The sequence below is a fragment of the Actinoplanes sp. HUAS TT8 genome (assembly GCF_051380535.1).
Classification (GTDB): domain Bacteria; phylum Actinomycetota; class Actinomycetes; order Mycobacteriales; family Micromonosporaceae; genus Actinoplanes.
On sequence record NZ_CP195646.1, the window covers coordinates 3,440,558 to 3,497,138 of the forward strand.

At 71.1% G+C, this 56,581-nt stretch carries 52 protein-coding genes (2 of these 52 cut by a window edge); 26 read left to right on the top strand and 26 right to left on the bottom strand.

Annotation, left to right across the window (positions count from 1 at the left end; translation table 11 throughout):
• On the bottom strand, positions 1–125 hold the 5' end (the start) of the coding sequence (locus ACSHV8_RS15385; protein ID WP_436533557.1) for a TraR/DksA family transcriptional regulator. It extends 202 nt beyond the left edge of the window; 125 of the gene's 327 nt are visible here — the first part of the coding sequence; its start codon is at positions 123–125; its stop codon lies beyond the left edge, outside the window.
• A gap of 15 nt (positions 126–140) precedes the next feature.
• Entirely contained in the window at positions 141–683 is a 543-nt protein-coding gene (locus ACSHV8_RS15390) for a hypothetical protein (RefSeq protein WP_436533559.1), read from the bottom strand.
• Between the two features lie 138 nt (positions 684–821).
• Here ACSHV8_RS15390 and ACSHV8_RS15395 point away from each other — a divergent pair, with 138 nt between their 5' ends.
• The gene (locus ACSHV8_RS15395; RefSeq protein ID WP_436533561.1) at positions 822–2,756 is read left to right on the top strand and encodes an FAD-dependent oxidoreductase; all 1,935 of its coding nucleotides are present in this window, start codon (positions 822–824) and stop codon (positions 2,754–2,756) included.
• A gap of 143 nt (positions 2,757–2,899) precedes the next feature.
• Here ACSHV8_RS15395 and ACSHV8_RS15400 read toward each other — a convergent pair whose 3' ends face one another.
• The 3 genes from ACSHV8_RS15400 to ACSHV8_RS15410 all read right to left on the bottom strand — a co-directional run bounded on the left by ACSHV8_RS15400 (position 2,900) and on the right by ACSHV8_RS15410 (position 5,399).
• Positions 2,900–3,805, bottom strand: a complete 906-nt coding sequence (locus ACSHV8_RS15400; RefSeq protein WP_436533563.1) for a hypothetical protein — start codon at positions 3,803–3,805, stop codon at positions 2,900–2,902.
• A gap of 268 nt (positions 3,806–4,073) precedes the next feature.
• Positions 4,074–4,901 carry a phosphotransferase family protein gene (locus ACSHV8_RS15405; RefSeq protein WP_436533564.1) on the bottom strand — a complete coding sequence of 276 codons (828 nt, stop codon included), beginning with the start codon at positions 4,899–4,901 and terminating at the stop codon, positions 4,074–4,076.
• A gap of 6 nt (positions 4,902–4,907) precedes the next feature.
• Complete coding sequence (locus ACSHV8_RS15410) at positions 4,908–5,399, bottom strand: TetR/AcrR family transcriptional regulator (protein WP_436533566.1); 492 nt, start codon at positions 5,397–5,399, stop codon at positions 4,908–4,910.
• 84 nt (positions 5,400–5,483) lie between these two features.
• Here ACSHV8_RS15410 and ACSHV8_RS15415 point away from each other — a divergent pair, with 84 nt between their 5' ends.
• The 3 genes from ACSHV8_RS15415 to ACSHV8_RS15425 are packed head-to-tail and all read left to right on the top strand — an operon-like array spanning position 5,484 to position 8,382.
• On the top strand, positions 5,484–6,551 hold the full coding sequence (locus tag ACSHV8_RS15415; protein WP_436533567.1) for an FAD-dependent monooxygenase: 1,068 nt from the start codon (positions 5,484–5,486) through the stop codon (positions 6,549–6,551).
• 35 nt (positions 6,552–6,586) lie between these two features.
• Positions 6,587–7,234, top strand: a complete 648-nt coding sequence (locus ACSHV8_RS15420; protein ID WP_436533569.1) for a hypothetical protein — start codon at positions 6,587–6,589, stop codon at positions 7,232–7,234.
• Positions 7,231–8,382: a PrsW family intramembrane metalloprotease gene (locus tag ACSHV8_RS15425; RefSeq protein ID WP_436533571.1), complete on the top strand. Its 1,152-nt coding sequence runs from the start codon at positions 7,231–7,233 to the stop codon at positions 8,380–8,382. The genes ACSHV8_RS15420 and ACSHV8_RS15425 overlap by 4 nt, the downstream gene beginning before the upstream one ends.
• A gap of 271 nt (positions 8,383–8,653) precedes the next feature.
• On the opposite strand, the gene ACSHV8_RS15430 is transcribed toward ACSHV8_RS15425, so the two are convergent.
• The 5 genes from ACSHV8_RS15430 to ACSHV8_RS15450 all read right to left on the bottom strand — a co-directional run bounded on the left by ACSHV8_RS15430 (position 8,654) and on the right by ACSHV8_RS15450 (position 11,518).
• Positions 8,654–8,992 (bottom strand): GNAT family N-acetyltransferase, encoded by a 339-nt coding sequence (locus ACSHV8_RS15430; protein WP_436533573.1) that lies wholly within the window; start codon positions 8,990–8,992, stop codon positions 8,654–8,656.
• Positions 8,992–9,231 (bottom strand): hypothetical protein, encoded by a 240-nt coding sequence (locus tag ACSHV8_RS15435; RefSeq protein ID WP_436533575.1) that lies wholly within the window; start codon positions 9,229–9,231, stop codon positions 8,992–8,994. The genes ACSHV8_RS15430 and ACSHV8_RS15435 overlap by 1 nt, the downstream gene beginning before the upstream one ends.
• Positions 9,232–9,809: 578 nt before the next feature.
• Positions 9,810–10,013: a hypothetical protein gene (locus tag ACSHV8_RS15440; protein WP_436533577.1), complete on the bottom strand. Its 204-nt coding sequence runs from the start codon at positions 10,011–10,013 to the stop codon at positions 9,810–9,812.
• Positions 10,014–10,597: 584 nt separating this feature from the next.
• On the bottom strand, positions 10,598–11,050 hold the full coding sequence (locus ACSHV8_RS15445; RefSeq protein WP_436533579.1) for a hypothetical protein: 453 nt from the start codon (positions 11,048–11,050) through the stop codon (positions 10,598–10,600).
• A gap of 150 nt (positions 11,051–11,200) precedes the next feature.
• A complete protein-coding gene (locus ACSHV8_RS15450) occupies positions 11,201–11,518 on the bottom strand; it encodes a hypothetical protein (protein ID WP_436533581.1) in 318 nt (105 codons plus the stop codon).
• Positions 11,519–11,637: 119 nt separating this feature from the next.
• Between ACSHV8_RS15450 and ACSHV8_RS15455 the strand changes: the two genes are divergently transcribed.
• Complete coding sequence (locus tag ACSHV8_RS15455; protein WP_436533583.1) at positions 11,638–11,814, top strand: hypothetical protein; 177 nt, start codon at positions 11,638–11,640, stop codon at positions 11,812–11,814.
• Positions 11,811–12,209, top strand: coding sequence for a hypothetical protein (locus tag ACSHV8_RS15460; RefSeq protein WP_436533585.1), 399 nt, complete (start codon positions 11,811–11,813; stop codon positions 12,207–12,209). The genes ACSHV8_RS15455 and ACSHV8_RS15460 overlap by 4 nt, the downstream gene beginning before the upstream one ends.
• 82 nt (positions 12,210–12,291) lie before the next feature.
• Here the strand turns inward: ACSHV8_RS15460 and ACSHV8_RS15465 are convergent, their stop codons facing one another.
• From ACSHV8_RS15465 to gabT, 3 genes are all read right to left on the bottom strand, one after another.
• Positions 12,292–13,014, bottom strand: coding sequence for a class I SAM-dependent methyltransferase (locus ACSHV8_RS15465; RefSeq protein WP_436533587.1), 723 nt, complete (start codon positions 13,012–13,014; stop codon positions 12,292–12,294).
• 94 nt (positions 13,015–13,108) lie between these two features.
• Positions 13,109–14,491: an NAD-dependent succinate-semialdehyde dehydrogenase gene (locus tag ACSHV8_RS15470; protein ID WP_436533589.1), complete on the bottom strand. Its 1,383-nt coding sequence runs from the start codon at positions 14,489–14,491 to the stop codon at positions 13,109–13,111.
• Positions 14,488–15,819, bottom strand: a complete 1,332-nt coding sequence (gene gabT, locus ACSHV8_RS15475; RefSeq protein WP_436536774.1) for a 4-aminobutyrate--2-oxoglutarate transaminase — start codon at positions 15,817–15,819, stop codon at positions 14,488–14,490. Before gabT ends, ACSHV8_RS15470 begins: the two co-directional genes overlap by 4 nt.
• A gap of 67 nt (positions 15,820–15,886) precedes the next feature.
• Here gabT and ACSHV8_RS15480 point away from each other — a divergent pair, with 67 nt between their 5' ends.
• Positions 15,887–16,771 carry a LysR family transcriptional regulator gene (locus ACSHV8_RS15480; protein ID WP_436533591.1) on the top strand — a complete coding sequence of 295 codons (885 nt, stop codon included), beginning with the start codon at positions 15,887–15,889 and terminating at the stop codon, positions 16,769–16,771.
• On the opposite strand, the gene ACSHV8_RS15485 is transcribed toward ACSHV8_RS15480, so the two are convergent.
• From ACSHV8_RS15485 to ACSHV8_RS15500, 4 genes are all read right to left on the bottom strand, one after another.
• A complete protein-coding gene (locus tag ACSHV8_RS15485) occupies positions 16,768–17,637 on the bottom strand; it encodes an ATP-grasp domain-containing protein (protein ID WP_436533593.1) in 870 nt (289 codons plus the stop codon). The genes ACSHV8_RS15480 and ACSHV8_RS15485 overlap by 4 nt on opposite strands.
• 64 nt (positions 17,638–17,701) lie before the next feature.
• Positions 17,702–19,594 (bottom strand): putative bifunctional diguanylate cyclase/phosphodiesterase, encoded by a 1,893-nt coding sequence (locus ACSHV8_RS15490; protein ID WP_436533595.1) that lies wholly within the window; start codon positions 19,592–19,594, stop codon positions 17,702–17,704.
• A 5-nt stretch (positions 19,595–19,599) separates the two neighbouring features.
• Entirely contained in the window at positions 19,600–24,399 is a 4,800-nt protein-coding gene (locus ACSHV8_RS15495) for a diguanylate cyclase (protein ID WP_436533597.1), read from the bottom strand.
• Between the two features lie 65 nt (positions 24,400–24,464).
• The gene (locus tag ACSHV8_RS15500; protein ID WP_436533599.1) at positions 24,465–25,052 is read right to left on the bottom strand and encodes a hypothetical protein; all 588 of its coding nucleotides are present in this window, start codon (positions 25,050–25,052) and stop codon (positions 24,465–24,467) included.
• Positions 25,053–25,281: 229 nt separating this feature from the next.
• Here ACSHV8_RS15500 and ACSHV8_RS15505 point away from each other — a divergent pair, with 229 nt between their 5' ends.
• Genes ACSHV8_RS15505 through ACSHV8_RS15525 form a run of 5 tightly spaced genes read left to right on the top strand, consistent with a single transcriptional unit; the run spans position 25,282 to position 29,662 of the window.
• Complete coding sequence (locus ACSHV8_RS15505; protein WP_436533600.1) at positions 25,282–26,265, top strand: efflux RND transporter periplasmic adaptor subunit; 984 nt, start codon at positions 25,282–25,284, stop codon at positions 26,263–26,265.
• Complete coding sequence (locus ACSHV8_RS15510) at positions 26,262–27,002, top strand: ABC transporter ATP-binding protein (protein ID WP_436533602.1); 741 nt, start codon at positions 26,262–26,264, stop codon at positions 27,000–27,002. Before ACSHV8_RS15505 ends, ACSHV8_RS15510 begins: the two co-directional genes overlap by 4 nt.
• Positions 26,999–28,288, top strand: coding sequence for an ABC transporter permease (locus ACSHV8_RS15515; RefSeq protein ID WP_436533604.1), 1,290 nt, complete (start codon positions 26,999–27,001; stop codon positions 28,286–28,288). Before ACSHV8_RS15510 ends, ACSHV8_RS15515 begins: the two co-directional genes overlap by 4 nt.
• A gap of 59 nt (positions 28,289–28,347) precedes the next feature.
• The gene (locus ACSHV8_RS15520; RefSeq protein WP_436533606.1) at positions 28,348–28,980 is read left to right on the top strand and encodes a hypothetical protein; all 633 of its coding nucleotides are present in this window, start codon (positions 28,348–28,350) and stop codon (positions 28,978–28,980) included.
• A gap of 49 nt (positions 28,981–29,029) precedes the next feature.
• Positions 29,030–29,662, top strand: a complete 633-nt coding sequence (locus ACSHV8_RS15525) for a hypothetical protein (protein ID WP_436533607.1) — start codon at positions 29,030–29,032, stop codon at positions 29,660–29,662.
• 43 nt (positions 29,663–29,705) lie between these two features.
• On the opposite strand, the gene ACSHV8_RS15530 is transcribed toward ACSHV8_RS15525, so the two are convergent.
• The 3 genes from ACSHV8_RS15530 to ACSHV8_RS15540 form a co-directional block, all read right to left on the bottom strand.
• A complete protein-coding gene (locus ACSHV8_RS15530) occupies positions 29,706–30,647 on the bottom strand; it encodes a hypothetical protein (RefSeq protein WP_436533609.1) in 942 nt (313 codons plus the stop codon).
• Between the two features lie 107 nt (positions 30,648–30,754).
• On the bottom strand, positions 30,755–31,312 hold the full coding sequence (locus ACSHV8_RS15535; RefSeq protein ID WP_436533611.1) for a hypothetical protein: 558 nt from the start codon (positions 31,310–31,312) through the stop codon (positions 30,755–30,757).
• A 4-nt stretch (positions 31,313–31,316) separates the two neighbouring features.
• Positions 31,317–32,177 carry a hypothetical protein gene (locus tag ACSHV8_RS15540; protein ID WP_436533613.1) on the bottom strand — a complete coding sequence of 287 codons (861 nt, stop codon included), beginning with the start codon at positions 32,175–32,177 and terminating at the stop codon, positions 31,317–31,319.
• A gap of 48 nt (positions 32,178–32,225) precedes the next feature.
• Between ACSHV8_RS15540 and ACSHV8_RS15545 the strand changes: the two genes are divergently transcribed.
• The gene (locus ACSHV8_RS15545) at positions 32,226–32,939 is read left to right on the top strand and encodes a DUF6597 domain-containing transcriptional factor (protein ID WP_436533615.1); all 714 of its coding nucleotides are present in this window, start codon (positions 32,226–32,228) and stop codon (positions 32,937–32,939) included.
• Here ACSHV8_RS15545 and ACSHV8_RS15550 read toward each other — a convergent pair.
• Positions 32,930–33,448 carry a hypothetical protein gene (locus ACSHV8_RS15550; protein WP_436533617.1) on the bottom strand — a complete coding sequence of 173 codons (519 nt, stop codon included), beginning with the start codon at positions 33,446–33,448 and terminating at the stop codon, positions 32,930–32,932. The genes ACSHV8_RS15545 and ACSHV8_RS15550 overlap by 10 nt on opposite strands.
• Before the next feature lie 142 nt (positions 33,449–33,590).
• On the opposite strand from ACSHV8_RS15550, the gene ACSHV8_RS15555 reads away from it, so the two are divergent.
• The 3 genes from ACSHV8_RS15555 to ACSHV8_RS15565 all read left to right on the top strand — a co-directional run bounded on the left by ACSHV8_RS15555 (position 33,591) and on the right by ACSHV8_RS15565 (position 36,894).
• On the top strand, positions 33,591–34,034 hold the full coding sequence (locus tag ACSHV8_RS15555) for a GNAT family N-acetyltransferase (protein ID WP_436533619.1): 444 nt from the start codon (positions 33,591–33,593) through the stop codon (positions 34,032–34,034).
• Positions 34,035–34,138: 104 nt separating this feature from the next.
• Positions 34,139–35,740, top strand: a complete 1,602-nt coding sequence (locus ACSHV8_RS15560; RefSeq protein ID WP_436533621.1) for a cellulase family glycosylhydrolase — start codon at positions 34,139–34,141, stop codon at positions 35,738–35,740.
• On the top strand, positions 35,737–36,894 hold the full coding sequence (locus ACSHV8_RS15565) for a cellulose-binding domain-containing protein (protein ID WP_436533623.1): 1,158 nt from the start codon (positions 35,737–35,739) through the stop codon (positions 36,892–36,894). Before ACSHV8_RS15560 ends, ACSHV8_RS15565 begins: the two co-directional genes overlap by 4 nt.
• 3 nt (positions 36,895–36,897) lie before the next feature.
• Here ACSHV8_RS15565 and ACSHV8_RS15570 read toward each other — a convergent pair whose 3' ends face one another.
• Positions 36,898–37,287: a hypothetical protein gene (locus ACSHV8_RS15570; RefSeq protein ID WP_436533624.1), complete on the bottom strand. Its 390-nt coding sequence runs from the start codon at positions 37,285–37,287 to the stop codon at positions 36,898–36,900.
• 420 nt (positions 37,288–37,707) lie between these two features.
• Positions 37,708–38,814 (bottom strand): phosphotransferase enzyme family protein, encoded by a 1,107-nt coding sequence (locus tag ACSHV8_RS15575; RefSeq protein WP_436533626.1) that lies wholly within the window; start codon positions 38,812–38,814, stop codon positions 37,708–37,710.
• Between the two features lie 153 nt (positions 38,815–38,967).
• Here ACSHV8_RS15575 and ACSHV8_RS15580 point away from each other — a divergent pair, with 153 nt between their 5' ends.
• Together ACSHV8_RS15580 and ACSHV8_RS15585 are read left to right on the top strand one after the other, a co-directional pair.
• Complete coding sequence (locus ACSHV8_RS15580) at positions 38,968–39,717, top strand: MBL fold metallo-hydrolase (RefSeq protein ID WP_436533628.1); 750 nt, start codon at positions 38,968–38,970, stop codon at positions 39,715–39,717.
• A gap of 69 nt (positions 39,718–39,786) precedes the next feature.
• Entirely contained in the window at positions 39,787–40,899 is a 1,113-nt protein-coding gene (locus ACSHV8_RS15585; protein WP_436533629.1) for an FAD-dependent oxidoreductase, read from the top strand.
• Between the two features lie 76 nt (positions 40,900–40,975).
• Here ACSHV8_RS15585 and ACSHV8_RS15590 read toward each other — a convergent pair whose 3' ends face one another.
• A complete protein-coding gene (locus tag ACSHV8_RS15590; RefSeq protein WP_436533631.1) occupies positions 40,976–42,340 on the bottom strand; it encodes a cellulase family glycosylhydrolase in 1,365 nt (454 codons plus the stop codon).
• 145 nt (positions 42,341–42,485) lie between these two features.
• On the opposite strand from ACSHV8_RS15590, the gene ACSHV8_RS15595 reads away from it, so the two are divergent.
• Positions 42,486–42,911, top strand: coding sequence for an SRPBCC family protein (locus ACSHV8_RS15595; protein WP_436533633.1), 426 nt, complete (start codon positions 42,486–42,488; stop codon positions 42,909–42,911).
• 296 nt (positions 42,912–43,207) lie between these two features.
• Complete coding sequence (locus ACSHV8_RS15600) at positions 43,208–43,975, top strand: hypothetical protein (protein WP_436533635.1); 768 nt, start codon at positions 43,208–43,210, stop codon at positions 43,973–43,975.
• 12 nt (positions 43,976–43,987) lie between these two features.
• Here ACSHV8_RS15600 and ACSHV8_RS15605 read toward each other — a convergent pair whose 3' ends face one another.
• Complete coding sequence (locus ACSHV8_RS15605; RefSeq protein ID WP_436533637.1) at positions 43,988–45,724, bottom strand: DUF6461 domain-containing protein; 1,737 nt, start codon at positions 45,722–45,724, stop codon at positions 43,988–43,990.
• A gap of 69 nt (positions 45,725–45,793) precedes the next feature.
• Here ACSHV8_RS15605 and ACSHV8_RS15610 point away from each other — a divergent pair, with 69 nt between their 5' ends.
• Positions 45,794–46,390 (top strand): HD domain-containing protein, encoded by a 597-nt coding sequence (locus tag ACSHV8_RS15610; protein ID WP_436533639.1) that lies wholly within the window; start codon positions 45,794–45,796, stop codon positions 46,388–46,390.
• Here ACSHV8_RS15610 and ACSHV8_RS15615 read toward each other — a convergent pair.
• On the bottom strand, positions 46,387–49,701 hold the full coding sequence (locus tag ACSHV8_RS15615; protein ID WP_436533641.1) for a WD40 repeat domain-containing serine/threonine protein kinase: 3,315 nt from the start codon (positions 49,699–49,701) through the stop codon (positions 46,387–46,389). The two genes, ACSHV8_RS15610 and ACSHV8_RS15615, sit on opposite strands and share 4 nt — an antisense overlap.
• A gap of 493 nt (positions 49,702–50,194) precedes the next feature.
• Between ACSHV8_RS15615 and ACSHV8_RS15620 the strand changes: the two genes are divergently transcribed.
• The 5 genes in view from ACSHV8_RS15620 to ACSHV8_RS15640 are tightly spaced (each overlapping or abutting the next) and all read left to right on the top strand, a layout consistent with a single transcriptional unit that may run on beyond the window.
• Positions 50,195–51,433 (top strand): glycosyltransferase, encoded by a 1,239-nt coding sequence (locus ACSHV8_RS15620; protein ID WP_436533643.1) that lies wholly within the window; start codon positions 50,195–50,197, stop codon positions 51,431–51,433.
• A complete protein-coding gene (locus ACSHV8_RS15625; protein ID WP_436533645.1) occupies positions 51,430–53,004 on the top strand; it encodes an ArnT family glycosyltransferase in 1,575 nt (524 codons plus the stop codon). The genes ACSHV8_RS15620 and ACSHV8_RS15625 overlap by 4 nt, the downstream gene beginning before the upstream one ends.
• Positions 53,001–54,248 (top strand): glycosyltransferase, encoded by a 1,248-nt coding sequence (locus ACSHV8_RS15630; protein WP_436533646.1) that lies wholly within the window; start codon positions 53,001–53,003, stop codon positions 54,246–54,248. Before ACSHV8_RS15625 ends, ACSHV8_RS15630 begins: the two co-directional genes overlap by 4 nt.
• Positions 54,245–56,329 (top strand): galactose oxidase-like domain-containing protein, encoded by a 2,085-nt coding sequence (locus tag ACSHV8_RS15635; RefSeq protein ID WP_436533648.1) that lies wholly within the window; start codon positions 54,245–54,247, stop codon positions 56,327–56,329. Before ACSHV8_RS15630 ends, ACSHV8_RS15635 begins: the two co-directional genes overlap by 4 nt.
• A protein-coding gene (locus ACSHV8_RS15640; RefSeq protein WP_436533650.1) for a hypothetical protein crosses the window boundary here: on the top strand, positions 56,326–56,581 show its 5' portion. Its footprint extends 287 nt past the window's final position; only the first 256 of its 543 coding nucleotides appear in the window; it begins with the start codon at positions 56,326–56,328; the stop codon falls past the right edge of the window. The genes ACSHV8_RS15635 and ACSHV8_RS15640 overlap by 4 nt, the downstream gene beginning before the upstream one ends.

Sequence of the window (56,581 nt, forward strand, 5' to 3'; positions counted from 1 at the left end):
GGATCGTGCTCGTCGTCCGCGTTGGAGTCGCGCGACGCCGTGAACAGCGCGTGCAGGTCCCGGTCGAGCGTGGCCGCCTCGGCCTCCGCCCGCGCTCGCAGCCGCAGCAACTCGTCGCGCACCATCGACCCAGCCTACGGTCAGCTGACCGGGATGCCGTGGTGCTGGAGCAGGCCCATCAGGTTGTCGAGGAACGTGTCACGGCCGTTGACGATGGCCACCGGGACGGCGATCGGCTTGTCGTGCCGGGGCACGAGCGCATAGTGGAGCAGCGTGCCCTTGTTCTCGCCGCGGGTCTGGAGGACCGGCTTGAATTCGGTGAGCTCCGGCCACACGTACGCGCGCAATGTGCCGTTTTTTCGGTGCACGAAACCGTTCGTGAAGACGTGGAACGACTGGGCGCCGATGATCAGCACCCTTATCGCGTTGATGACGAAATAGAGGACCATGAAGCACAGGAACAGTGCGATGACGTGCAGAATCTCCCAGAAGAAGCCGTCGGCGTCGCGGCCGAGGTAGCTGAGCAGCAGAAGCAGGCCGAAGACCACGGCCGACCCGACCAGCAGACCGAGGCCGCGGGTCACCGGGTTGGGCAGTTTCCGGGTGTCGACGAGATGTCCGAGGCCCCGGCTCAGGGCGAGGGCGGTGACGTCTTCGGGCGGTTGTCCGGCGATCGGTTGCATGAACGGGTCCCCCTTGTCGGCGAATTGCTGCACCCGGGTGTACCGCCGGGCCGCGGACCGGGTTCACAGCGACCCCCATCGTCGTACATTGATGCTTCAACGACGTCCTTCTCCAATGGATGCAGGAGGCCCGTTTCCGTGACCCCGGACCAGACCCAGGTGCTGCGACTGCTCTGCGACACCGTGGTGCCCCCGATCGACCATCCCGACGACGCCGACGGATTCTGGGCGCGCCGCGCCACCGATGTCGGCGCCGACCTGGGCGTGCTGACGACCATCGCGGCCATGCCCACCGACCAGCAGCAAGCCCTCGGCGCCCTGCTCGACGCCCTGGCCGCGCAGGGCTTCCCGGCCGCCTCCCAGCAGCAGCGGGAGCAGATCCTGGCCGCTCTGGGGCCCGTCGTGGCCCCACTGACCAGCCTCATTCTTCTTCTGACGTACGGCCTGCCGGACGTCACCGGACGCAATCCGAACTGGAGCCGGCTCGGCTACCCGGGCCCGCCCGCCCGTCCGCAGCCGCCCGACAAGCGGCCGATCACCCCGCTGCGCCCGGCCGGCGACCTCGAACTCGACGCCGACGTCGTCGTGATCGGCTCCGGCGCCGGTGGTGGTCTGATCGCCGGGCGGCTCGCCGCGACCGGCGCCCGCGTCGTCGTCCTGGAAGCGGGCCGCTACCGCGGGGAGAGCGACTTCCACCAGCTCGAACTGGCTGCCTACCAGCAGTCCTACCGCCGGGGCGGCCCCACGCCGACCGCGGATCAGAACATCACGCTGATGACCGGCGCCGGACTCGGCGGCGGCACGGTGATCAACTGGACGAACTGCATCCGGACGACCGACCGGGTCCGCCGGCAGTGGGCCGCGCACGGCCTCGACGACGTGGCCACCACCGCGTTCGACAAGCACCTCGACGCCGTATGGCGGGAACTGTCCGTCAACGATCAGTGCTCGGAGTTCAATCAGGCGCACGAAGCCATGCGGCGCGGTGCGGAAACGCTCGGGTGGTCGTTCGCGACGGCCTACCGCAACTGGGACGAGAAACGGCACGACACCCTGGTCGCGGGCGGTCTCGGATTCGGGGACCCGTCCGGCGCGAAACAGTCGACGCTCAAGGTCTACCTGGAACCGGCCGTCGCCGACCACGGTGTGCGGGTCATCGACGGATGCGCCGCCGACCGCATCCTGGTCACCGGCGGCCGGGCCACCGGCGTGCTGGCCGGATGGACCAGCGAGGACGGCTCCCGGCAGGCCCAGGTCACGGTCCGTGCACCGATCGTCGTCCTCGCCGCGGGCGCCCTGGACTCCCCGGGCGTGCTGCTGCGCTCGGGAATCGGCGGGCCGGCGGTGGGCCACCACCTGCGGTTGCACCCGTGCACGGTCACCCTCGGTGACTACGGGACGGACATGAAAGGCTGGTGGGGTCCGCCGCAGGCCGCCCTGGTCAACGAGTTCGCGGCGGTCGAGGACGACTACGGCTTCCTGATGGAGAGCGTCCAGTACACGACCGGTCTCGGCGCGTCGGCGATGCCGTTCACGACCGGTGCCGAGCACAAACGGGCCATGGCCGACTACCGCAACTACGCCTCGTTCATCGGACTGATCCGTGACCGCGGCCACGGGCGGGTGACGGTCGACGAATCAGGTCAGACAACTGCCTGGTATTCGATAAAAGACGATTTGGACGTACGGAACAGCCGGCGCGCCATCGAGGCCCAGATCCGCCTGCACCACGCGGCCGGGGCGCGCGGAATCAGACTGCTCGGGCACGGCCTGCCGGCGTGGGAATCGGGGCAGGACCTGGACGCCTACGTCGAACAGGCCACGAAGATCCCGCTGAGCGCGGGTGGGGCGGTGCTCTTCTCGGCGCACCAGATGGGCAGCTGCCGGATGGGAACGGACCCGGCGACAAGCGTGGCCGACCCGCGCGGAGAACTGCACGACACGGCCGGCGTGTGGATCGGGGACGGGTCGGCGTTCCCGACGTCGTCCGGCACCAACCCGATGATCACGATCATGGCGCTGGCGTCACGGACCGCCGAGAACATCGCCCAGGCAGCGAGCCGAGCTGGTTAGACCCCACCCCCCTGGGGGCTGACCGCCTCGGATCCATTGTTGCAGGAAGTCGCCGCCGCCCGCTCAGGCCCTGTGGACAAGCGGCCAGTGTGGACAACGTCCGAGCGGGCGGCGAAGCGACTACGGTGGAGGCGCGAACGGACCTACATGATGTTGCCGCCGCGCCAGCGGTGATTGAACGCCGGCATGCCGGCCGGCCGATCGATCCGCCGGATGTCCTCGAGGTCGGCGGCGATCCGGTCGCGCAGAGCCGGATTCCCGTCCAGCACCACCGGCGACGTCACCGTGTAGGCCTCTTCGACGTAGGTGAGCAGGAACTCCGGGGACAGCCGCCGGATCTTCCCGGCGCTGAGACAGAAGAACTCCCGCTCGGAATACCCGGTGATGGCGACACAGTGACTGGACAGGCTGCCCGGCGTCGCGTCGTACACCGGGCCGTACCCGGGCACGTACCAGGAATCCCGCAGCACCCCCGACCCGTCCTTGATCGACTGAGGGAGCGACAACCCGACGAGCACACCCCCGAACCGGGTCACCGCATCGCGCAGCTGCTCCAGGTTGCGCGGCTCGATCTCCAGGAAGGAGCGCGCCTCCGGAAGCAGCCCGGCCAGCGGCTGCTCCTTGTGCACCCACACCTTCAACGCCAGCAGCAGGCTGGTCCCGAAGTCGTTGTGGGCCTCACGATGGCCGGAGTTCGGCTGCACGGTGGCCCGGGCCAGCGCGGCCGGACCCGGATCACGCCGGAACGGGGACACCTTCTCGTAGATCTTGAGAGTGTCCTCCAGGGTGGGGTTGTACTGCTCCTTCGCCGCGGCGTACCAGGACTGGGCGACCAGCGCCATCGCGGCGGGCACGCAGTTCTGGAAGCCGACGTCGCCGACCGGCTCACCGGCCGGCAGGTCGACGAGCACATCGCCCAGATGGAAACGGCCGTCGGGCTGCAGTCCGTGCCGCGCCACCACGGGATCGTCGAGGTATCCGGAGTACTGACCCATCTGCAGAGTCCGGATGTCGGTTTCGGCCGCCAGACGGCCGGCTAGAGCGTCCATGGTCACCCTTCGCGTAGAGCCCACTGAGCGTGAAGAGGCTATCGCCGACCGTGCTGATACGGACTGGCAGATTGACGACAGCTGTGCCTCATAGGGGCTCCGGTGATCTCGGCGATGGCCGCACATCGACGGCCGCGCCGCCTCCATCCGCGGTCGCGCGGGCTCCGGCTCCCCGGCCAGCGTCAGAGCCACCGGGAGCGGGAGCGGCAGCGGCGGTGGTAGCGGGCGCGGCAGTGTCAGTGGCTGGGGAATTGGCGGTGGCTGGGGATCAGGCGGTGGGGAACAGCCACTCCACGGCGGACAGGGACTTGTCGACGTAGCGGCGGCGGCCGGTCTCCAATCCGTACTCCAAGTCCTCCAGCAGGGCGCAGCGCGCGTAGAAGACGGCGCGGTCGCGGAGCTCGGCCGGGGGCGGGGCGGCTGGGCCCAGGTCGCGGAAGAGCAGGCCGTAGTCATACGCGGGATCGGTCAGGGCGGCGTCGCTCCAGTCGATGACGCCGGTGACCGCCGATGTCCGCGGGTCGACGAGGACGTGCTCGATGCCCAGGTCGTTGTGGGAGAACACCAGGGTGGACGGGCCGGGCGGCGGCGTGGCGGTCAGGAACCGCTCGACCCGGGGGCGGAATCGGGCCGGAACGCGGTCGGCGACCATCGGGAAGATGTCCGCGGCCTCGGCCAGCCACTCCGGCAGGGGCTGGTCGTCGACGTCCACCAGGCCGCGCAACTGGTCGAGCGGCACGGCGTGCAACGTGCGGAGGAAGTCGGACAGGGTTTCCGCGATCCGGGGCAGGTTCGCCGGCTCGGTGACCTCGATCAAGGGGATGCCGGGGAGCTTGCGGTAGGCCAGGCAGTCCTGCTGGGCCTCGGCGGGACCGAACACCGGCTCCGGAACCGGCAGGGGCGAGACGGACTGCAGGGCGGCCAGCAGCTGAGCCTCGCGGCTTGTCCGATCCGGATCAGGGGACTTCCCGAACCGTACGAGCAAATCGGTGTTGATCTGGAAAACGACGTTGTCGAGCCCGTCGCCGAGCAGCGCCACGGACTCGGCCACGAAGCCGGGAAGGGCTGTGGCCAGGGCGCTGCGGACGTCGGGCATCGCGGGTCACCCCTCCTCGGCCTGGGCGTGGAGCTCGACGACCACCTGCGCGCCGTCGGGCGCCTCGTCCGGGTCGATCAGCCATTGGATCATCAGGCCGGAGAGCACGGCCAGCGGCACCGAGCCGCCGAGGCCCTGGCGACTCTGCCGCAGGGCGTCGGCCAGCCGCTCGCGCAGCTCGGGGGAGTGCTCGGCCTGAACGGCGGCTTCGAGTTGCGCCATCCACAACGGGCGATGGGTGTCGAAGGTGTCGATCAGTGACTGCCATCGCTCCTGGTGGGAGTGGCCCTGCGAGCGCTCGGCGACGGTCGCGGAGAGCTCCTCGACCGCCTCGACCAGGGCATGGATGAGCAGTGACTCGCGGGAGCCGAAGTGATAGCCGATCGCGGCGTGGTTGACCCCGGCGGCCGTGGCGATGTCACGCACCGTCGTGCGAGCCCAGCCGCGCTCGGTCAGGCACTGCTTCGCGCCCTCGATCAGGGCCTCCCGGTTTCCCACGCCGCGATCGTACCTCATTCCTTAACCGCATGGTTTATCCGCTTGGATTGACCGGATGGATAAATCGGGGCTAGGGTCGTCGGCATGAGGAGCGCACTGATCTCCGGCGCCAGCGTCGCCGGACCTGCCCTGGCCTGGTTCCTACGGCGTGACGGATGGGAGGTGACGGTCGTCGAGCGAGCACCCGGCCCGCGGACCAGCGGTTATGCGGTGGATTTCCGCGGTGACGCGATCCCGGTGCTGGCGACCATCGGCATCCTGGACGAGGTCCGCGAGCATGAGATACACATGCGCGGCACGCTCCTGGTGGACGCGTCCGGCACGACGGTCGGGAATCTCCCGGCGTCCACCTTCGCGGGCGAGCTTGAGGTGCCGAAAAGCGTGCTGACCGGCATCCTGCAGCGGGTGGCCGACGTGACCTACCTGTTCGACGACACGATCACCGCGCTCGTCCAGCACGACGACCGGGTGACCGTGTCCTTCGAGCGCGCGCCGACCCGGGACTTCGACCTGGTTTTCGGAGCCGACGGGGTGCATTCGGCGGTCCGCCGTCTCGTGTTTCCCGGCGGCGATCCGATCCAGCATCTCGGCATGTCCGGTGTGGGCTTCACCACCGCGAATCATTTCGGGCTGCATCATCGTGGCCGGTTGCAGGCCGAGCCCGGCCGCGCGGTGTATGCCTTCTCGGCCGAGGATCGGTCGCGGATGACGGTGAGCCTGTCCTTCGCCACCTCGGCCGCGCTGCCCGATCGGGCCGCACACGAGGCCGCCGCCCGGGAGCTCTTCGCAGATCAGCCGCGGCTGCTGGCCGACATGGCGACCGCCGACGACTTCTACTTCGCGGCCACCTGCCAGGTGCATCTGGACCGGTGGTCGACCGGGCGGGTGGCGTTGCTCGGCGACGCGGGGTTCTGCGCCGCGCCGACCAGCGGCATGGGCACCTCGCAGGCGCTCGTCGCCGCGTCCACCCTGGCGCGCTGCCTGGCCGTGCACGGCGAGGATCACACGACCGCTTTTGAACAGTACGAGAAGGAGTTGCGTCCCTACATCACGGAGAACCAGAGGCGCGGCCGTGAGGCGGTCGCCGGGTTCGGTGGTCTGGTGACCGACCGGAATCCGGCGGTCATCGATTCGTCGCCGGCCGGCTGTTAGCGTCGGGATTCGATCCGCGGCTTGGGGGAGGGCACGTGGCGGCATCGGCCATGCTGAGTCCAGAAGATCATCGCTGGCGGGATCGGTGGGTGCCGGTCGAGCACCGATTCCTCGGCCTGGACCGGAGAACCCTGCTGCCGGCGGCGCTCGTCGCGTTGCTGGTGGCGCTCGCACTGTGGATCGTGCCGGGCATCGACGACGCCGTCCCGGTGGACAATCCGACCCGGGCCGGTGACGTGGTCCAGGTCGGGCCGGGGGTCGAGTTCGTGCCGGTGACCGGGGCGAACCTGGTCGACGGGCTCCGCCGTGGCGAACTCACGACCGGTGGCAGCTATCCCGATCACGTCGTGCTGACGTACGAGGGGGTCACCTTCCGCGTCGTCGCCGACACCTACGACGGCACGCCGGCCCAGTTGCTTGCCCAGATCAGGAAGAACAACGAGGGCTTCCGGGACAACGGTGGCTTCCGGGTGACCGGCGATCCGGTCACGCTCACCAACAGCGCGGGGGATCGCGGCGTGATCGCGCACTTCGACGGCACCGACGCCAAGGGCCTGGTCGCCGCCTTCGTCTTCGGCCAGACCGGTGTGGAGATCATCGCCATCGGGCCGGAGAGCGTCGACGAGAGCTCTACGCCCGCGGTGACCGACATGATCCGTTCGGTCCGGGCGGTGGCGGCATGACCTCGCCGGTGGCCGAGCGGGAGGCCGCGATCGAACGTACCGGGTGGGGCAACCGGTTCCAGCCGTGGCAGCCGCGCAACGCCTGCTTCTGGGTCTACGTCGCGGTGGTCGGATACGGGTTCTGGTACGCGTTCGGCCTGGTCGACTCCCAGGTCCGGGTCTACGGGCCGGCGCTCGCCGCGGCCAGCGTGATCTTCGCGGTCTACGGGCTGCTGTTCTGGTGGTTCACCGCGCGCATCGACCGGTATTCACGGCAGCCGGTCGGGCTCGGAGCGGCGGCGTTCGTGTGGGGCGCGTTCGGGGCGACGTGGACCATCGCGATCAACGGCAACACCAGCCTGATGAACCTGTACCAGAAGCTCCTCGGCCAGGACTTCGTCCTCGACTGGGGGCCGGGGCTGACCGCGCCGTTCTTCGAGGAGCTCGGCAAGGGCGCCGGTGTGCTGCTCCTGCTCTACCTGGCCCCGCGCGTGGTGCGGACCGCATATGACGGGTTCATCCTGGGCGCGTTCTGCGGGCTCGGCTTCGAGATCCTCGAGGACATTCTGTACGCGTTGCAGTCCGCGCCCGACGAGTTCGGTTCGCACCAGCTCCGGACCAGCCTGAGCACGGTCTTCCTGCGCCTGTTGACCGGGTTCTCGTCGCACATCCTGTACTCGGCGGTCTTCGGCGCCGGGCTGATCTACCTGCTCGGCACGCCCGGTCAGCGGCGGCGGCCGGCTCGGGGGCTGCTCCTGATGCTGCTCGCCATGCTGCTGCACTTCCTGTGGGACTCGACGAGCGCGTTCGCGCAAGGCAGCGGGACGGTGCTGCTCGGACTGCTGATCGGGATCACCCTGCTGGCGTTCGCCATCGTGATCACGGTCTTCCAGATCACCGTGCGGCCGGAGCGCCGGGCGATGCGGGCGGTGATGGCGCCCGAGGTCGACGCCGGCGTGCTCAGCCCGGACGAGCTGGCCGCGCTGTCGGGTGGGTGGCGGCAGCGGCGACGGTACCGGTCCGGTGGCGGCAGCGGCGATCGGCGACGGCGTAAGCATCGGCTGGAGGCCGCCCATGACCTGGCCGACCAGCTGGCGGCCTCCGGCGGTGCGGAGACCGACCGGGTTCGCTTCACCCGATCCGAGCTGGCCCGCTATGCCGTGGCCTGACCAGCTCGCCGCATCGTCGGGTGACTGCGCTGCGCCTGGATTGGCGGGTGACCGCGCTGCGTCCGGATTGTCGGGTGGCGGCGCTGTGCCTGGATTGTCGGGTGTCGGCGCGGCGGTCGGTTCGGGCGATGGTGCCGTGCCGGCGAGCGGCCGGGGTTTTAGGCGCCGAAGCGGCGGTGGCGGGCCGCGTAGGAGCGGAATCTCCACGATTGCGGCGCAGGAATTTCACCGGCGGCGGCCTATCGGCGTACGGCGGAAATCGTCTTTTGAATTACAGCGTTCCGCGGCGGGCGGTCCACATCTCGCGGGTCAGTTCGTATTCGACCTCGCCGTTCTCCGAACCGGGCAGCGGGTCGTCCCAGAGGGGGTGGAACGTGCGGACATATCGCATGCCGATGGTCTCCATGACGCCGCGGGAACCGATGTTGACGGCCATCGTCTGCGCGATCACCCGGCTCTGGCCGACAGTGTCGAACGCGTGGCGCAGCAGCATGCGGGATGCCTCGCCGGCGAGGCCCTGCCGCCAGTATCGCCTGGCCAGGCGGTATCCGAGCTCGGCGATCGTCGGGTCGTCGGGCTGATCCTCGCCGTGCGCGGGCGGCAACATCATCAGGCCGACGAACTCGCCCTCGGTCTCGGTCTCCGGCGCGGTGGACTCCGGCGGCCGCCCTCCGAACCGAAGGCCATCCAGTAACCGAGGCCGTCGACCCTGGTGGCCAGGGCCATGCGTTCGGCGTGCGAGGTGACGACCTCGTCCCGGGTGCGTGCCCGCCCCCAGATGTATCGGAGGACCTCGGCATCGGCGTCCAGTTCGACTTCGAGCTCGAAATGGCGGTCCGCGAGGGGCACCAGGAGGAGGCGATCGGTCCGCAATGTCGGTTGGCCCATGACGTCACCCAAACACATGGTCAACGCCGGGGCGAACACATTTGCCATGGGGTCCGCCGACGTGGGCGGGTGAGAGCCGGGGCTTGACTGCCGCAGTGTGTGCATGCCGGGCGGGGCCGTGCCGGGGCTTGGCCGGGGTTGCGCCGGTGGGGTTCAGGTGTGCCATCTTGCGCCCGTGTCAGGCGGGGCTGGATGGGGTGGTGCAGCGCGGGGCTTGGGCCGCGCCCTGCCGAGGGGCGCTGAGGCTGCGTTGTCTTGTGTCGGCGCCGGGCGGGGTTGGGCTTGGGCCTGGGCCGAGCCGAATGGGGCGGTGTCCGTGTGTGACGGGCAGCGATAGCTGTCACCCGGACAGCGATAGTTGTCACCGTGATCGTTTCGTTTGATACGACGACAACCCCCGCGGCACGACCGCCCAGGAGACCAGCACCGAGGTCCGTCGGGGCCTTCGCGAAAGGTTGTCCGCTGCTGATCGGCCTGCCCGCAGTCCCAGAAACGATCGCCACGCCGACCGGGCATTTAACCGGCGCCGCGGAGGTCAGTTATCTGGCGCTCAACACGTGTAGGAGTTGGTGGCGGTGTGCAGGGTGGCGGCCGAGGGGTGCGCTGGCTTTGGCGAGGGTCATCGGCGCGACCAGGACGCCGGCGAGGGTGGCGTAGCGGCGGGTGTCGTAGCGCTCGGCGAGGATGACCGGTTTGGCGATGGTGGCCACGCCGAAGCCGATGCCGAACCCGACCACCGCCACGATGGGCCGCCAGTGCTGGCGCCGACGGCGGGAAGCAGCAGGGCTGCAGCGGCCTGGATCGCGAAGATGCCGGCGGTGATGGTGGTAGTTCGGTGGCGGCGCTGGAGGCCGGTGGAGATCAGCCGTCCGGCGACGGACAGGACGCCGAGCGGGCCGGCGATGGTGGCGGCGAAGGCGGGTGGGTGGTCCCAGGCGGTGAGGGCGGCGACGGCCCGGCAAAAAGCAGACCTTACTTCCAGCTCGACTCACGCAGCCGAGTCAATAATCGTCGGGCAGTAGCGCGGCGGCCGGCTCGTGATCGGGTTGCAGGCCTCGCCAGGACGCCGACCCGTTGCCGACGCGTATCCGGCAGCGCTACCCGTTGATCGTGGCGCTACCACCAGGCTAATGAGCAAGAGAGCCGAGAACCCTGGGGCCTGCAACGTCTAGGCGTCGTCAACGGGATCGTCGGGCAAGGCTCCGGTTGGGGCATCGAGTCGCAGTCGATAGCTGCCCCGTCCTGAGCCCCGCCCTTACCGATCAAAACCACTGTCTAACTTGCGCTGACCTGCAAGATGGGACTGGAAGGGCTGAGTTTATGCTTGTCAGCAGGGGGTCGACTTGAAGCACTTCTTGTACGCAATCACACCGTTCTGGTCGACGAGGGTGACCTTCACGTATGCAGCGCCGCCAGTGACATCAGCCTGCACCGTGAAATCGAACGGGCGGGAGATAGTGCTAGTGCCCGTATTATGGTAAGCGGGGTCGCCCGCACCATCCAGGAACACGTCGGACCCATTACTGTTGTAGTAATAAGTACCCGCCTGTGTCCCGCGCCAGTTGCCGGCAGTAATCGTCGTGGACCCAACGAGGCGGACACTCTGATTGAACCAAGTGATATTGCCCGTGCTGAAGGTATTGCCGTACGTAACAGTGAAGGTGGTCGTCGGGTAGGCGGCCTCGGCGGGGCTGCCGATTCCAACGAGGGCTGTTGCCGCAATGGCAGCCGACACGACCCCGGCGCGTACGGCCGTTGCTTTTCGGGCAAGGTTGATCACTTCAGCATCCTCACGCTCACGCGACCCAGGATCGATTGATCTTGGCGCTTTAACTCTAGTGCCCATCGTCGATCTTTCGCCAGATCTCCGTCTCGGCGTGCAGTGCCGCCTGGCCAGAGCCACGGCGGCCTTGCCGGTACGGCATCAACGTCATGTTGGGCTATCGCCTGGAGCGGCTGGCTGTGGTGGTTGGTCGATGCGCCATGCAAGGTCGGCCGCGTACCGCTCGCAGACGGCGTCAAGCTGGGGGTAGTACCGGTGGGGTTCGTTGTTGCGGGCGCGCCACCAGGCACGGTCGATGTCCAGGCTGCGGTCTTCGGGAGCGCCGGGCCGGAAGCCGGGTGCGGACCGGCGGTGCGGGGCGAATCGGTGTTCGCCCTGGGTGACTTTGGTCCAGATCAGCGCGGAGACGGTGTTGCGTTTCCGGTCGGCCCGGTCGGTGCGCCCGGCCTTGGGTAGTTCGGCCACGCTGTCCGTAACGTGTCCGCGCCGTCTTGTGTTCGTGTTGGGTGGTTTGGCGCGGGGTTGGGTGTGTGCCCGGGGAATGGTGGCTAGGAGGAGTACGAAAGGGCGGTTAGTCTGTGGGAATGGAACAGGACACCAGTTCGAAACTGAGCGTCGAGGATATTCACGCGCGCATGGGGCTGGCCGTCACCGACGAGGGCAAGGCGCGGGCGCGGCAGCGGCGGCGTAAGGCTGAGCGTGCGCGTGACACCGAGGGGCGGGCGGCGTTCCTCGCCGGGCTGCGGTCGCGGCCCGCGTGACGGAGGGGCGGGACGCCAAGCTGGTCCTCGACACGTCGGCGATCACGGCGTGGGTGCGCGGGTCGGTTGCGGTCGGCGAGACTCTGGCCGAGATCAACGACGAGAACGGTGCGGTGATTCTGCCGCTGTGGTGTCTGGTCGAGGCCGGTCACAACACGGCGATGATCGACCGGGAGCGGCTGGATCTGCTGATCGCTCACCCGGCCACGTTCTTGATCACCGATGACGCCGAGGACTGGGATTCGCTCGTGGCGTTGCGGTCGCTGACCGGGCGGGCGGACTGTGCCTCGGCGGCGATGCTCGCCCTTGACCTGGGCGTGGATGTGATGACGGCGGATGCGCGGTGGTACAAGGGTGTCGCCGACGGGCGGATCGTTCTGCAGATCGAGGAATGACGGGTCCCGCGCACGATCGTGCAGCATCGGTTTCGAGGGGTCGCTGCCGGCCGCGGGTGGGGCGGCCGGGCGTGTCGGGGCGTCAGGCGGCCTCGAGGACCAGGAACAGGAAGCCCAGGAACGAACCCGAGGGCGAGGTCACGAGGTCGGGGAACACGTCGTGGGCTTCGGGGGCGGGTGGCGGTTCGCTCACGGCCGTGATGCGGAAGCCGGCGGTGAGGAACTCGGTGAGGATCGTGTGCAGGGGGCGGTGCCAGAACGTCAGCACGGCGGTCCGGCCGCTGAACGTGAACTCGTCGGACCATTCCTCGACGGCGAAGTAGTCGCCTTCGGGCCGGAGCATCTTGTAGATGAGCGGATGGTTGACGGCGACGATGAGCCGGCCGCCGGGGACGAGCACGCGGCGTAACTCGGCGAGGGGTGCCTGCCAGTCCTGCAGGTAGTGCAGGACCAGGCAGGCGACGGCGTCGTCGAAGGCGTCATCGGGGTACGGCAGCGGGGCGCCGCCCAGGCCGCCCTGGTGCAGCGGGGTGTCGTCGCCGAGCCGCTTGCGGGCCAGGGCCAGCATCTTGGCGCTGGGCTCGATGCCGGTCACGACGGCCCCGCGATCGCGCAGGGATTCGAGCAGGGGGCCGGCGCCGCAGCCGACGTCGAGGATCCGGCGGCCGGTGACGTCCCCGGCCAGGTTCAGGACGGCCGGGCGGGCGTAGTAGGCGTTTTCCAGGCTGGACTCGGTCTCGGCGGCGTACGCCTCGGCGAAACTGTCGTAGTCGGTGAACACGGCCTGCTCGGGGTCGGGAGACATGCGGGCGAGTCTGGCAGGCCCGATCAACTCACGGTGGGCTGCGAGGCGGCGGCCGCTCGGGACCGAGAGCGGCCGCCCATCGCGATTCGGCGGTTCAGGAAGGCCAGGCGACGCTCAGGTAGTGGGTCTCCTGGAACTCGCGCAGCCCCTCCCGCGCACCTTCCCGGCCGAGGCCGCTCTGCTTCACGCCGCCGAACGGGGCCGACGGGTCGGAGACGAGGCCCCGGTTGATGCCGACCATGCCGGCCTCGACCGCTTCGCCCAGGCGGATGGCGCGGGCCAGGTCGGACGAGAAGACGTAGCCGGCCAGGCCGTACTCCGTGGCGTTGACCTGGGCGAGCATCTCCGCCTCGTCGGACCAGGTGACGATCGGGGCGACCGGCCCGAAGATCTCCTCCTGCAGGATGGCGGCGTCCGGGGCGACGTCGACCAGGATCGTCGGCGGGTAGAAGTGGCCGGGCAGGGCGGGTGTGGCCGCCTGGTGCGAGATCCGGGCGCCGGCCGCGACGGCGTCGGCGACCGCCCGGGACACCCGGCGCAGGGCCTGGGCGCTGATCAGCGGGCCGATGTCGGCGCCGTCGGCCGCGGCGCCGACGGTCAGCTTCTCGACGGCGGCGCCGAAGCGGGCCACGAACGAGGACGCGACCGCCTCGTGGACGTAGAAACGGTTGGCCGCGGTGCAGGCCTGGCCGCCGTTGCGGAACTTGGCGATGAGCGCTCCGGCGACCGCCGCGTCCAGGTCGGCGTCGTCGGTGACGATGAACGGGGCGTTGCCGCCCAGCTCCATCGACGAGTTGACGACGCGGTCGGCGGCGTGGCGCAGCAGGACCCGGCCGACCGCGGTGGAACCGGTGAACGAGATCTTGCGGACGCGCTGGTCGCTCAGCCACGCGCCGACCACGGTGGCGGCGTCCGTGGTGGTGACCATGGTGACCACGCCGTCCGGGACGCCGGCCTCGGTCAGCAGGCGGGCGATGGCCAGTGCGGTCAGCGGGGTCTCGGCGGCCGGCTTCACCACCGCCGTGCAGCCCGCGGCCAGGGCCGGGCCGATCTTGCGGGTGATCATCGCGGCCGGGAAGTTCCAGGGCGTGACCAGGGCGGCGACGCCGACCGGGCGGTGCGTGACCAGGGTTCGGGCGCCACCGGCGGGGGCTTCGCCGTACTCGCCGCCGGGGCGGACGGCCTCCTCGGCGAACCAGCGGAAGAACTCGGCCGCGTACGTGACCTCGCCCGCCGCGTCGGTCAGCGACTTGCCGTTCTCCCGGGCGATCAGTTCGGCCAGCGACGCGCGGTCGCGCAGCATCAGCTCGAACGCGCGGTGCAGGATTTCCGAGCGGTGCCGCGGGGCGGTCCGCGACCAGGCCGGGAACGCCTGGTGGGCGGCGTCGACCGCGGCGCGGGCGGCGGTGACGTCCTGGTCCGGTACCTCGGCGACCGGCGTCAGCGACGCGGGGTCGACCACCGTGATGGTGCTCATCGGATCTCCTCGAAGGCGGCGGTGATGACGTCGAACGCGTCGTCCAACAGGTCGTCGGAGATCGACAGGGGCGGCAGGAAACGAAGAACATTTCCGTACGTGCCGCAGGTCAGCACGATCACGCCACGCTGGTGGGCGTAACGGGCGACGTCGCGGGCCAGCCGTGGATCGGGTTCGGTACCGCCGGCGCGGACGAGTTCGACGGCCAGCATCGCCCCTCGACCCCGTACGTCGCCCAGGCGGTTGTCCTTGATCTGGATTTCCCGCAAGCGGGAGTGAACCCGGGCCTCGATCTCACGGGCTCGCGCGACGAGGCCGTCGGCCTCGATCGTCTCGATCGCGGCCAGCGCGGCGGCGCACGCGATCGGGTTGCCGCCGTAGGTGCCGCCGAGGCCGCCCGAGTGCGGCGCCTCCATGATCTCGGCGCGGCCGGTCACCGCGGAGAGCGGCAGACCGCCGGCGATCCCCTTGGCGGTGACGATCAGGTCGGGGACGACGCCCTCGCGGTCGCAGGCGAACCAGTCGCCGGTGCGGGCGAAACCGGTCTGGACCTCGTCGGCGACGAAGACGACGCCGTTGGCGCGGCACCACGCGGCCAGCGCGGGCAGGAAACCGTCGGCCGGCGCGATGAAACCGCCTTCGCCCTGGATCGGTTCGATGACCAGCGCGGCCAGATTGTCGGCACCGATCTGCTTCTCGATCTGGTCGATGGCGCGAGCGGCGGCGGCTCGACCATCAAGACCATTGTCACGGTACGGGTATGAGCCCGGCGCCCGGTACACCTCCGGCGCGAACGGGCCGAACCCGTGCTTGTACGGCATGCTTTTCGCCGTCATCGCCATCGTCAGGTTCGTCCGGCCGTGATACGCGTGATCAAAAACGACCACGGCGTCCCTGCCGGTGTGGGCCCGGGCGATCTTCACCGCGTTCTCCACGGCCTCCGCACCGGAGTTGAACAGCACGCTGCGCTTCTCGTGATCACCGGGAGTGACGCGGTTCAGCGCCTCGGCGACCGACACGTAACCGTCGTACGGCGTGACCATGAAACACGTGTGGGTGAACGCCGCGACCTGCTCGGTCACCGCGGCGACGACCCGCGGCGCGCTGGCCCCCACGGTGGTCACCGCGATGCCGGAACCGAGGTCGATCAGGTGGTTGCCGTCGACGTCGACCACGATGCCGCCCTCGGCGCGCGCCGCGAACACCGGCATGGTGGTGCCGACGCCGCCCGCGACCGCAGCCAGCTTGCGTTCCATCAGTTCCTGGGAGCGCGGACCGGGCAACTCGGTGACCAGCCGGCGTTTCTGTTCGAGGCTCACATCCAACAGTGTGTTCACCTGGGACTATGCTCGTCCAAGTCCTGTTGGGCTGGATGTGCATGCCTGGGAGGCATAGGTGGAGCTGCGACTGCTGCGGTACTTCGTCGCGACCGCGGAAGCCGGCACGGTCAGCGCCGCCGCGGCCGCCCTGCATCTCACGCAACCGTCGCTGTCCCGCCAGATCCGGCAGTTCGAACGCTCCCTCGGGATCGAACTGTTCGACCGCACCGGTGGCCGGCTGGAACTGTCCACGGCCGGGCGGGCGCTGCTGCCGCAGGCCCGGGACGTCCTGCAGCGCGTGGACGCGTTCCGGGTCGCGGCCATGGTGGCCGCGTCGGGACGGCTGGAACGGCTGACCATCGGGGCGCCGACGGTGACACTGACCGATGTGGTGTCGCCGTTCATCGCGACACTGGCCCCCGAGGACCCGACCGCGGACGTGCTCGGGGCTGACGGACTGTCACCGGTGGAGACGTTGCGGCTCGGGGCCGATCTGGCGATCGGGACCGTACGGGCACCCGATCCTTTTCAGTCCCTGGCGCTGGCCGTGCTGCCGGTGTGGGCGTACGTGGCCGCGGAACATCCGTGGGCCGGGCGGTCGTCGGTGCCGCTGGCCGAACTGCTCACCGAGACGCTGATCGTGCAGCCGGTGGCGTTCACGGCGCGGCAGTCCCTGGAGGCGGCGGTCACGGCGGCCGGGGCCACGTACACGTCGGTGATCGAGGCGGCCAACGGGACCGTGGCCCAGGCCCTCGCCGCGGCCGGGCGGGGGATCGCGGTGGCGTCCGACGACCCGCGGTTCGGGCTGGCGGCACTGGCGGTCGATGTGGGCGGGCGCGACCTCAGCATCCGGCTCGCCGCCGTGTGGGACTCGCGCCACGCGGCGGCGTCGACGTTGGCGAACTTCGCCGGACGGTTGGGGGCATTCGTGAGAAACCGGTACGACGCCCCGGCCGGCTAGACCCGGTGGGCGCCGGTCAGTGCGGCGATCAGGTCGGCCGCCGGGGTGGTGCGGGGGCGGTCGCTGACCTGGCCGTCGCCGATCTCCACGAGTCGCCACCGGCCGTCGTCGCGCCGGGTCAGGTCGGCCGTGACGAAGGGCAGGTTCAGGGCGCGGATCGACGGCGCCAGGAAGGTCGGGTCGAGGTCGGCCGCTGGGAGGTCGTCCGGGGTGTCGGGGTGGGCGGTGACCAGGCGACAGTCGCCGCCGGCCCACCAGGTGCGGGCCTCGGCACCGGTGAACGACTCGAAGCGGCGCAGGACGAAACCGCCGGTGAACTCGTCCTCGCGCAGCTCACGGAACCGGGCGGCGACCTTCCAGGCCGCGTCCGGGTCGGCGACCGAGGGGATGTACGCGGCCTCGGCCCAGTGGTGCTTCATCGACTTCGTGTAGTCGCGCAGTACCGCCGCGCCGCTGCCCAGCGCCGCGCAGGCCGCCGTGAAGTCGTCCCGGTCGTCGCCGGTGGTCCAGACGGTCTCCGGGGTGTGCGCGGCCGCCGTCGCATACCAGCCCGGCAGTTCGTGCGCCCCGCGGTAGTCGGAGGCGCTGGTCCGCAGGGCGACCCCGCGCCGGGCGAGAGCGTCCGCCAGGGCCTCGTAGGCCGGGGCCCGCAGCATCCAGCCGCGATAGACGGCAGCCGTGCGGGTGGGGTGGTCGGCCGCCGGAATCCGGGCCACCGCGGCGTCGGCCGAGCCACCACGGGCCAGCGCGTCGTGGTCGATGACCGCGACCTCGATCCCGGCGTCACGCGCGGCCGACACCTCTTCGGCGAAATGTTCGTCGGGACGGCGGGGGCGCAGGACGTCCGCGGGCACCAGCAGCAGCATGCGGCGAGCGTAGAGCGTGCCGCGAAGATCGACTACGAGATATCGGGACGCGGGGCCGCGGTGGCTAGCCGGACCTGCCCACGGTGACCGGGATCGAGCGGGGGTCCAGGCAGACCTCCTCGGCCGGCACCGGGCGGGCGAAGAAGTAGCCCTGGGCGGTGTCGCAGTGCAGTTCGCGCAGTGCCTCGGCGGTCGGGGCGTCCTCGACGCCCTCGGCGACCACGGTCAGGCCCAGGTTGTGGGCCAGGTCGACGGCGGACGCGACCAGGGCGTGACTGCTCGGGTCGGTGACCATGTCGGCCACGAAGGAACGGTCGATCTTGAGCTCGTCGACCGGGAGGAGTTTCAGGTAGGCGAGCGACGAGTATCCCGTACCGAAATCGTCTATTGATGTTTTGACGCCCAGCTCACGGATGCGATGCAGCGCGGCGATGGTGGTGCCCGGGTCGGACATCACGGTGTACTCGGTGATCTCGATGCAGAGCAGCGACCCGGGCACACCGGAGGTCTCCAGCAGGGCGGCCAGGCGGGCCGGGAACGTCTCGTCGAGCAGGCTGCGGGTGGACACGTTGACCGCGATCGCCACCCGGCGGCCCTCGTCCAGCCAGGCGCGGGACTGGCGCAGGGCGATGGCCAGCACCCGGTCGGTGAACCGGTGGATCAGGCTGGTCGACTCCAGGACGGGCACGAACTGGCCGGGCGAGACCGGCCCCTTGATCGGGTGGTGCCAGCGGGCGAGGGCTTCGACGCTGGACACCGAGCCGTCGTCGAGGCGTACTTTCGCCTGGTAGTGCAGCGTGAACTGCTCCGGGTCGTCGAGGCCGCGGCGCAGGTCGCCGAGCAGGCTGAGCCGGTCGGCGCTGTCCGGGCCGGCGTGCGGGGCGAAGCGGCGGAAACCCTCGTGCTGCTGTTTCGCCTCGTGCATGGCGCTGTCGGCGTGCCCGAGCAGGGTGCTCACGTCGTCGTCGGGCGCGGCGGTCGCGGCGCCGATGCTGATCTCCAGGTCGACGGTCAGGTCGCCGAGCTGGAACGGCTGGTCGAACGCCTCGCGCAGCCGTTCGGCGACGATCTCGGCGCGTTCGGTGTCGGTGTCGCGCAGCAGGATCGCGAACTCGTCGCCGCCGATCCGGGCGACCAGGTCGGTGTCGCGGACCGAGCCGGAGAGCCGCCAGCCCGCCTCGGCCAGCAGCCGGTCGCCGATGGACGGCCCGAGCTGGTCGTTGACCAGGCGGAAGCCGTCGATGTTGACGGTCAGCACGGTGAGCCCGGCGGTCAGGGCGCGCTGGGTGTGCGCGGTGAACGCGGCCCGGTTGGGCAGCCCGGTCAGGGTGTCGGTGGCGGCCAGGGTCTCGACCCGGATCCGGTGCGCGCGCAGCGTCCACACGAACAGGCCGAGCATGACGACGGTCAGACCGAGACTGATCACGCTGAGCCAGAACAGCCGTTGCGAGTCCTCGCGGGCCTCGGCGGCCCGGAGCACATACCGGTCCTGATGCCGGTCGCGCAGTTCCTGGAGCTGGGCCATGTTTCTCCGGTACGCCGGGACGATGCTCCCCTCCAGGAAGGTGACCGCCCGGGTGTGCTCCCCGCGGTCGAGCAGCTGCAGATACCAGATGATCTCCTGGCGCAGGTTGAGCTGCCGCTGACCGATGTTGCCGGCCTCGATCGCGTCGGCCCGCTCGTCGTCGATCCCGGACAGCGTCATGGTGGCCGCGTAGGCCTGCTGGTCGACGTCGAGCAGTTCCTCGCGCTCGGGCCCGCTCGGGTTGTTGGCCGCGCCCTCGATCAGTGCCATCTCCCGCGCCGACAGGTAGGCGGCCTGCTGGTACGCCGAGACCTGCCCGGCGGCATGGATGATGTCCTCGGTGATCTGCCGGTGCCGGCGGCTGTCCCACACCGCCGAGCCGGACAGCAGCGCGAGCACCACCACGAGCGCGCCGACGATCCAGCGCCGCATGCGCATCACCCGCTGACCACCCGGTTACGCCCGGCCCGTTTCGCCTCGTAGAGGGCCTCGTCGGCAAGCTTGGTCAGCTGTTCGGGGGCGGCCGCGCCGGCCGGGGTGGCCGACGTGACGCCGATGCTGACCGTGACGATGCCGTGGTCGCCGAGTTCGTGCGGCTCGCGCAGGCGGGCCACCGCCCGGCAGGCCCGTTCGGCGACCATCAGCGAGTTCTCCTCGCCGGCGCCGGGCATGACGATGCAGAACTCCTCGCCGCCGTAGCGGGCGACCAGGTCGGTGACCCGGACGCTGTCGCGCAGCGCCTCGGCGACCAGCCGCAGGCAGTTGTCGCCGCCCTGGTGACCGTAGTGGTCGTTGTACTTCTTGAAGTTGTCGATGTCGACCATGGCGACGCCGATCGGCTCCCGTGACCGCATCGAGCGCAGCCATTCGGCGTGCAGGAACGCGTTGAGCTTGCGCCGGTTGGGCAGGCCGGTCAGCGGGTCGGTGACGGTGAGCAGTTCGAGGCGGCGGTTGGCCTCGGCCAGGGCCTCGGTGCGTTCGGCCACCTTCTGTTCGAGGGACGCGTAGACCTGCGCGTTCTCCAGCGAGACGGTGAGCTGCCCGGCGATCAGCTGGACGGCGTCGAGACGGCCGGCCGAGAACGCGCGCCGGGTCAGCCGGTTCTCCAGCACCAGCATCGCCCGGGGCTGCCCCTGGCTGAGCACCGGCACGACCAGCAGCGAGCAGTGGTCGAGGCCGGTCAGGTACGGGTCGCGCGACACCCGCCCGTCCAGGGTGACGTCGTCGACCAGCAGCGGTTCGCGGGTCCGTTCGGCGTAGCGGATCGCGGTCAGCGGCAGGCCGCCCTCGTCCTCGTACACCCAGCCGCCGGCGGTGGTGTCCCAGAGCACCACCCGTACGGCGGTGGCCCCGGTCATCGCCTTGAGCACGTGCTGCACCCGGCGGCGCAGGCGGTCCAGGTCGGTCTCGGAGCTGAGCACCCGGGCTGCCTCGAGGACCGCCATCAGGTCGATCACCTCGGTCGACAGGTTGATGCTGTGACTGCTGTCGATCGTGCTGCTCCTCGGCGCGGCCAGCCCGGACACGGCCGAACCGAGCGACGGGTAGGCGCGTTTGAGCTCGTGGACCTTGCCGATCGCACCCCACCGGGTGTAGCCCTGAACGGCCTCGGCGAGGAGCCGGTCCCCGACGTGGTCGAGGCCGCCGGCCAGGTAGAACTGGGCGGCCCGCTCGGCGATCAGCGGCGCGTGCCAGGACCGGCCGGTGGCCGACGCGTCCTGCATGGCCGCGTCGTAGGCGAGCGCGGCCGCCGCGAAGTCGCCCAGCGCGGCGGCGCGGGTCGCCTCGGCGAACCGGTGCAGGTGCCGGAAGTTGCCCGGCTGGTCCAGCGCACGGGCGGCCAAAAAGTCCCGGCTCCGGTCGAGATCGGCCAGGGCCGTGTCCCGCTCGGCGCCCGCACTGCGCCGGATCCGGACGGCGGCGCCCAGCACGGCCATCATGTGGGCCGGGGCCTGCAGGTACACGCCGGGGATGGCCGGCAGCAGGCCGATCGCGGTGGCGCTGGTGACGGCCAGGGCGTCGTCGTCGCCGAACAGCGCCGAGCACAGGGCCTGGGCCGCCGACAGGAACGCCTGGGCCGCCTCGTTCCCGGTCAGCGTCGCGGCGTCGCCCAGGGGGACGCTCGCGCTCTCCTCGCCGCGCAGCACCCGCACCAGGCGCTGCCCGACCACGAACATCGACGTCTCGAAGTCGGCGCCGATCCGCTGCCCGAACGCCTCGGCCGCCTCGGACTCCTTCGCGAACGCCTCCAGGTGCGGCGCGCTGCCCAGCGTCTGCGGCACCGACGCGTAGTACGTGTAGAACGCGCTGCGCAGATCCCCGCCGCGCAACAGTCCGTCGCGGGCCTGGTGGGCCAGCCGCACACCGTTCTCCAGCGGCTCGAACCAGGGCACCCCGGCCAGGGCGTGCAGGAACTTGACCTGCGACACCTCCGGCTCGTAGCCGTGCTTCTCACCGGCCGCGATGATCACCCGCAGCGCGTCGTAGGCGGCCCGGTACTCGCCGCCGCTGGCGATCGTGATCACGCCGAGGTTGCCGAGCGTGCCGGTCAGCGCCGCGCACACGCCGTGCCCGGCCCACATCCGGCCCGCCTGCGCGACCAGCCAGGCCATCATCTGCTGGTCGGCGAAGAACGCGGCCGGGGTCATCCGGTTCAGCAGGTGTGCGACGGACAGCAGCCGCTCGTCGGTCAGCTCCGGGTGGCTCTCGTCGTCGCCGTAGTTGGCCAGCCAGGCGTAGAACGTGGCCAGCCCCTGACCGATCGCCGGGCCCATCGCGTCCGGGGCGGGCACGTCGACGTCGAGCGCGCCGAGCAGATCCAGCCCGAGCGCCAGGGCCTCGGCCAGCATGCGCCGGTTGGTGAGCGCGCCGATCTGCTCGGCGACCGGCCCGGCGAACCACACCGGGTCGTGGTCACCAGTGCTGAGCTCGGCGAACTCCCGGTCGGCGTCGTCGAACCGGCCGAGGGCGCAGAGCGCGCCGTGCCATTCCGCCCGCGTGTCGTCGTACGCCGCATCGTTTTTGTCCAGAAGCTTGAGCGACGCCGCGAGATAGACCTCGGCCGCCGCATGGTTGGCGACGAGCCGCGCGGCTCCGGCCGCTCGCCGCATCAGCGCGGTCGCGGTCCGCTTCTCCTCCGGAAGAGCGATTTCCGGTACGGCCATGGCCGGCCCCGCGGCCAGATACTGTGGCGCCGCGGCCAGGGCGTGCGCCGGATCCGCGGCCAGCCGCCGCGCCCGGGTGAGGCTCAGCCGGGCCCGCTCGCCGGCGTCGAGACGCCCGAAGGCGGCCTGGTGAACCCGGTCGTGCCGGAACCGCGCGGCGTTCGCGTCCACGGCCACGAGACCGTCGTCGACGGCCGGTCGCAGGGCCGCGGTGATCTCCTCGGCGCCGCGCCCGGACGCCACCCGCAGCAGGTCGAGGTCGACCTCGCCGCCCAGCCCGGCCATCGCGTCGAGCATGTCCCGGGCCTCGGCCGGCAGCGCCGCGATCCGGGCGCCGAGCAGCGCGATCACGTCGCCGTGGCCGACGAACCGCCGTACCGTCGCCTCGTCCCACCGCCAGCCGGAACCCTCCGGGACCAGCACGCCCTCCCGGCGCAGCGCGTTGATCAGCTCGACCGTGTCGAACGGGTTGCCGCCGGTCCGCTCGGCCAGCACCGTGGCCAGGGGCTCGGCGTCGGCCACGGGAAGCCGCAGCATCTCGGCGACGAGCAGCGGCAGGTCGTCCGGCCCGAGGTTGGCCAGGCGGATCTCGCCCGCCTCGCCGCGCTCGCGGTGCAGCCGGGCCAGCACCGCGGTCAGCGGATGGGCCTCGTCGACCTCCTCCTCGCGGTAGGCGCCGAGCACCAGCAGGCCGGGCAGGTCCTCCTGGTCGAGCACGTCGTCCAGGAACCGGAACGCGGCACCGGCCGCCCACTGCAGGTCGTCGAGGAAGAAGACCACCGGGCTGTCGCCGCCGGCGATGGTCCGCAGCACCGTGAGCACGGCCAGCCGCAGCCGCGCGAACAGCCCCCGCGGATCCTCGGTGAGCGGCTCCTCGGTCTCCACCCCGAGCAGCGCCCGAAAGGGCGGCATCATGGTGCCGACCAGGCCGGTGTTGGGCCCGAGGGCGTCCCGCAGCCGGGCCCGGAGCTCAGCCACCACCTCATCGGATTCCGACAGCAGCTGAGAACCGAGGAGATCGAAGGCTTCCCGTACGGCATCGCCACCCACGTCGTGCCGGAACTGGTCGAACTTCCCGGCGACGAACCGCCCACCGGCCTCGGCCACGGCCGGGCGCAACCGGTCGACCAGCGACGTCTTGCCCACCCCGGGCGGCCCGGTGACCAGGGCGAGCGCGCTGTGCCCGCCGGTCACCCCGGCCAGCAGCTGACGCAGCGCGGCCAATGGCGCGTCCCGGCCGATCAGCCGGGCCGGCGGGGTCAGCCGCAGCGGGAAGTCGCGGCTGCCGAGCGTGGTGAGCCCGCCCAGCCGCAGCAGCGTCAGGTCGTGGGCCAGCCCCTCGGCACTCTGGTAGCGCCGGTCCGGTTCCTTCTGCAACAACCGCATGATCATCTCGGACAGCATGGCCGGGACCTGCGGATTCACCTCCACCGGCGGGACCGGCACGCGGGCCAGGTGGTCGTGGATCAGGCTCAGCGGATCGCGGTCACGGCCGAACGGCGGGGCACCGGTGGCCAGCTCGTACAGGGTGGCGCCGAGCGCGTACAGATCGGCGCGATGGTCCACGGGCCGTCCGGTGCGCCCGGTCTGCTCCGGCGCCAGATACGGCAGCGTGCCGGCCAGACCGTCCTCGGGCACCTCGGTGTGATGATCCTGAACGGTCAGCGCGGCCAGCTCGAAGTCGATCAGGATCGGCTCGCCGGCGTCGGTGACCAGCACGTTGGCCGGACTGACGTCCCGGTGGATCACGCCGTGCCGGTGAATGCCGGCCAGCACCCCGGCCAGCCGCTGGGCCAGGTCGACCAGGCGGTCCGGCGCCCACGGCCCGGGCTGCTCGGACAGCGTCCGGGCCGGCATGTCCCGCAACGTCAGGGTGCCGTCCCCGACCAGTTGCGGGGTGCCGTCCACGCCCGCCAGCCGCTGCAGCGCGGCCAGCTCGTTGCGCAGGCGCTCGTCGGCCCCCGGCCCGAGCGGTTGCTTGCTGACGACCCAGCTGCCGTCCGCCTCTCGGATCCGGGTGACTCGGGTGCGCTCACTGTCGTAGAGCAGCTCTTCCAGCCGGTCTGACCTCACCTCCTGAAGATCGGCAGCTCCATGAGATTCGTTACACCCAAACCGCAACCCTCAGGTCGCCCCGATCACAAGCGCCGGGGAGCCGGATCCTCCTCAGCAACCCCGTCGACCATCGCCCGGTAGGGAACGCCCTGCCCGTTGACCGGCCGATAACGGCTGTCGGCGGCGGCCGCGTGCAGCCCGGGCAGCAACTCGTACGCGTCCGGCAGGTCCAGCGTCTCCCGCAGGCGCGTGCGGTCCTGATCCAGGTCGGGCCAGTCCTCGCGGAGATACTCGTCGGCCTTCGACAGGTAGGCCAGCAGCCGCGCGCCGTTGTCCTGGTGAACAGGGATCGCGGTCGCATCGTGAAGGCTGGGCAGTCCGACGACCAGGGCCAGGGCGTCACGCAGGCTGTGGGCGACCAAACCGCCCTCACCCTCGGTGCCGACGTAGACGACGGGCCGGTCGGCGCCGGAGCCGACCAGGAAGAAGGCGCCGCCCGAGCCGTCCCCGGCGATCATCTCCAGCGCTGCGTCGCCGGGCAGCGTCACCGGCTCGACCGGGCCGGCGGCGTGCCGCGAGACGTCGAAGTCGAACAGCGCGAGCAGGTCGGTGATCCAGGGGACGCCATTGATGGTGTCGAGCAGTTCGCGGTCGGTTCGGGGGTGGCTCATGACGCTCTTCGTCTCGTCGGGCGGGTGCTGTTCGTCGTCCGGGCAGAAGGATCCCACGTCGGCGAGGGCCGGGTATGGGTAATCCGGCCGCAGCCGCGCGCCGCTTACGCCGTACGCGCAAAGGGGGTCTTGTGGGGTTGAGCGGCCGGAGTCTGTGATCTTTCTGTGGGTTGCGGGCGTCCGGTACCCTTCGCCGCGCTGCATAACGCATTGACGACGGGGGATTCGGGTGGTTGCACGCAGGCATGCCCTACTGGGTCTGGTGGTGGTGCTCGCCGCCGGCGGTTGTTCGTCGGCCGGGGAGACCGCGGAGACGCCGGACCTGGCCGATCGGGGCACGGTTCTCACCACCGTGAAGCCGACCCGGCAGGACCTGAGCAACAAGATCAGCCTGTCCGGCAAGGTGACGATCAACCCGGTCTTCGGGATCGTCGCACCGGTCGACGGCGAACTGCGCTGGGTGACCCGCACACCGCCCAAGAAGGCCGCCGACCACCCGGTCTGGGTGGCCAGCGTCTGGCGCGACGGCACGCCCTGGCACGTGGAGATCCCGGCCGACTCGCTCTTCGCGGGCCGCCTCATGGAGGACCACGCCCAGGTCACCAAGGGGATGCCGGTCGTCTCGGCCACCCACGCGGGGTACGGGATCACCGCCGACATCGACAGCGCCCAGGCCTACCGGGTCTCCGGCGCCGTGCAGCAGGTCCAGGCGCAGATCAAAAACGGTCCCGGGCCGTTCAAGTGCACCGCCCTCGGCACGATCGCCGCGCTGCCCGCCGGCACCGTCCCCGAGCCGACCGCCACCGCGACGACGCCCGCCCCGAACGCGTCCGGCGGCCTCCAGGTCCAGACCGCGCCCGACCCGGCGCTCAACGGCGGCGACTCCGGGCCGACCGGGTCCGAACCGACCGGCCTGCGCCTGGTCTGCGTGCCCGCCGCCACCGTCAAGCTGATCAACGGTGCCGACGTGACCATCGAGCTGATCACCGACAAGGCCAGCAAGGTGCTGGTCCTGCCGGTCGAGGCGGTCGCCGGCGCGCAGGGCAAGGGCAAGGTCGACCTGGTCGTGGGCGACGGGCAGACCCGCAAGACGATCGACGTGACCCTGGGCATCTCCGACGGCAAGGTCATCGAGATCAAGAAGGGTCTCCAGGGCGACGAGACGGTCGCCGTGCCGGGGCCGAACCTGCCGACGCCGGAACCGACGCAGTGAGCGAACTGATCCGCCTCGAAGGGATCTCCAAGGTCCTGAAGGGGCAGAAAGAACCGCGCACGATCCTGGACGGGGTCGACCTGACCGTCCGGGCCGGGGAGAGCGTGGCCATCGTCGGGCGTTCCGGCTCCGGCAAGAGCACCCTGCTCAGCGTGCTCGGGCTCTTCGACCGGCCCGACTCCGGGACCTACCAGCTGGCCGGGCGCGACATCAGCCGCCTGCGGGAACGGCACGCGGCCAAGCTGCGCAGCTCCCACTTCGGGTTCGTGTTCCAGCGGTTCTTCCTGCTCAAACACCTGACCGCGGCCCAGAACGTGGCGATGGCGCTGATCAACGGCCAGGGCTGGCTGCCCCGCCGGGAACGCCGGACCCGCGTCATGCGCGCCCTGGAACAGGTCGGCATCGAACACCTGGCCAAGAACCGGCCGGCCAAGATGTCCGGCGGCGAACAGCAGCGGGTGGCGATCGCCCGCGCCCTCGTCCGCGACCCGCGGATCCTGCTCGCCGACGAACCGACCGGCGCCCTCGACACCGAGACCGGCTCCATCGTGATCAGCGCGCTGCAGGAGGCGACCACCCGCGGATGCGCGCTGATCCTGGTCACCCACGACCGCGACCACGCCGCCCGGATGGGCCGGATCCTCGACCTGCAGGCCGGCATCCTCACCGAACGGGCCCCGGCCCTGTCGGTCAACGGCCCCACCGCCCAGCTCCCGAGTCTCGGAGGACCGGCATGATGCGCCTCTCCGGCCGGCTGCGCTCGGCCATGATCATCGGCGGGCAGGGCATCCGGGCCCGCAAGCTGCGCACCCTGCTCTCCATGGTGAGCCTGTTCCTCGGCGTGCTCGCCGTGGTCGTCGTCCAGGCCGGCGCCGGCATCGCCGAACGCCTCCAACTCGCCGACCTCGAACTGCAGGTCGGCAAGGACGGCACCAAGGTCGTCGACGTGCAGCCGCTGCCCGGCGCCGGCGAGGCCGTCGTCGCCACCGTCAAGGGCCGGGCCGACGCGGTCGCCATGCTCGGCACCCACGCGATCATCGGCGAACCCGGGGTGCGCCCGATCAACGAGGGCGGATCCCCGTTCGACCAGGACTGGGGCGGCGGCAGCCAGATCTGCGACGCCACCGGGCGATGCTACGACCCGAACGCGGGCCGGCCCGAAGGACAGGCGATCGAGCTGGGGATCACCGCGCTCACCGGGGACGTGCGCGACTTCCGGCCGTACCGTCCGAAGTCCGGCCGATGGCTGGACTTCAGCACGACACCGATGCTGGCGCCGCGCATCGTGCTCAACATGGAAGCGGCCAAAGGATTCGAGCGCTACCACGTGCCGGCCGAGATGCGGATCAACGGGGCCAGCGCCGACATGACCCCGCAGCTGATCGGTGTCGTCGACGACGGGGATTCCCAACCCCATGCTTACGTACGACTGGACGAGCTCACCAACTGGCTTCCGCTCGCCCGGCTCACCGACCCCAACGGTTTCGGCATGAACCAGGTCGTCATGGCCGGATCCACCCCGGTCGAGCCGGTGCTGGTCGCCAAGCTCAAGGCGCTCGGCGCCACCGACGTGCCGGTGCAGGTCGTCAACTCCCGCAAGGAGATGAAGGACGAGCTCAACCTGCTCCGCCTGATCTTCCTGGCGATGGCCGGCCTGGTCCTGATCATCGGCGCGGCCGGCGTCCTCAACGTCGGCCTGGCCACCGTCGGCGAACGCGTCGAGGAATTCGCCCTGCGCCGGGCCGTCGGCACACCCCGGGCCGTGCTGGCCGGCATCGTCCTGGCCGAAACCCTGCTCACCGGCCTGTTCACGGCGGTGGCGGCGATCGGGGTGAGCGTGGCCGCCCTCAAAGCGGTGACGATCTTCCTGGGCCCGTCCCAGCCGTTCCTGCAGGGCGTCGAGTTCCCCTGGTCGGCCGGCGTCTCGGGTGTGATCGCGGGCCTGGTCGCGGGCATTCTGGGCGGCTTCGTCCCGGCCATCCGAGCCGCCGGAATCCCGATCGCCACGGTGATGCGCGCCTGAGCCGCCCGGCCGGCAGTTTCCCGCCCGGATGGGCGGCCGCTCTGGTAATCCTCATGGGCGTGACGACACCCGAGCACTCCCAGGAGGAGCCGGCCGCGGCACGCCCGCTCACCGCCTCGGCGACCCTCCGACTGGCCACCCCGGCGGCGCTGTCCGAAGGGCTCCGCCTCCTCGGCCTGCTCTGGCAGCCGGCCCCGTGGGAGACGGAGCCCGGCGACGCCGGGCCCGGCATGTACGCCTGGGTCATCCCCGGCGACGCCGACGACCTGCTCCACTGCCCGGCGCTGTACCTGGGAATCGGAGAGGGCGCTCGCGGATGGCGCGGCCGGGTCCGCAAAGAGGAGAGCTGGCGAACCGGCGACCATGCGCACGGGGTCGCCATCCGGCGGGCCAAGGCCAAAGCCGTGGGCGGACCGGTCGACCGGATCGAACCGGACCTCAGCTGGCTCCCGGGAATCGTCTCCGACAAAGGCGTGCCGATTATCGAGGCCTATCTGGGCGAGACCGTGGCGGCCGCTCCGCTGAAAGCGGCCGAGGCGATCGTCGTCCGGATGGCCTTTCATCTCGGCGACGTCGGGGCACCGGTCAATTCGACCCACGGCGGTGCCTGGAACAACGACAGCGGCCAGGACTGGGCCGGTTTCGCCGCGGCTCGAAAGCTGCGAAAACTGCGCGGCGAAGAAGACCACTGACCGAGGTTTTCCACCCTGCGGCGCCGGCGGCCTGTGATTCCATGACTCCATGGGGAGTGAGGTCACCGTCGGGGTCATCGGAGTACTCGGGTCGCTTGTCGGCGGGAGCATTACGGCGTTGACGTCGTGGATCAGCTCGAGAAGTCAGGAGAGAACCGCGGCGCTGGCCGCCAAAAGCCAGGAGGTTGCGGCTCAGCTGGCCGCTGAGCAGCAGAAGGAAAGGGAACTGAGGGACAGAAAGGGCAAGATTACCGAGATCGGTCGTGTGGCGTGTGTGGCGTTCATGACCAAAGTTGACACTATCCAAGAGGACGGGAGGGCTCTATTGGCTCAGATCGGGGAAAAGACGGACCATATCAAACTGGCGGCGATGCACAGCAGCTACGAAACCGAGTGGCGCGAGCTCGTCCTGATTGAATCGCCGTTGCACATAATGGGCCCTGAGTCATTGGCAAAGAAGGCTCGACAACTGCGTCTGGCAGTGGGGGAATACTGCGATCTGATCGACGACGCCTGTCGAACTCGGCGGAGGTCGTCGAAGATGGAAGGTGCCCGCTCCGCGGCCACCAAAGCACGCGAAGTATTTGTTTCCGAGGCTCAATCGACTTTCGGTGTGGAGTTGGGTGAGCCCGGAGCCGACCTGACGGGTTCGGGTGATGCCGAGCCGCCTCCTGAAGGATGAGGATGGGCAGCGAAGGTGGGTTGAGGCGCGTTCGAGCGGTGGGTCAGGGGGTGGCGCCGGACCAGCGTTGGACGGTGTGGAAGCCCTCGGGCTGGGTGGGCCAGAAGTAGGCGTAGGGCGGGGTGCTCCCCAAATACGGGCCGACCTCGGTGAGCAGGGTTTTCGTGGCCGGGCGGTTCTGGTCGGACAGGTAGTTGGCCAGGGCCAGCCAGTGGCGGACGGTGGTGCCGCGGCCGGTGGGGCGGGCCGGGCCGGGGGCCTGCCACTTGCCGGCGCAGCAGATGACTTCGGCGGTCACGTCCGTACGGCGGAAATAGGCTTTGTGGGAAGTTGATGAGGGACCGAACTCGCGCCGGGCGTATTCGAAGTGGGCCAGGAGCGGCAGCATCGTGGTGGGGGAGCCGGACGGGGCAGCGGCGGCGGCCGAGCGGGCGGCGGTGAACATCTCGTCGTGGGTGCCGTACCACTTGGCGGCGGCGAAGCTCATGGCCGACAGGTGGGCCTCGAAGTTGTGCGGGTCGCGGCGCAGCGCCTCGCGGCGGGACGCGGCGAAGTCGTCGGCCTGGCGGTAGCCGTCGTCGAACATGGCGTTCATCCGGGCCACCCACGGGTACGGGTCGTCCGGGTTGAGGTCGGCCGCCCGCTGGGTCGCCTGCGCGGCCAGGGCCGACTGCTCGCGGCTGGTGTGCCGGGCGGCCGCGGCCTGGCGCAGCAGAGTGTCGGCGCGCAGGACGGCCACCGCCGGGTCGCCCGGCATGGCTGCCTCCCAGGCCAGCAGCCAGCGCGGATCCTGGGCGGCGGCGGTCGCCAGCACGGCGAAACGGTGGGCCCGCAACTCCCAGTCCCGGCCGGAGGCGGCGATCAGGCGGTGGACCGGGGTCCAGTCGCCGGCCAGGGCGCGGTCGCGGGCGGCGCGCAGCTCCAGGTCGGCGCCGGCGGGGTCGGTGTCGGGGGCGGCAGCGGCTTTGCGGAAGAGTGCGAGCATCGTCGCTCCTATGCGGTCAGGGGCAGGTCGCCGCCGTTCGTGGGCCTTGGTATCGGCACGGTTGCCGGCGACCTGAGACCGAACGGCAACCGGCTTCGTACCGAAAATCACGGCAGCGCGAGCTCGATCTCGCCGGCCGGGAAACCGATCGTCAGGCGGCGGGCCTGCGGCGGCGGGACCGGAAGGAAGTTCCGATGCGAACGCCAGGGCGTGTCCTCACCGCCGCCGGCCCCGGTCGTGAAGCGGTAGACGGTTCCGAGGTCGTCGGTGACCGCGATCGGGAAGTGCATGAACACCTCGCCGGGCCACGACGGCGGATCCCCGCCCGGTTGTTCCGCCCACGCCAGCCACGCGGCGCGGCGCTCGTCGGCGGTGGCCCGGGCCGCGGGGCTGTCCTCGGCGTCCAGGGTCACCTCGACGTGGTTGGCCAGGGCGACCTTGACCAGCAGCGCGCGGACCCCGCCGGCCTCGCCGACCACCACCGGGCCGTCCAGCGGCAGCGTCACCCGGGGCACCTGCCGGACCGTGACCAGGTAGACGTTGTCCGGGTCGTCGTGGAAGTCGGCGTGGTAGACGCCCTGCTCCAGCCGGGTCGTGGTGCTGTTCGGCCGGAACTCGCCGGGGCGGCGGAACAGCAGGGCGTGGATCGCGTCCTCGAAGTCCATCGCTCTACATCTTTCCGTACGACCTCAGCGTGCGAGTCGCCTGCAGGGTCACGATGCCGCGCCATTCCAGCCGGGACGCCTGGCTCGGCGGGTCCCACGTGATCGGCCAGCCGCCGTCCTCCTGCTGCAGCGAGGCCAGCTGTTCCAGGTGCGCGTCGAGCTGAGCGTCATCGAACAGTTCCCGCCACGGCGAGTCGGCCGCCGCGGCCACGTGCAACGGGGTCAGGCCGTATTCGCCGGGTTTCGGCATCGCCTGGAACAGCGGGGACGCGGTGATCCGCTCCAGGATCGCGGGCGCGGCCTTGGCCGCACGGTCACGATCCGGCACGTACGCGAGGAAATTCAGCACCTCGTTGAGCCCGTGGGTCTCGTCGGGCAGCGTGCCGGCCTCGATCGTCTCCCACAGGTACCGGGTCGCCGCGTCGCGGAACGGATGCTCGAAGCCGAGCTGGTACAGCAGCCCGGTCAGCCCGGCGGTCGGGTTCACCCCGGGTTCGTAGGTCCATTCCGTCCAGTGCGCCGCCCGCGGATACCCCTCGATCACCGGGAACGCCAGCGGCACCGCGCCGCCCCGGGCGACACCGGCCAGGAAGTCGCAGGCCGGGCCGAGCAGCTCGCGGTCCGGGTGGTTCACCGCGGCCAGGGACTGGAACGCGACCTCCACGTCGATCGGCAGGCTGGCCGGGCACCGTTTGTCCGGTTCGAGACCGTGCCCGAAGCCGCCGTCGGCGTTCCGATAGCCGCGCAGCACCCCGGCCACGGCCTCGGGGGACCCCTCGCCGAAGATCGCGTCGAACAGACGGCGTTCCAGGAGACGGCCTTCGGCCTGCAAAAACCTTTCAGCGGTACGGAAATCAGCGCTCATGCCCCGACGCTATGGCAGCCGCACCCGTACGTCTTGTATGAATCGGTCATGACCTACGTCGAGTGGGCCCCGCCGGATTCGCTGCGCGACGCCGTCGCGTGCCTGTGGCGCAGCACGGTTCCCGAGCGGCCGGGCCGGGCGCCGATGCCGATCCTGCCCGACGGCTGTGTCGACCTGATCTGGCAGAGCGGGCGCGGCGCGTTCCTGGCCGGTCCGGACACCGGCCCCGTCCCGAACGCCGGACCGGGCGGCCGGCATGTCGTCGGGGTGCGCCTGCGACCCGGCGCGGGCGGTACCGTGCTCGGCCTGCCGCTGTCCCCGCTGCAGAACCTGCGCCCCGACCTGTCCGAGCTGGGCCTGCGGGCCACCCTGCCGGGTGATCTCCCGCCCGCGGTGGCGCTGCGCGAGCTGGTCACACTGACCGGGCGGCTCGCCGAGGAACGCCCGGCCGACCCGGTGATGGTGGAGGCGGCCCGCCTGCTGCGCGACCCGAACCTGCGGGTGCACGAGCTCGGCGCCAAGCTGGGCCTGGGCGAACGGCAGCTGCGCCGGCGGTTCGGGGCCGCGGTCGGGTACGGGCCGAAGACCCTGCACCGGGTGTTCCGGTTCCGCCGTTTCCTGCGGCTGGCCGGGGAGGCGAGCCTGGGGGAGCTGGCCGTGCGGGCCGGCTACACCGATCAGGCTCACCTCACCAGGGAGACGGCCGAGTTCGCCGGGATGTCACCGGCCGCGCTCGTCCGCCGCCTGACGCCTCAGCAGTAACCGGACGGGCACTCGCCGCTGGCCAGCAGTTCGTACTGCTTGCAGCGCGGGCAGATCGGCTGGTCGGGCCGTGGGGCGGGCTTGGTCGCCCGGGTCGTCTTGGCCGTCGTCGTCTTGGTCGCCGTGGTTCGCGTGGCGGTGGCCCGCGGGGTTTTCGGCGGGCCGGACTTACGCAGCTCGACCGCCTGCACGGCGGCGTCCAGAATCGCGTCGTAGTTCGCGTCGATCAGGCTGCCGTCGACCGACACGAACGGCACCGGGTCGTCCGGGTCGATCACGGTCGCGCCGAAGATGCTGCCCGCGACCTCGTCGGCCTGACTGCGGGCGACCGCGATGTCCACCCCACCGGGGTGGATGTTCACCGCGATGTTCCGCAGACCCTGCGGCCGGATCTGAATGCTGCGGCCGGCCGGTTTGACGTCGACCCTGGTGCGTCCGCGCAGCTCCAGGAGCAGCCGAGCCACCGACGGTGCCGCCCCGACGCCGTCATCGGAGTCAGTGTCCTGCACGTCCATCTCCATGCCCCTCCGCTGTCCACGACGGCCCGCGCCCCCACGCCGTCCGTGAGCCGTCGATGCACGAGCCTACCCGCCGCGATGATCGCCGATTAATCATCCCGGACCGTGGCGTGGCGCGTTTAGGGTGCGTCCTGTGCGACTCGAACCGATCACCCCGGACAACTACGAGACGGCGTTCGCCATCACGGTACGGCCCGACCAGGCCGATCTGGTCGAGCCCGTGGTCAAGTCACTGGCCGAGGCGTATGTGTACCCGGCCCACGCCTGGCCGCGCCTGATCTACGACGGCTCGCGCCCGGTCGGCTTCCTCATGGCCTTCCTCGACATCCCCTGGTCGGACGGCTCGACCCGCTCGGGCCTGTGGCGTCTCAACATCGCCGCCGACGCGCAGGGCAGTGGTTACGGCCGGTTCGCGGTGGAATCGGTCCGCTCCGAGCTGACCGCCCGGGGGATCCCCCGGATGTACGTGACCTGGGAGCCGCGTCCCGGCGGCCCCGAGCCGTTCTACCTGAAGCTCGGCTTCCGTCCGACCGGTGAACTCAGCGGCGGCCAGACCGTCGGCGTCCTGTCCCTCTGACGACCGCCCGGGCGGCGCGAAAACATCGACAGAGATTGTTACTGGGAGCGCTCCCATGTAACGATGGCGTGAACTGCCTTCCGTCCTCGAAGGAGCGCTCCCTCATGCATGTCCGTAAATGGCTGGCCGGCGCCGTGGCGCTGGCCGCCTCGGTGGCCACGGTCGCCGTCCTCAGCAGCACCCAACCGGCCAACGCCGCCACCGGCGGGACCGGCACCGGCTACCTGCACACCAGCGGCAACAAGATCATCGACAGCACGGGTGCCACCGTCCGGCTGACCGGGATCAACTGGTTCGGCATGGAGACCGACAACAAGACGTTCCACGGGCTGTGGTCCAGCAACCCGTGGAAGGGCCAGATCGACACGATGGCGTCGCTCGGCTACAACACGCTGCGGGTGCCGTTCTCCGACGACGCGCTCAAGGCCGGGGCTACCGCGACCGGCATCAACGACTTCGTCAACCCGGACCTGGTGGGGCTGTCGCCGCTGCAGATCCTGGACAAGGTCGTCGCCTACGCGGGGACCAAGGGGATGCGGATCATCCTGGACCGGCACCGGCCGACCTCGGCCGGTCAGACGGCCCTCTGGTACACCACCGCCGTACCGGAAAGCACCTGGATCTCTGATTGGAAAGCGCTCGCCCAGCGCTATGCCGGCAACACCACGGTCATCGGCGCCGACCTGCACAACGAGCCGCACGCCGAGGGCACCAACCCGGCCGCGACCGGGGCGTGCTGGGGCTGTGGCGACACCACCCGCGACTGGCGGCTGGCGGCCGAGCGGGCCGGCAACGCGATCCTCGGGGTCCAGCCCAACTGGCTGATCTTCGTGGAGGGGGTCAGCTGCCCGAGCGGTGGCCTGTCCAACGTGTGGGACGGGGACACCAGCAACGACGAGGACTGCGGCTGGTGGGGCGGCAACCTTTCCAAGGCAGGAGATTTCCCCGTACGTCTGAACGTGGCCAACCGGCTCGTCTACTCCCCGCACGAGTACGCGACGTCGGTCTACCACCAGGCGTGGTTCGACGACCCGACGTTCCCGGCGAACATGCCGGCGATCTGGGATCACTACTGGGGCTACCTGTACAAGCAGAACATCGCGCCGATCATGATGGGTGAGTTCGGCACCACCCTGGCCAGCAACGTCGACAAGGTGTGGCTGCAGAACCTGATGGCCTACACCGGCACCGGTGTGAACGGCATGTCGTTCACCTACTGGTCGTGGAACCCGAACTCGGGCGACACCGGCGGCATCGCCAACGACGACTGGACCACGATCAACCAGGCCAAGCAGGCGATCCTGCAGCCGTACCTGATCGCGCCGGTCGCCGGTGGTGGCGGCCCGAGCTCGCCGTCGCCGTCCCCGTCCACCTCGGCCAGCACGCCGACGACCACCGGCGGCTGCACGGCCACCTACGCCCAGGACAACGCCTGGCAGGGCGGCTTCCAGGGCCAGCTCAAGGTGCAGAACACCAGCGGCGCGGCGGTCAACCCGTGGCAGGTGACCTGGACCTGGCCGTCCGGCGTGACGCTGGCCAGCGCCTGGAACGCGACGGTCACCCAGTCCGGCACCACGATCACGGCGGCGGCGCCGAGCTACTCCCCGTCGCTCGCGGCCGGCGCTTCGGTCACGATCGGATTCACCGCCAACGGTACGGCGTCGGCCCCGGCCAGCGTGAAACTAGGCGGAGTGACGTGCTCATGAGGGCCGTACCGGTTCTCACGGCCGTGGTCCTGGCCGGCGCCGCGCTGAGCGTCGCCACCCTGGGCCGGGCCGACGCCGCGGCGGCCACGTGCGACGTCACGTGGACCGCGAACAGCTGGAACACCGGGTTCACGGCCGACGTCAAGGTCACCAACCTCGGGGCGGCGGTCAGCTCCTGGACGCTGGGCTGGACCTTCCCCGGCAACCAGAAGGTCACCTCGGCCTGGAACGCGGTGGTCACGCAGTCCGGGACGTCGGCGACGGCCGCCAACGTGGGATGGAACGGTGCCCTGGCCACCGGGGCCTCGGCGAGCTTCGGCTTCCAGGGGACGTACTCGGGGACCAACACCGCCCCGACCGCGTTCACCTTCAACGGGGTGTCCTGCGGCGGAGGGACCACCCCCTCCACCAGTCCGTCCAGCAGTCCGTCGGCCGGCGTGTCGGCCAGTCCTTCGACCAGCCCGTCGAATCCTTCGACAACGCCGGGGTCGGACGGCTTCGAGTCGCAGACCGGCTCGACACCGTCCGGCGCGTGGGCGGTGACCAGCCCCGACTGCTCCGGAGCGGGCACGGCCACCATCGACCGCACGGTCGCCCACACCGGCTCCACCTCCCTGAAGATCACCGGCGCGGCCGGCTACTGCAACCACGTCTTCGCCCGCAACACCACCCTGATCAGCGCGGTGTCGAACACGTGGTACGTCCGCTACTGGGTCCGGCACACCACCGCCCTGCCGGCCGCGCACGTCGCCGCGGTCGCCATGACCGACGCCAACGACGGCGGAAAGGACCTGCGCTTCGGCGGCCAGAACGGCGCCCTGCAGTTCAACCGGGCCTCCGACGACGCGACACTGCCCGAGCAGAGCCCGGCCGGGGTCGCCCTGTCCAAGCCGCTGCCGGTCGACACCTGGAACTGCGTCGAGTTCAAGGTGTCCGGGACGGACGGCACGATCGAGACGTGGCTCAACGGCACGTCGGTGCCCGGCCTGCTGGAGGACGGCGTCGCGACCCACGACATCGACAGCCAGTGGCTCAACCGCACCTGGCGTCCCGCCCTCACCGACCTGAAACTGGGCTGGGAGAGCTACGGCGACGGCGCCGACACCCTCTGGTACGACGACGTCGCGGTCAGCGGCTCACGCAACGGCTGCTGACCCTCACCCGATGATGCCCGCCAGCTCGACAACGCTGCCGAGCTGGCGCATCCTCTCCGGAGACAACACGCCCGCGCGCCGGACCAGGGCCGACCGTTGCACCGTGAGCTGCCAGGTGCAGAAAATCCGGCCGTCCCGGGGAAGCGCCACCCGGACAACGCCCAGGTCGCCGACCGGAACCTCGATGCCGACGCCGCCGACGGGCTGGGCGAGCGCTTGCGCCCGTACATGATCGTCGGTTGCCTCTTCCGGGGTCAGGACGATGAAACCGCGCTTCTGCTCGTCCGAGGCGGGCGCGACGACGTGCATCGCCTCGGCCGGGTCACCGGCGGTGAGCAGGACGACGAGCGACTCCGGGACGCCGTCGACCCACCAGATCTCGCCAGGCTGCATGCGGTCAGGCTAGCCGCAGTGCGGCCCTCACCGTCACCCTCGCCGTCGCCCTCACCCTCGCCGTCGCCCTCGCGCTCACCTGGAGCCCAGCGTCGTCTGCCCGCGGGTGACCCGCCCGTTGCCCAGCCGCGTCTGCCCGCGTCGCCTGCGTCCCGGCCGAGCTGCGTCTGCCCGCGTCGCCTGCGTCCCGGCCGAGCCGCGTCCGCCCGCGCCGCCAGCAGCCCCGCCGCGCCTGGCCCGCTGCAACGCGGCCCGCGTCCGGCCCTGCCGCCCGCTCGCAGCGCAGCCCCCGCCCGCCTGCCGCAGCGCAGACCCCACCCTCCACAGAGGGGGGAACCGTACCCAGCTGCAATTATCGCGGGGAATCGCAAGATCACGTCGCTGGCCTGTGGACAACGGGCCGGTGTGGACAACTCCGGTTCAGGCTCGGACGGCCTCTAGGATGTGCTCGAAGGTGGCTCGCGACGGCAGGTGCGTCAGCAGGTGCCGGACGTTGCGTTCGGCGAAGCGGACGTCCTCGTCGCCACGGGCCTTCTCCGCCAGTTCGACCTGTCCCGAGACGTAGTTGAGCAATGCCGTCGCCGTTCCGCTGAACGTGTCCAGGTTCAGGTGCGGCACCGAGCCGGCTCGTGACCGATAGCCGTCCACCAGCGCCCGGGCGCCGCCGGCGCTGACCCCGCCGTTGGGGTCGACCGCCCAGTTCGCCAGCGCCGATGAGAGTTCCCAGGCCGGGGGCAGTCCGGCCGCGTGTTCCCAGCCGGTGACGATCAGCCGGCCGCCGGCTCCCGTCCGTACGTTGCCGGGATTGAGGTTGTTGTGGCAGAGAATCGGTGAGCCGGTGGCCGGACGGGACCCGATCGCCGCCAGATCGTTGTGGGCGGGGTTCGAGGGGACCGGTCCGAGGCGCCTCGAACTCCAGGGGCACAGGCGGGCGGCCGGGATCCGCAGGTCGTGCAGCGTCGCGAGGATCTCGCCGACCGAGCGGGTCACGGCGGCGCTGACCGGCGCGGCCAGGGGCGGCCCGGAGCGGAGTCGTTCGTAGATCCGCCACCGGTGGCCGTCGATCATGGCGATGACGGCGCCGTCGACGTCGCGGACCGGGCGGGGCAGGGTCACCCCGGCGGTCGCGGCGGCTTCCTGGAAGCGGGTGTCGGCCTCGCCGTCGGTGACCGGGTACACGTCGTCGACGGTCCGCGCCGTCCAGCGGCCGCGTTCGGTGTCGAGGCCCCAGCGGCGGCCGATCTCGTCGGGGCGGGACAGCGAGCGCATCGGGGCGGTCACCGGGCCGAGGCCGAACCGGGCGGCGATCCGCGCGGCGAGTTCGGGGGAGGAGACGTCGGCGCTGTCCTGGCGGCGATCGGTTTCGGCCTTGAGGTCGGCCCAGGTGCGGAATCCGTACTGCTCGGCCAGGGACGCCTGTGCGTCGGCCAGGCTCGCCTCCGGGCGGAGGTCGCGCAGGCCGGTCAGCAGGTCCTTGGCCTGGCGGCGCAGGTGGTCCAGGCTGGGGTTGTCGGGCAGGGTCTTCATCGGGGCACCTCGCTCAGCGGCGCCCGGACCCGCACGGGCGCGGAGCGGCAGCGACCGGGAACTGCGGGGCTGGCTTCGAGCCTTCCGGCGGGTCTCGGCGCGTGCCCGGCGCGCGCCTCCGACCTTAACAGGCGGGCAGTAGGGTCCGGAATCGTGAACTGGTACGAGACCACGCGTGTCACCGACGACCTGACGGTGATCACCGAGCCGCACGTGCACCCGCTGCTGCGCGCCAACATCTGGCACCTGCGCGGCCGCGACCGGGACTTGGTCGTCGACGCGGGGCTCGGCGTGGTGCCGCTGCGCCCGGAACTGCCGTACCTCTTCGATCGTGATCCGATCCTGGTCCTCACCCACGCCCACCTGGACCACATGGGTGCGGCGACCGAGTTCCCCGACGTCCGGGCGCACCCGCTCGAACCGGTCGGCGATCCGCTGCCGGGCACGCTGCGCACCGCGGACCTGGCCGCCCTCCTGGGCCTGGACCTGACCGGCGGGCCGGACCTGATGATCACCGCCCGGCCGTTCCCGGACTACGACCCGGCCGGCTACCGGCTGCTCCCGGTCGCGTCCGGCCCCCTGGCGGACGGCGATCGGATCGACCTCGGCGACCGCGAGCTGACCGCCCTGCACCTGCCCGGGCACACGCCGGGCAGCCTGGCCCTGTTCGACCCGGCCGACGGCACGCTGTTCTCCGGTGACGTGATCTACGACCTGGACGAGGGCGAGCAGCTGCTCGACGAGATCCACGGCGCCGACATCGCCGACTACGTGGCCTCGCTGGCGCGCCTGGCGGAACTGCCGGTCACCGTCGTCCGGCCCGGCCACGGTCCGAGTTTCGGCCGTCCGCGCCTGATCGAGCTGATCGACGGCTACACCCGGTTCCGATCAGTTCCGGACTGACAGCGTGGTGTGCGGGCGTGGCAGGCCGGTGCCAGGACCGTGCCAGGGGCCGCGGCCAGGCTTGCTCCCATGAACGTCACGATCATCGGAGCCGGCCTGGCCGGACTCACCCTGGCCCGCGTCCTGCACGTCCACGGCATCGCGTCCGTCGTCCACGAGGCCGAGCCGTCGCCGACGGCCCGCGGGCAGGGCGGGATGCTCGACATCCACGACTACAACGGGCAGCTCGCCGTCGAGGCGGCCGGGCTGATGGACGAGTTCCGTGCCCTGGCCCTGGACGGGCGGCAGGCGTTCCGGATCGCCGATCCGGACGGGAACATCCTGTTCGACAAGGGCGACGACGGCACCGGCGGGCGGCCCGAGGTGCAGCGCGGTGAGCTGCGGCAGATGCTGCTGGACTCGCTGCCGCCGGGCACCGTGCGGTGGGGGCGCAAGGTCAGCGGTGTGCGGGTGCTCGGCGACGGACGCTCCGAGGTCAGCTTCGCCGACGGTACGACCGAGGTCACCGATCTGCTGGTCGGGGCCGACGGCGCCTGGTCGCGGGTCCGGCCGCTGCTGTCCGGCGCGAAACCCGAGTACGCGGGCCAGTCGTTCGTCGAGACCTACCTGTACGACGCCGAGGAGCGTCACCCGGCCGCCGCGGCGATCGTGGGTGGCGGGACGCTGGCCGCCGGGACGGACGACCGGGCGATCAACGCGCATCGGGAGCGCGGGGCGACCCTGCACACATACGTGATCCTGTCCCGATCTCTTGATTGGTTCGCCGCGATCGACTTCACGGATTTCGACGAGGTCACCACCCGGATCGCCGCCGAGTTCGAGGGCTGGGCGCCGGCGCTGACCTCGCTGATCACCGACAGTGACACGCAGCCGGTGCTGCGGCCGATCTTCGCGCTGCCGGTCGGGCACCGGTGGGACCGGGTTCCCGGGGTGACGCTGATCGGGGACGCGGCGCACCTGGCCGCGCCGGACGGGGAGGGCGCGAACAACGCGATGCTCGACGGCGCCGAACTCGGCCGGGCCCTGGCCGCGCATCCGGGTGACGTGGAGGCCGCGCTGGCCGAGTTCGAGGCGGCGATGTTCACCCGCAGCGCCGAACCCACCGACGGCGCCGAGTTCATGGAGCAGATCTTCGGCCCGGACGGCCCGCCCGAGCACCTCATGGAGATGTTCGCCCAGTGAGGAACTGGTGAGGAACCACTGAGGAACCACTGAGGAACGGGGGCCGGCGTGATGCCCGGCCCCCACCCTCATGTGCTCAGACCGCGGTGCAGCTCAGAGCCGGCACCGGGTTGGTGCCGGTCCAGGAGCCGAGGAACCCGAACGACGTGCTCGCTCCGGCCCCCAGACTGCCGTTGTAGCTCACGTTCTTCGCCGTGACCGTCGAGCCGCTGCTGGTCACGGTCGCGCTCCAGGCGTTGCTGACCTTCTGACCATTCGCGTACGTCCAGGTGACCGTCCACCCGGTGATCGCCGAACTGCCGGCGGTCACCTTGACGTCGCCCTGGAAGCCGCCCGGCCACGACCCGCTGATGGCGTAGGACGCGGTGCAGGCCTTGCCCGCGGGCTGCGACGGTGACGCCGAGGGGGACGAGGACGGGCTGGTCGACGCCGACTGGCTGGGGGACGGGGACGTGGTGCCCCCGGTGCCGTAGATGGTCGCCTGCTTGGACGTCGCGGTGATGCCGTTGACGCCGTCGAAGAGCCGGTGGTACCACGTGGTCTTCTGGTTGACGTCGAAGCTGAGCACCAGGTCCAGGATCGGGTCGGTGTTGCCCGACCAGGACCAGCCGATGTAGCCGATGTCCCGCTTGACCGCCTCGGAGAGCACGGTCTGGTCGTCGACCTGGCTGGAGTCGAACTGCCAGCCGAACTCGCCGATGATCAGCGGCCACCCCTTGGCCTTGAACGCGTCCAGGTACGAGGTGATGGTCGCGGCCTGCGCGTACACCGAGTACATGTGGATGGACAGCACGGTGTTGTGCTGGGCGTCCGCGTCCAGCACGGCCTGCCCGTTGTCGCGCATCACGGTCTGCCAGTCCTGGCCCCAGTTCGGGGCGTCGATGACGAGCAGGTGCTGGAAGCCGTTGTCGCGCATCTTCTTGACAGCGGCGACGGTGGCGGCGGTCCACTGGCTCGGGTTGGTGTTGCCGATCGGCTCGTTGCCGATGTTGATGGCGACGTAGTCCTCCTGGCCCTGAAGGACGCTCTTGAGGCTGATCCAGTAGTTGGCCGCCTGGTCGAGCGTGTAGGCCGCGCTGTCCTCGCCGTACCCGGTGGTGTCGTGGTCCTCGAGGATGCAGATCAGCTTGTTGGCCTTGCACAGGGAGATCACGTTGGCCACGTCACTGGCGCTGTTCGCGGTCCAGCGTCCGCCGCTGAGCACCACCCGGACGGTGTTCGCCCCGGTGGCCTTGATGTTGGCGAACGAGCTGGTCTGGCTGGTGTACCAGGTGTGCGCGTGGTTGACGCCGCGCATGACGAACTTGGCGCCGTTGGCTTCGTAGATGTCGGTGCCGGAGACGTGCAGCCCGGTTGCCGCGTAGGCCGGGTTCCCGAGCGCGAGGACGGCGCCGGTCGCGGCGAGCAGGGCGGCACAGATCGCGACGAGGACTCTTCGCATGGTCTGGCTCCCCTTTCTGGGGATTGATGGGGGTCATTCGGGAGCGCTCCCACAAGGGTCCAGATGTTTCTTCATTTGGTCAAGATAGTCACGCCCCCGTTTCGAAACTTTCGCCACGCCCGGTCCACGGTCGTACATTGACCGCATGCGATACGAGGTGACCGTCCCGATCGACGCGCCGATCGAGCTGATCTGGCGCCTGACCGTCCACGTCGAGGACTGGCCGGCCTTCCTGCCGACCGTCCGGCGCCTGGACCGCCTCGAAACCGGTGAGATCCGGGTCGGCAGCACCGCCCGGCTCAAGCAGCCCGGCCAGGCGAGCGCGGTCTGGACCGTGACCCGCCTGGAGCCGCAGCGGGAGTTCACCTGGGAGACGCGCCGCCCGGGACTGCGCCTGACCGGTCGCCACCTGCTGGAGACCGACGGTGGCGGCACCCGGATGACGCTCGTCCTGGAGGTCGACGGCCCCCTGTCCGGGGTCGCGTCGGCGCTGATCGGCGGCATGATGCGGGCCTCGCTGCGCCGCGAGGCCGACGGATTCGCCCGGCGCGCCCTGGCCGAAAGCGGCTGAGAGTCGCCTGAGCGGTCCTCAGCGAGTCCGCAGCCGACTCCGTCCAGGATCCCGGTGTCAGCACATGCTCATCGGGGAGAGTCGATATGTCGGAACGTCGTGCAAGAACGTGGGCCCTGGCCTGCCTGGGTTTCGTGGCCGCCGAGGTCGCCCTGCGTCTCTACTGGATCGCCGGCGGGCGCTGGGCCTAAACCGCCTGCGACCGCACCCACCTGGTCGATCCGACCGGCGGCTGCGGCGCCGACCAGGTCGGGTCGCTGCCGTTCTGGTCGGGCTGGGGCGCCGTGGGCGTCGGCGTGCTCCTCACGATCGTGGTGGCATGGACAGTGCGGGCACCCGTCGCCGGTTGGGTGGCGGCCGCCGTACTTCTGCTGCTCGCCTTCCCGCTGAACCTGCTCTTCGAGGTCCCGGCCGCGCTCGCCGGCCGCCCCTCGGACGGGCGTGACCTGGGCGCCCGTCTCGCCCTGGTGGCCGGCGGCGTGGTCTTCGGCGGCCTCGCGGCGGCCTGCGCCCCGCCGCGCCGACCGGTGACCGCCGACTACCGGCCGGTTCCGCGATGGGCGCGGCGCTGGGCGTACGCCTCGGTGGCCCTGCCGGTGATCGGCTGGGCCCTGCCGCACGGACTCTGGGTGCTCGGCGTGCCGTTCGGCATCTCCGCCGCGGAACTGGACGACATCCACCGCAACCTCTCCACCGGAGCCGGCGCGGCCATCACCCTCGTCCCGCCGCTGGCCGGCCTGCTCGTTCTCGGGCTGGTCCAGCGCTGGGGCCAGCAGTTCCCGCGCTGGGTGCCGGGACTGGGCGGCCGGGCCGTGCCCCGGCTGCTGGCCCTGGCCCCGGCCGGCCTGGTCGCGATCTCCCTGGTCACCTACGGCCTGCTGAGCATCGGGAAGCTGATCATCGACGTGCTCGACGGCGACCAGCGCTGGCGGACCGGCTGGGCGGTGGACGCCACCCTGCTGGTTTTCGCCGGCTGGGGACTGGCGCTGGGCGTCACCACCGTCGGCTATTTCCTGGCCACCCGGCAACGCCTCGACGAACGCGGCGTCGGCGTCGGCCGGTGACCGCCGGCCCGATCACGCGAGGGACAACCGGAACCCGTCTCCGGCCCGGATCGTGGCCAGCATCGCCGGCGTGAGGCCCTGCCCGGTGAAGCGTTCCACCGCGACCAGGCCCTTCTCCGCCCGCGACCCGGGCGAGGCGAAGTCGAGGCCGTCCAGCACGGCCGCCACCCGCGGCTCGGCGTCGACGTCCTCCCACGGTTCGAACGCGGCCAGCAGCGCGCCCCGCTCGGCGAAGGAGAGCCTGGTCAGGGCCCGCTCGTTCCAGAACATGCTGGCCGCGCGCCCGTTCGCCGACGCCGCCTTCAGCACGGCGGCGTGCGAGCCCTGGTAGCCGTTGAGCTCGACGGCCACCACCGCGTCGCCCGCCTCGCGCACGGCGACCCACGGGTCGGGCCACGGCGAGTCCTCGATCGATCCGACGGGCTCCGGCCGGTCCGGGTCCGCGCCGAAGGCGCGCAGAACCTCCGCCGTGGTCGAGCCGGTCACGACGGTCACGGTGGCCGCCATTCCCATTTCCGTACGGCGGATCCACCGGTACGCGTGCTCGGGCCGCACCGGCCGAGCCGGTTCGGCCTGGCCGCGCAGCCGGTGCCCGAGCCGATCGGTGGCCCGGTGGGTGACCGGATCGGCGGGCGGCGCGGCCCACACGACCAGGCTGTACATCTCGGTGTCGGGCGACTCCGGGTCCTCCGCCTCGTCGCGCCCGCGCGCGTGGGCCCGCAGCCGGTAGTCCCCGGGCCACGGCGGTGTCGCGTGCCGCAGCTGCGGGTCGGCGGGCGCGTCCGGCCCGAGGACCGACGCCCGGCCCTCGTCCGCGTGCCAGCTGACCTCGACGATCTCGTCCCAGCCGTCCTCGACGTCGGCCGGCGGGTCGGCCAGCACGGACAGGTGCAGCCGGACCGGGCCGGCCGCGCGCCCGGTGCGGACCACGATGCCCGACCCGGTCACGGCGATCAGGCCGTTGCCGGCGAAGTCGGCCTCGACATCGGGGAACTCCCGGTCGGACAGGGCGAACCGGTGACCGGCGACCGGGACGGTGCCGTACCCGTGCCGGGGCAGCAGGTACTCGTCGCGGATCCGGGTGAGCAGGGCTCCGGCGTACGGGAAAGGCATGGGCGCCTCCCGCAGGACCGTCGCCGCGGCACCCACCGCGAGCCCGGCGATCGCCGCGGGTCTTTCCACGATGCCCGGCGGGTCGGCCCGGGTGATCGCGGCGCACGACGCGGCGACGGCCAGGGCCAGCCAGTGCCGGCCGTGGGCGGCGGCGATCTCCGGCTCGCCGCCGACCGGAGCGTCCGACGGCGGCAGGCTCGCCCCGAGGCGGCGGGTCAGCGACAGCACCACGTCGGCGACGCCCGGCCGCAGGCGCTCGGCCAGCACGGCGGCGCGCACCGCGGCACTGTCCTGACCGGCCGAGATCATGGCCAGCCCGGTCGCGGTGGCCGGCGCCGGAGCGGCCGGCAACGCCGGGAGGGCCAGGCCGGCGACGGTGATCTCCAGGGCGCCGAGCAGCCGCTCGGGAAGCAGCGGGCCCAGGTCACGCAGGACGACGATCGGGGCCGGCTCCGCGGCCGAACTCCTGAGCCGGGCCTGCGCGAGCTGCCGCAGGCTCGGCGGCGGCGGACCGGCGTCGACCGGCGCACCGAGGCGGCCCAGTTCGGCGGCCGGACCGTTGGCGATCAGCGCGGCGAGCGACGGCAGGCAGGCGCGGACGGCCGTGGTGAACTCGTCCGGCAGGGTATCGACCACCGTCGAGACGGTACCGGACCGTGGTGGTGCTGTCCGCCCTCGGCGGCCGTCCTGGGATCATGGACGGTCATGTGGATCCCCTCCGACGCCGAGATCCGGCAGCTGCACGAACGGGTCGCGCCCACCCCCGAGGCGTTCGACCTCGTCTGGACGCACTGCGAGATCGTCGCCCGGATCGCCGATCAGGTGATGGCCGGGCGCGACCTCGAGGTCAACGCCGCCCTGGTGCGCGCCGGCTGCCTGCTGCACGACATCGGCGTGTACCGGTTGTACGGGCGCGACGGCACGCCGGACTTCAGCGGCTACATCCGGCACGGGCTGCTCGGGCACGAGCTCCTGGCGGCCGAGGGTTTCCCGGACTACCTGTGCCGGTTCTGCTCCTGTCACACCGGGGTCGGCGTGACCCGGGCCGACATCCTCGACCAGGGGCTGCCGCTGCCGCCCGGCGACTACGTGGCCGAGACGCCCGAGGAGGACCTGGTCATGTACGCCGACAAGTTCCACAGCAAGAAGAAGCCCCCGGTCTTCGTCTCCGCCGCGGCGTACACGATCAGTGTGGCCCGCTTCGGCCCGGACAAGGCGGCCCGCTTCACCGAGATGGTCGGCACCTACGGCGAACCGGACCTGCCCCCGCTGGCCGGCGAGTACGGACACGCGATCGTCTAGAACGCCAGATCCCAGTCGATCTCCCAGAGCCGGATGCTCCGGTCGTGACTGCCGGAGAGCAGGTACCGGCCGTCGCCGCTCCACGACACCGACCACACCGGGTACGTGTGCCCGTCGACCGTGTGCAGGCAGCGGCCCGTCTCCAGGTCCCACAGCCGTACGGTGTCGTCGTGGCTCGCCGACGCGGCGAACCGGCCGTCACCGCTGAGGGCCACCTCGTTGACCCAGCCGGTGTGCCCTTCGAGGATGCTCAGGCACTCGCCGGTCGCCGCGTCCCACCGGCGGATCGTGCCGTCCTCGCCGCCGGAGACCACGGTCTCGCCGCCGGGGGTCAGCACCGCGGTGGCGACCAGGCCCTGGTGGCCCGCGAACACCTGAAGGCACTCCCCGTCGGCGGCGTCCCACAGGCGTACGTGCCCGTCGGCGCTCGCGGACAGGATGTGCCGCTCGCCGGGTCCGAACCGGACCGACGTCACCCGCGTACGGTGCCCCTGGAAGGCACGGACCTGCTTTCCGGCATCGAGATCCCACAGCCGTACGGCGTTGTCGCCCCCGCCGGAGACGCCCAGCCGGCCGTCGGCGCCGAGGTGGACGCTGAGAACGGCGTAGTGGGTGTGCCCGCCGAAGGAGCGCCGCAGTTCGCCGGTGCGCGCATCCCACACGTGCAGCCGCCGTCCGGCGGTCAGGCCGACGGTCGCGTCGGCGCTCAGCGACGCGGTCGAGGGCGAATCGCCGGTGTCGTGTTCGAGGTAGGCGCCGGTGCCGTCGGTGCGCCAGAGGCGGACGGTGTTGTCACTGGCGGTCAGCGCGCGGGTTCCGTCGGCGTCGAGGCTCACACCCCGGGTGATGCCGGCGGCATCGGTCAGCGTGCGGACCGGCCAGACCGCGCGGATCCCGGCCCGGCCGCCGTGCCGGCCCAGGCGCCGCCAGGCGTCCAGGACGCGGGGTTCCCGCTCGTAGGCGGGCGTGGCCCGGGCCGTGCTGAGCAGGGTGTGCGCGGCCGGAGAGCGGCCGGCCGCCAGGTCCTGCTCGGCCCGGGCCAGCAGCGTGTCGACCTGGTCCCGCAGGCCGCTGAGCTCGACGTGGGTGCGGGGCCGGCACAACCGGTACGGACTGGTGTGCGCCGCGGGCAGCCGCCACCACCGGACGACCCCGGCGCGGTCGGCGGAGACGGCGAACCGGCCGTCGCCGGTGAGCGCGACCGCCCAGACCTCGTCCTCGTGACCGGTGAAGGTGCGCAGGCAGCGGCCGGTGGCGGTCTCCCACAGCCGGAAGGTGTGGTAACGCCCGGCCGTGATCATGCGGGTCCCGTCGGCGCTGATCGCGGCGGGCGCCGGCCACAACGCCATCTGCACGTCGGCGTGCGCCTCGACGGTCCGCAGCGGCAAGCCCGACGGCAGGTCCCACAGGTGGGCGCCGGTCTTGCGGCTGGCGGCCAGGCCGAACCGCCCGTCGGCGCTGACGCCGCCGTGGCCGATCCACTCGAGGCCGGGCAGCACCCGCAGGCAGTCGCCGGTCGCCAGGTCCCAGTGCCGGACCGTCCCGTCGCCGGCGGCGGACATCGCCCGCCGTCCGTCGCCGCTGACGGCCACGAGGGCCACCTTGCCGGTGTGTCCGGTGAGGATGCGCAGACAGCGGCCGGTGCCGGCGTCCCAGACCCGTACGGTCGCGCCGTCGTTGGTCAGCACCCGGCGGCCGTCGTGACTGATCGCGACCCGGGTGGGCGCGTCGATGTGCCCGGCGAGAGTGAGTTCGCGCCGCCGCCGGCGCCAGCCGCCGCGTTCGAGGTCCCGGACAACGACGGTTCCGTCGGCCCCGGCGGAGACGGCCACCTTCGCGTCGGCGCTGACCGCGACCGCCAGCACCGTCTCCTCATGGGCGGTCACGGCGTACCGCAAGCCTGGTTCGTCGCCGAAATCCCAGACGCCGAGCGTGCCCGCGGCGTCACCGGTGACCGCGACGTGGCGGTCGGCGGCCACCGCCACGCTCATCACCGCCGTGCCGTGGTCGAAGGCGGCCAGCTCCTCGGCGGCGACCCCGGCACGGACCTCGGCCCGGGCGGCGGCCACGTCGGGGTCGTCACCGGCGCCGGCCAGCAGCGCCTCGGCCGCGGCCAGGTCGCCGCGTTCGAGGTGGACCTGGGCCATCAGGTGGCGGGCCGGCCAGGGATCGCCCAGGGTGGCGCGCACGGTGTCGAGCGAGGTGAGCAGGGCGGTGTCGGACAGCTGCCCCTGCCGCCAGCGCAGCAGGCCGGCGTTGTAGGTGGCCTCGATGTGCTGCGGGTCGGCCGCGAGGGCCCCGGCGAACGCCTCCTCCGCCTCGGCGGTGCGGCCGAGGTCGAGCAGGGACAGGCCGCGGTTGGTCAGCTCGTCGGCCCGCAGTTCGGCCTGACGCGGTACGGCGCGCGGGTACGGCCGGCCGAGCGTCTCCTGGTGGATCCGGGTGAGTTCGGCGGCGAGGTCGGTCATCCGCGCGGGTCGCTGCCCCGGATCGTCCTGGAGGCAGCGGCCGAGCAGATCGGCCAGCGGGGCCGGCATCGGTGGCAGGTGCGGATCCGCCGGCGGCCGGGCCCGGTGCTCGGCCAGGGCGGCGCCCGCCATCGGCCCGAACGGCCAGGTGAGCCGGCCGGTGAACATCTCCAGGACGACGACCGCCAGGCTCCAGACGTCCGTGCGACGGGTCAGCTTCGCGCCGGCCACCTGCTCCGGGGAGGCGTAGGCCGGCGTCAGGCCGCCGGCCGTGGCGATCATCGTGACGGTCGCCGGGCCGTCCCCGGTCCCGGGCGCGGTCACCAGGGCGCCCGCCGCCCGGGCCAGGCCGAAGTCGGTGACCTTGGCCTGGCCGTCGGTGTCGAGCAGGATGTTGCCCGGCTTGACGTCCTGGTGGATGAGCCCGCTGGCGTGCGCGTGGTCGAGGCCCCAGCAGATCTGGATGGTCAGGTCCAGGATCCGGGCCAGTGCCGCGATCGGATCGCCCTGGTAGAGGCGCCGGTCGTCGATCCAGTCGCGCAGGCTGCCACCCGCGAGGTATTCGGCGAAGACGCGGGGGATGCCGTCGTCGACGCTGACGTAGTGGCAGGTGCACACGTGCGGGTGGGTGCCGAGGCCGACCCAGGTCTCGGCCTCGGCGACGAACTGCCGGCGGAGGGCGGGCTCGCTCAGCAGGCCGGGGCGCGGCACCTTGACGGCCAGGTCGGTGTTCCATCGGCGGTGCCGGACCCGGTAGACCAGGCCCATGCCGCCGTTCTCGTGGACGGTTCTCACCTCGTACCGGCCGAGGACGACATCGCCGGGGCGCCAGACCGCAGACATGCCGGGACTGTAACGACCGGTCGCCACCGGGACGGTCGACCTCTACGGCGCGCCTGACCCCGAAATGCTGCCGGTCGAGTAAGGTCACGCCGTCGCCGGGTGAGGCTGTCCCCCGTACGCGGGATGTCGTGAAATAGCCAACCTGGTTTACCTTCTTTCCAGCAGGGCTTCCCAGTGGCGTGAGGATTTCTTACGTCGGCCCGCGTAAAAGAAAAGGCATCCGCTCCGACGGCCGGGGCGGATGCCTTTTTGCGTTCGCGGCGAATAAATGGTGTCGCCGATCCGACCAGTTGATCCGTCCAAGCGCGGCGAAATGGACATTAGTCACCTATCGTCCCTGCTCACTGGATCAGGGGAAAAGGTTCTGATCGACTTGAATTGCACCTGCCGTTTAGCGATAAGGTCTCGCCGCAACGCTATTTCTGGTGGCGATTCCTCCTTTGCCGAAAGGGCCCCGATCTTGGCTGCCGCCGTGATGATTTCTATTTCTGTCGTGCTCTCCGTATTCGCTGCGGTGACGCTGTGGTGGACGATGCACGCCTGGCGCACCCCGGAGACGCTCGCCGCCACCCGGTTCGCTGAACCGGACGGCGACCACCGGGTCACGTTCTCCCTGCTCGTGCCCGCCCGGCACGAACAGGCCGTACTGGAGCACACGGTCGAGCGCCTGCTGCGCTCCACCCACCAGGGTTACGAGATCATCCTGATCATCGGCCACGACGACCCGGAGACGGCCGAGGTGGCCCGCCGGGTCGCCGCCCGCGCCCCGGAGCGGATCCTGGTCGTCACCGACGAGAACACGGTCAAGAACAAGCCCCGCGCCCTGAACACGGCCCTGCCCTACGTGCGCGGCGACGTGGTCGGTGTCTTCGACGCCGAGGACCAGGTCCACCCGGACCTGCTCGAACACGTCGACCACGCGTTCCGGACCACCGGCGCCGACGTCGTCCAGGGCGGCGTCCAACTGATCAACTTCCACTCCAGCTGGTTCAGCCTGCACAACTGCCTGGAGTACTTCTTCTGGTTCCGCAGCCGGCTGCACCTGCACGCCGACAAGGGGTTCATCCCGCTCGGCGGCAACACCGTCTTCGTCCGCACCGACGTGCTGCGCACCGCCAACGGCTGGGACGGCACCTGCCTGGCCGAGGACTGCGACCTCGGGGTGCGGCTGTCCAGCCGGGGCGCCAAGGTGGTCGTCGCCTACGAGGCGTCACTGGTCACCCGGGAGGAGACCCCGGACACCATCGGCAGCCTGGTCAAGCAGCGCACCCGCTGGAACCAGGGCTTCCTGCAGGTGCTGCGCAAGGGGGAGTGGCGGCGGCTGCCGACCTTCCGGCAGCGGCTGCTCGCCCGCTACACGCTGACCGGCCCGTTCCTGCAGGCGTTCTCCGGCCTGGCCATCCCGGTCGGTATCGCCGCGGCGCTCTGGGCCGACCTGCCGGTCGGGATCGCGCTGGCCACGTTCGTGCCGGTGGTACCGATGCTGGCCAACATCGTCTTCCAGACCGTGGGCCTGCGCGACTTCGGCCTGCAGTACAACCTCAAGGTCGGCCTCAAGCACTACGCGTGGCTGACCCTCGGCGCGTTCCCGTACGCGCTGATCCTGAGCGTGGCCGCGCTGCGGGCCGTCTGGCGCGAGTACACCGGCCGGCGCAACTGGGAACTGACCTCGCACGTCGGGGCCCACCTGCACAACCAGGTGCCGCAGCCGGAGACCGGGGTGGCGGCATGACGCTGCTGCAGCTCGTTCCCGACCGTACGGAAACCTTGCCCGAACCGGAAGAAAAAGCGGCCGCACCGCGCGGCCGGGGCCGCAACCCGGAGACCTGGCTCGCGTTGTCGTTGACCGCCCTGGTGGTCACCGTCCTCGCGATCAACATCACCGGCTTCCCCGGGGCCAGCGACGACGAGGGCACCTACCTGGCCCAGGCCTGGGCCGTGGCCAGCGGCAAGGGCCTGGCCCACTACACCTACTGGTACGACCACCCGCCCCTGGCCTGGATCCAGCTGGCCGCCCTGTCCTGGCTGCCCGGCGTGTTCGGCGTGCACAGCCCGGCCGTGGCCGCCGGGCGGATCGCCATGCTGCCGGTCATCGCGGCCAGCCTGATGCTGATCTACACGATCGCCCGCCGGATGGGCATGGCCGTCTGGTCGTCGGCCGCCGCGCTGCTCATCTTCGGACTGTCCCCGCTGGCGATCACCATGGACCGCGAGATCTACCTGGACAGTTTCGCCGTGGCCTGGATGCTCGGCGCGCTCGCCCTGGTCCTGTCCCCACGCCGGCACCTGTGGCACGTCACCGCGGCCGGCGCGGCCACCGCGATCGCCGTGCTCAGCAAGGAGACCATGCTGGTCACCGCGCCGGCCGTGGTCGTCGCGCTGTGGCAGAACGCGGCCCGCAGCTCGACCCGGCCGTGGGCGATCGGCGGCTACGCCAGCGGTGTCGTGCTGGTCGGCGCGTTCTACCCGCTCTACGCGCTGCTGCGCGGCGAACTGTTCCCCGGGCCCGGTCACGTGTCGCTGATCGGCGCCTGGCAGTTCCAGCTGGCCAGCCGCTCCGGCTCGGGCAGCATCTTCACCGACGGGTCCGGCGCCAACGACCTGCTCCACTCGTGGCTCTTCTACGACCCGGTGATCCTGGTGGCCGGGCTCGTCGCCACGGTGGCGATTCTTCCGGTACGGCGGTTGCGCCCACCCGCCGTGGCCGGCGTCATCCTGACCCTGGTCGCGTTGCGGCCGGGCGGCTACCTGCCGGCCATGTACGTCGTGCAGATCCTCCCGTTCTTCGCCATCGCCATCGCCGCCGCGCTCGATCAGATCGCGGTGCTGGGGGAGCGGCGCAGCCGCTGGCTGAAGCTCGCCGCATTCGCCGTGTTCGCCCTGGTGGCGGCCACGTTCGTCGTCCCGCGCTGGTGGACCGGCAACCAGCGGGCCCTGACCGCGAACGACAACGCCGGCTACGCGGCCGCCGCCGACTACCTGCGCACCGCCGTGATCGACCGCAAGGACACCACCGTCGTCGTCGACGACGTTCTCTGGCTCGACTGCGTCAACGCCGGATACCAGCAGGAGAAGGTCATCTGGTTCTACAAGCTCGACCTGGACCCGGCCGTCAAGGCGACCCTGCCCAACGGCTGGCACGACGTCGACTACATCGTGTCCACCCCGGCGCTGCGGCAGGACCCGGGCGCCCTGCCGACCGTGAACACGCTGCTCGCCAACTCCAGCGTGGTCGCCGCGTTCGGCCCGGACGAGGGCCGCATCGAGGTCCGCCGGATCAACACTACGGAGACGACATCATGACCCTGGCCGCTGACGACCGCTCCGCCCGCGGGGTGGTGCGCTCGCCGAGCCGCGCCGCCGTCGCGCCCGGCGAGAAGACCGTACCGCTGCAGCAGCACCGCAAACCCGGGCGCACCCGCGCGGTCCTGCCCGGCGAGATCGGCGTCCGCGACGCGCCCGAGGTGCTGCGGCAGAGCGTGATCGTGCCCACCTACAACGAGCGCGACAACGTGACCGCGCTGCTGGACCGCCTCGCGGCGACCCTGCCGCACACCGAGACCGAGATCGTCTTCGTCGACGACAGCACCGACGGCACCCCCGAAGTGATCGCCGAGGTCGCCCGCGACTACCCGATGGCGATCACCGTGCACCACCGCGACGAGGGCGTCGGCGGCCTCGGCGGCGCGGTCGTCGAAGGCATGCGGATCGCCCGGGGCGAGTGGATCGTGGTCATGGACGCCGACCTGCAACACCCGCCGGAGATCGTCCCCGACCTCATCGCGGCCGGCATGCGCGACGGCGCCGACCTGGTCATCGGCTCCCGCTACGCCGGCGGCGGCAGCACCGGCGGACTGGCCGACGGCTACCGCAAGCTCGTCTCGCGCGGGTCGACGATCCTGGTCAAGACCCTCTTCCGGAACCACCTGCTGCAGGTCAGCGACCCGATGAGCGGCCTGTTCGCGATCCGGGCGAGCTCGCTCGACGCCGGGCAGCTGCGGCCGCTCGGCTACAAGATCCTGCTCGAACTGATCGTGCGCAACCGGCCCGGGCGGGTCGTCGAGGTGCCGTACACGTTCCAGGCCCGGCACGCCGGCGAGTCGAAGTCGACAGTGGCCGAGGGACTGCGGTTCCTCAAGCACCTCGCGCGGCTGCGGCTGGGCAGCGGACGCTCCCGGATGCTCGGTTTCGGCCTGATCGGCCTGTCGGGGCTGCTGCCCAACCAGGCGGTGCTGTGGGGGCTGACCCTCGCCGGCCTTCACTACGCGCCCGCGGCCGTCGCCGCCAACGTGGTCGCGGTGGTCTGGAACTTCCTGCTCGTCGACCGCGTGCTCTACCGCAACCGCCGCGACCGGCCGTTCGCCGGGCGTTTCGCCCGGTTCTTCCTGGTCGGCAACGCCGATCTGCTGCTGCGGATCCCGCTGCTGGCGCTGCTCGTCGACGGACTGCACACCGGGGTGCTGGCCGCCAACCTGCTCACCCTCGTCGCGTCGTTCGCGGTGCGATTCCTCATCGCCGAAAAAGTCATCTACCTGGGGCGCAAATGAACAGACCCGTGATGAGCCGGCGCGACCGGCTCCGTATCGCCCAGCTGATAGTCCTGGCGCTGGTGCTCTTCCTCGGCCTGCCGCAGCTGCCGGCCGGCGCGAGCGCGAACCTGGTCGGCAACCCCGGCCTGGAATCCCTGGACAGCACCGGCTTCCCGGTCTGCTGGGAGAAGTCCGGCTGGGGGTCCAACGGCTACTCGTTCGCGGTCACGCACACCGCGCACAGCGGGAACAACGCCATGACGGTGACGGTCAGCGCGGCCGGCAGCGGCGACCGCAAGGCGATGATGCTGGAGGACACCTCCTGCGCGCCCAACGTCACCCCGGGCCACCAGTACGACCTGTCGGCCTGGTACCAGACGACCACGCCGAACACCGTCATGACGGTGTTCCGGCACGACGTCGCCCAGGGCTGGGTCTACTGGACCGACCTGGCCAACCTCACCCCGACCACCGGCTGGACCCAGTCCACGGTCCGCACCCCGCAGGTGCCGGAGAACACCGACCAGATCGTCTGGGGCATCACCATCTACGGCGTCGGCACCCTGCAGACCGACGACTACCAGATGAACGACGCCACCCAGCCCGCTCCCGAGCAGTCCTGCAGCGCCGGGACCGCCTGCACCAAGGGCGCGTGGGCGGTCATGCCGTTCAACTCGCCGGTCCGGGCCATCCACGCGGTCGTGCTCAAGAACGGTGACGTGCTGCTCGTGGCCGGCTCCGGGAACAACCCGGACGATTTCGCGGCCAAGACGTTCAAGTCGGCGATCTACCACCCGGGCAAGGGCACGTTCACCAACGTGGCCACGCCGGCCGACCTGTTCTGCTCCGGGCACGTGCAACTGCCCGACGGGCGGGTGCTGATCATGGGCGGTAACAAGGACTACCCGGCGGCCGACGGGAGCCACGGGTACAAGGGACTGAAGAACTCGTACGTCTTCGACCCGGCCACGAGCGCCTACACCCGGGTCAACGACATGACCGCGGGCTCCTGGTACCCGTCCGCGACCACGCTCGGCAACGGCGACGTGATCAGCCTCGGCGGCCTCGGCGAGGACTCCAACGGCACGGTCGCCACCCAGTACTTCTCCAACGCGCAGCAGCGCTGGCTCGGCCTCAACGAGGCCCACCAGACGTGGAGCTTCTGGGGCCTGTACCCGTCGATGATCCTGATGCAGGACGGCCGGCTCTTCTACACCGGCAGCCACGTCTTCGGCAACGGCCTGTCCGGCACCGGCAGCAGCATCTACGACTACAACGCCAACACGGTCACCCCCGTCGACGGGCTGCGCAAGAAGGACGAGCGCGACCAGTCGATGAGCGTGCTGCTCCCACCCGCCCAGGACCAGAAGGTACTGACCATGGGCGGCGGCAACATCGAGACCAACCCGGACGCGCACCGGCTCACCGACCTGATCGACCTCAAGCAGGCCAACCCGGTCTACACCGTCGGCCCGCAACTGCCCGGTGGCACCCTCACCGGGGGAGTCCCCGAGACGGCGGCGCAGGGCAAGATGTACGTCTCGGCGGTGCTGCTGCCCGACGGCAAGGTCTTCGAGACCGGCGGCGGCCTGCACAACCGGGCCGACCCCGTCTACGAGGCGTCGATGTACGACCCGGCCACCAACACGTTCACCGCCGGGATGGCGACCGACCCGGTGCCGCGCACGTACCACTCGTCGGCGTTCCTGCTGCCCGACGGGCGGGTCATGTCGGTCGGCGAGAACCCCGGCAACGGCACGTTCGACATGCGGATCTCCGTGTACTCGCCGCCGTACCTGTTCAAGGGCGCCCGGCCGCAGATCACCGGCGTCTCCGGCACCCAGTGGGCCTACGGCTCGCAGCAGACCGTCACCGTGGACGGGCCGATCCTCAAGGCCGAACTGATCCGGCCGGCCGCGGTCACCCACTCCAGCGACCCCAACCAGCGGTTCGTCGACCTGCCGATGACCGTCAACGGCAACACGATCGGCCTGAACCTGAGCAGCAACCCCAATCTGGCGCCGCCCGGCTGGTACATGCTGTTCGTGGTCGGCACCAACGGTGTTCCATCGGTAGCGAAGTGGGTGCACGTCGGATGAGCCGTCTACGTTTCACCGGGATCGCCGTGGCCGCGTTCGCCCTCTGCGGGGCGGCGGCATGGGGGGTCACCTCCGGTCGGCAGGACACCGCGATCGCCAGCACTCCGGCGGCGCAGCAAGGAGTGCTGCCCGTGCAGGAGGCCCAGCGGGCCGACCACACCGATCGGTCGGGCAAACGGGCTCCGGCCACCACGGCCGCCACTCACGCCTCGCCTTCGGCTTCGGCGCCCTCTTCAAACAGCAAAAGGCCGC

Bases quoted from the DNA above. Each gene is read 5' to 3' on its own strand.
- ACSHV8_RS15390 (WP_436533559.1), bottom strand. From the start codon at position 683: ATGCAACCGATCGCCGGACAACCGCCCGAAGACGTCACCGCCCTCGCC.
- ACSHV8_RS15400 (WP_436533563.1), bottom strand. From the start codon at position 3,805: ATGGACGCTCTAGCCGGCCGTCTGGCGGCCGAAACCGACATCCGGACT.
- ACSHV8_RS15405 (WP_436533564.1), bottom strand. From the start codon at position 4,901: ATGCCCGACGTCCGCAGCGCCCTGGCCACAGCCCTTCCCGGCTTCGTG.
- ACSHV8_RS15415 (WP_436533567.1), top strand. From the start codon at position 5,484: ATGAGGAGCGCACTGATCTCCGGCGCCAGCGTCGCCGGACCTGCCCTG.
- ACSHV8_RS15425 (WP_436533571.1), top strand. From the start codon at position 7,231: ATGACCTCGCCGGTGGCCGAGCGGGAGGCCGCGATCGAACGTACCGGG.
- ACSHV8_RS15430 (WP_436533573.1), bottom strand. From the start codon at position 8,992: ATGATGTTGCCGCCCGCGCACGGCGAGGATCAGCCCGACGACCCGACG.
- ACSHV8_RS15455 (WP_436533583.1), top strand. From the start codon at position 11,638: ATGGAACAGGACACCAGTTCGAAACTGAGCGTCGAGGATATTCACGCG.
- ACSHV8_RS15465 (WP_436533587.1), bottom strand. From the start codon at position 13,014: ATGTCTCCCGACCCCGAGCAGGCCGTGTTCACCGACTACGACAGTTTC.
- ACSHV8_RS15470 (WP_436533589.1), bottom strand. From the start codon at position 14,491: ATGAGCACCATCACGGTGGTCGACCCCGCGTCGCTGACGCCGGTCGCC.
- ACSHV8_RS15485 (WP_436533593.1), bottom strand. From the start codon at position 17,637: ATGCTGCTGCTGGTGCCCGCGGACGTCCTGCGCCCCCGCCGTCCCGAC.
- ACSHV8_RS15490 (WP_436533595.1), bottom strand. From the start codon at position 19,594: ATGCGGCGCTGGATCGTCGGCGCGCTCGTGGTGGTGCTCGCGCTGCTG.
- ACSHV8_RS15500 (WP_436533599.1), bottom strand. From the start codon at position 25,052: ATGAGCCACCCCCGAACCGACCGCGAACTGCTCGACACCATCAATGGC.
- ACSHV8_RS15515 (WP_436533604.1), top strand. From the start codon at position 26,999: ATGATGCGCCTCTCCGGCCGGCTGCGCTCGGCCATGATCATCGGCGGG.
- ACSHV8_RS15525 (WP_436533607.1), top strand. From the start codon at position 29,030: ATGGGGAGTGAGGTCACCGTCGGGGTCATCGGAGTACTCGGGTCGCTT.
- ACSHV8_RS15530 (WP_436533609.1), bottom strand. From the start codon at position 30,647: ATGCTCGCACTCTTCCGCAAAGCCGCTGCCGCCCCCGACACCGACCCC.
- ACSHV8_RS15535 (WP_436533611.1), bottom strand. From the start codon at position 31,312: ATGGACTTCGAGGACGCGATCCACGCCCTGCTGTTCCGCCGCCCCGGC.
- ACSHV8_RS15540 (WP_436533613.1), bottom strand. From the start codon at position 32,177: ATGAGCGCTGATTTCCGTACCGCTGAAAGGTTTTTGCAGGCCGAAGGC.
- ACSHV8_RS15545 (WP_436533615.1), top strand. From the start codon at position 32,226: ATGACCTACGTCGAGTGGGCCCCGCCGGATTCGCTGCGCGACGCCGTC.
- ACSHV8_RS15560 (WP_436533621.1), top strand. From the start codon at position 34,139: ATGCATGTCCGTAAATGGCTGGCCGGCGCCGTGGCGCTGGCCGCCTCG.
- ACSHV8_RS15565 (WP_436533623.1), top strand. From the start codon at position 35,737: ATGAGGGCCGTACCGGTTCTCACGGCCGTGGTCCTGGCCGGCGCCGCG.
- ACSHV8_RS15570 (WP_436533624.1), bottom strand. From the start codon at position 37,287: ATGCAGCCTGGCGAGATCTGGTGGGTCGACGGCGTCCCGGAGTCGCTC.
- ACSHV8_RS15575 (WP_436533626.1), bottom strand. From the start codon at position 38,814: ATGAAGACCCTGCCCGACAACCCCAGCCTGGACCACCTGCGCCGCCAG.
- ACSHV8_RS15585 (WP_436533629.1), top strand. From the start codon at position 39,787: ATGAACGTCACGATCATCGGAGCCGGCCTGGCCGGACTCACCCTGGCC.
- ACSHV8_RS15590 (WP_436533631.1), bottom strand. From the start codon at position 42,340: ATGCGAAGAGTCCTCGTCGCGATCTGTGCCGCCCTGCTCGCCGCGACC.
- ACSHV8_RS15595 (WP_436533633.1), top strand. From the start codon at position 42,486: ATGCGATACGAGGTGACCGTCCCGATCGACGCGCCGATCGAGCTGATC.
- ACSHV8_RS15610 (WP_436533639.1), top strand. From the start codon at position 45,794: ATGTGGATCCCCTCCGACGCCGAGATCCGGCAGCTGCACGAACGGGTC.
- ACSHV8_RS15615 (WP_436533641.1), bottom strand. From the start codon at position 49,701: ATGTCTGCGGTCTGGCGCCCCGGCGATGTCGTCCTCGGCCGGTACGAG.
- ACSHV8_RS15625 (WP_436533645.1), top strand. From the start codon at position 51,430: ATGACGCTGCTGCAGCTCGTTCCCGACCGTACGGAAACCTTGCCCGAA.
- ACSHV8_RS15630 (WP_436533646.1), top strand. From the start codon at position 53,001: ATGACCCTGGCCGCTGACGACCGCTCCGCCCGCGGGGTGGTGCGCTCG.
- ACSHV8_RS15635 (WP_436533648.1), top strand. From the start codon at position 54,245: ATGAACAGACCCGTGATGAGCCGGCGCGACCGGCTCCGTATCGCCCAG.